The following is a 57,671-nucleotide window of genomic DNA, read 5'->3' as shown; positions in this document are numbered from 1 at the left end:
CTTTGTTTAATGCTCAATAGAAAGTGACTTATTCGCCTTTGTAAATACAACCCGCTGTGCACGTTTCTTTGATTTCTACTTTACTTAGCAGTGGTAAGCTTGGCTTAAGCTGCTGCCAAATCCATTTTGCTAACACTTCGCTAGTCGGGTTCTCTAACCCTTCAATGTCGTTTAGGTAGTAATGGTCTAAGCGATTGTAAATTGGTTTAAACGCAGCTTTGATCTCTGCAAAATCCACTACCCAACCTGTATGTGGATCAACTTCACCTTCTACATAAAGACGAACAAGGAAAGAGTGTCCGTGCAAACGACCACACTTGTGACCTTCTGGTACGTGTGGCAAATGGTGTGCTGCTTCGAACATAAACTCTTTGTATAATTCTGTTTTCATCTTGATTCTCAGGCTTTAAAAAGACAGGCAATACTAAGGAATTCGCTGCCAAGAGACAAGCGTTACCCCATACAAGCGTAGCAAAAACTTCCGCTAGTTCCCGGCCTCTTTGCTATCACTCACACCAAAGCGCCGTATTTCTGTCACGCGCCAAACATTTGATTACACAGCACTCACATCACAATTACATATCCCCAACATGTGTGGGGTCACAATCATTCATTTCGTTGTTCGCAGTGCGCATTTGTGCACATTAATATTGTGCAGTTCGTTCCAATTACACTTATAAATTTATGCGCTCAACTATCACTTTTAAGCTCTTACTGGCGTTAATTGCTGTCTTCAGCTGCGTTCTAGCTGCCTCTACGGCTTACCAATACCATCAACAAAAAACCTTAATCAATGATGTTCTTAGTGAACAACTCCATGATAAGGCTAGCAATTATTTCGACAGCCTAAATATGATGATGCTTACGGGCACCATGTCGCAAAAAGAAACCTTACGTCAAAAGGCCCTGGCCCAAGAAGGCATTGAAGCAGTTCGCGTGTTGCGAGCTGACGCTGTGACCAAACTTTACGGACCTGGGCAACAAAACCAGCAGCCTGTCGATGATATTGATCAACGAGCGTTGAATGGTGAACTGGTGATTGAACCAATCTCAGCCGATTGGGGCAAAGGGTTAGTAGTCGCGCTACCAATGAAATCGAGCGAAAATTACCGTGGCACCAACTGCGTTTCTTGCCACGTTGCACCAGCAGGAGAAGTGTTGGGCGCGATTCGCTTGGAATACAACATGAATCATGTCAATTCAATGATCAGTAAACAGGCAATGTTTGCGATGGGAATAATGGCCGTAATCGCATTTGTGGGCTTCATCATAACGATGAGTTTGATTCAAAAAATCATTGTACGACCAATTCAAAGAACGTCGAAATTCATGTCGAATGTGAGCCATAGCAAAGATCTATCTCAACGACTTATGCATCACCAACAGGATGAAGTGGGCCAACTTTCTACAGCAATCAATTCATTCATGGATACGGTCTCCGAAAGCTTAGAACGTGTGCAAGACACCTCTCACTCACTTGCCGACTCCGCGAGTAAACTAACTGCTGTCGCGCAGTCCACAGATAAAGCGGCCAATAACCAACAGCTAGAGACCAACGAAGTACAAAGTAATATCACCGATATGTTGCAGCAACAAACTGCGGTTGAGGACTCGACTAACAACGCTACTGTTTTGGTCAATCACACCGTTGATGTCGCCACTCATAGTGCAAGCCAAGCACACAACGTCAGTGAAGACATCAAACAACTAGTAAGTAACATTGATACCGTACGGGAAAAAATCAGCTCTCTAAATCAAAGAACCGAAGAAGTGTCGTCCATTCTTGTGGTTATTAAGGGTATTGCAGAACAAACCAATCTGCTCGCGTTGAATGCTGCTATCGAAGCCGCCCGTGCCGGAGAGCAAGGACGCGGTTTTGCGGTCGTCGCGGAAGAAGTGCGTAACCTGGCTTCTAGGACGGCTGAAGCCACTGGTAATATTGAACATATCATTTCTCAATTCCAGCAAGGAAGTGAAGAGTCATTAACTTCTGTTGATACCGTCTGCCAGTTTGCTCATCAACGCTCTGTCGATGTCGAGGCACTATCAGCCACAATGCATAACGTTGTTGACGAAATGCGCCAAGTGCTCAGACATGCAGAAGATATCCAAAACCAGACGCAAACCACATCTGATGTAAGTCAGCATATTCAATCTAAAATAGATGTGATCACACTGCATGCTAACGACACATCGCAATCGGCATCGCACACGCGTGATATTAGTGTTGATTTAGAGCATCTATCCGAACGTTTAGAGCAATTACTAAACCAATTCACACTTTCAGAGCACAAAAGAGTGAATAAATAGAGAGATTCTCCCCATCAAAACGAATATAAAGGTTGATGCGAGCGAATTGACAGGTAATATGTCTCGTTGAATCTGTAAAATGCTACCCAACTCAGCGCTTAGCTTGTTTTTTGAACAAAAATGTTATCAGACAAGTAGTTTAAGTAAGCGTTGAGTTGAATTTTTACCTCAATGGAGAATATTGAAAACATGACTTACGCGCCTGTATCAGACGTATTGAAAGGTCAGCTAGCAGTAGACAGCGAAGTGACTGTTCGTGGCTGGATCCGTTCACGTCGTGATTCCAAAGCTGGAATCTCTTTCCTTGCCATATATGACGGCTCTTGTTTCGACCCGATTCAGGCCGTGGTCCCAAATAATCTTAATAATTACGAAGACGAAGTATTAAAGCTAACGACTGGCTGCTCTGTTGAAGTAACTGGTAAGATTGTTGAATCTCCTGCAAAGGGTCAAGACTTCGAACTTGCTGCCACTGGCGTTAAAGTGGTTGGTTGGGTTGAAGATGCTGAAACTTACCCAATGGCAAAAACTCGTCACTCAATCGAGTACCTACGTGAAGTTGCGCATCTACGTCCGCGCACAAACGTAATCGGTGCAGTAGCACGTGTACGTAACTGCCTATCTCAAGCAATCCACCGCTTCTACCACGAGCAAGGTTACTTCTGGGTATCTGCGCCGTTGATCACGGCTTCAGATGCTGAAGGCGCTGGTGAAATGTTCCGCGTATCTACGCTAGACATGGAAAACCTTCCTCGCACTGACGCTGGTAAAGTGGACTACAACGAAGACTTCTTCGGTAAAGAGACGTTCCTAACCGTATCTGGTCAGCTAAACGCAGAAGCTTACGCTTGTGCGCTAAGCAAAGTTTACACTTTCGGCCCTACTTTCCGAGCTGAAAACTCAAACACAAGCCGCCACCTAGCAGAATTCTGGATGGTTGAGCCTGAAGTTGCGTTCGCAGAACTGGATGATGTAGCGAAACTGGCTGAAGACATGCTCAAGTACGTGTTTAAAGCGGTGCTTGCAGAGTGTCGCGATGACCTTGAGTTCTTCGCTCAACGCATCGACAAAGAAGCAATCACTCGTCTAGAGCAGTTCGTTTCTTCTGACTTCGCGCAGGTTGACTACACTGACGCAATCCAGATCCTTCTTGATTCAGGTCGTGAGTTCGAATTCCCAGTTGAATGGGGTATCGATATGTCTTCTGAGCACGAGCGTTTCCTTGCTGAAGAACACTTCAAAGCACCTGTAATCGTTAAGAACTACCCGAAAGACATCAAAGCATTCTACATGCGTGCTAACGATGACGGTAAAACAGTTGCAGCGATGGACGTTCTAGCACCGGGCATCGGCGAAATCATCGGTGGTTCTCAGCGTGAAGAGCGCCTAGACATTCTAGATGCACGTATGCGTGAAGTGGGTATCGATCCTGAACATATGAGCTGGTACCGCGACCTACGTAAATACGGTACAGTGCCACACGCAGGCTTCGGTCTAGGCTTCGAGCGCCTAGTATCTTACGTAACTGGTATGGGCAACGTTCGTGACGTGATCCCATTCCCACGTACTCCTCGCTCTGCGAACTTCTAATCACTTTTTAGTGATATCGAATTAAAAAGACCTCCCATGTGGAGGTCTTTTATTTTGTACGAATGATTTTCTAGCAACCGGTGTATGCACTCTAGTTGTTATTTTCGTCGTCATCCTCATCTGCTCGCGCTGCGTATTTTACTCCAACCACACACAAGCCAAACATCACAAATGGGATAACGGCAGCAGTGTATTCCGTCCAAACCATATGAGAAAAAGATTTCGCCAATATCAAGTGTGCAAAAACCAACAAAAATGCGCTAAAAATAGCAACACCCATCAACCTAAGTTCATGCTTTACCAACTGCTTTTTCATTACGGCTCCTAACCTAAATGGTTGTCTGCCCATGATTGAAACACAGCTTCGGTATCGTCCACTGATACAGTTTGAGCAAAAAACAGGTAAACAGTTGGCTAATGAAGTAATTCTCCGACCGTCTTCACGGCTTGTTCTAATTCATCATTTACAGGTAACGATGTATTAAGCCTCAGGTAGTTCTCATAATTTGGAGCGACAGAAAACAACTGACCAAATGCTACAGTGATGTTCGCTTCCAATAACTTCTGATAAATCGCTTTTCCGCACTTTGTTTTCGGCAGTTCTATCCAAAGAAAATAGCCGCCTTCCGGTTGCGTGTAACGAATCGATTGGGGAAAGTACTTATCAACCAGTTCAATAAACGCCAATTGCCGCTGCTCAAGATTCTTTCGCAGTTTTCTAAGATGGCTATCATAACTATCGTTTTGTAAGTAATGCGCGATACCCTGCTGGATTGGTGCACTGCCTGACAACGTCGAGATAAGTTGCAGCTTTTGAAGTTGCTCATTGAAGCGTTTGTTTACCACCCAGCCCAGCCTATAGCCAGGGCAAAGGCTTTTTGAAAATGATCCACAATGCAACACGCGTTCTTGTGTATCAAAAGCTTTAAGTGAGCTTGGCTTTTTTTCAGAAAAATAAAGCTCTGAATACACATCATCTTCGATCAAGTACACATCGTATTTATCAGCCAGTTCGACGATACGTTGCTTCTGCCCGTCACTTAATAAGGTTCCTGTTGGATTGTGAAAGTTAGTCATTAACCAACATGCGCGAACATCATTGTCGGCAAAAGTCGCTTCAATTTGATCCACTGAATGTCCAGTTAACGGATCCACCGTTATTTCTATCGCCTTTAGACCTAAACGTTCAATCGCTTGAAGTGCGCCATAAAACGTCGGTGATTCAACTACAACAGTATCTCCAGGCTGGGTCACGGCCTGAAGGCTCAAATTCAACGCTTCTAATGCGCCAGAAGTAACGACAACATCATCATGGGTAAACACCATACCTTGTTGGATGTACCGTTGAGCAATCAAACGGCGTAGAGACTCACAGCCCGGCGGCAAGTTATCCAATAACGTCTCTGCCCCCATCTTCCTGCCTGAGCTGGCTAGGTTGCGGTTTAGCGCTTCTAATGGGAACAATGCTGGGTCTGGAAACGCGGAGCCAAACTTCACCGCATTCGGTGAGGCCTGATTTTTGAGGTAGTCGTAAAGTTCATCGTTGATGCTAGAGCGATAAACGGAAGTGGCTGGAGAACTCGGTTCGAAGCGGTCCAACTCCGCAGTCACAAAGTATCCAGACTGAGGTTTCGCTGCGACCCAACCTTGTGCTTCGAGCAGCTGATAAGCTTGTAATACCGTACCTGCGCTGACAGAATGGTTTCGGCTTGTTACACGCACTGATGGCAGCTTTTCCCCTGCTCTCCATGTATTTTGCTGAATCTGCGTTTTGAACAGCTCAGCCAGTTGACGGTATCGGTTCATGTTTCCCTCATTTCACTTACAGCCGCACCATAGCATACTTCGCGCCAGCATTCTGATATGGGAGTATTCAATTTAGCAACGTAATTTATCAAGCTTATCAATAGATATTTCAGCCACGAAGTGAGAGTTTATATCCCATACTTTGACTGTTACACACATATTGCCTCACATCTTTGCAATATCTAAAAGCCAAGGTTTTACGTTGGACTGAGTTCGTTAAACTCACTTCGAGCTACGGTCTTTAAATCAGGAGGAAGCGATGAAAGTTTTTACAATGGACGATCTCTCGTATCGCGGAAAACATAAAGGTGTACATAGTTGGGACCATCCTGGCAGTACCACCCCTTATTATTGGCATCCTGATTGGCTGCATATCGCTGAAGATGCTTTGGGTGAACACAAAAAGGCTGACCTTGAAGTCCCTGATGGAGAAACAGCGACAGAAGAGCATGCAAAAGCGGCGATTCTCAAACACTTGAATGACGAGTAGTTTAGGCTCTATCACCGTTCAAGAATAGCATTAGGTAGGCGAATCCATCGTCGTATGCTTTAAACACAAATAAAGCTAAAACCTGCCAAATAGTAAATTCTCCTGAATGAGAAGTACGCATCTTCTATAGCGTTCAAAGGGCAAAATAAGTCGATTGTTATCACATTAATTTTCATTACATCTGTTACATTTAAATAGTAATGGTGATGCACACCTCAACTCATGGATTATGAGAGAAAACAATAATGGCGAAATACAACGAAGAAGATATTAAATACAAAGGTGAATCCAACGGCGTACATTCTTGGAGCTCTCCTTCCGGCCAACCTTATTACTGGCACCCAGATTGGCTACACGTTGCGGAAGATGCGACGGGTACGCATCCGAAGCAAAAACTTGAAGTTGAAAAGACAGAAGTACCAACCGAAAAGCACGCATTAAAAGCGATCTTAAAGCATATGAACGACTGGGCGACTGAAAAACTTTCTTCTAACCCTGACATCGAAACCAATGCGGTTGAGTCGGAAATCAATCTGAAGAAATAACCCCAACCGATATCCATACTTCTAACAGTAAACGCTCCACCTTTGGTGGGGCGTTTTTGTCTCAACAAATCCTCACTAGACAATTATAAACGCGTTAACGCAAAGCACTGAATTGAAACGATTGGGATGTGTGCAAAACTTCTCCAACCATGGCATAAATGCCCTTCAAACTCTGTGCCTACCAAACGTTTTCATGGCAAAAACTTTAGTTATGTTAGAATTCTGTTTCAAATCGCAACTTTTTTAGGTTTTCTTTTCAGTAACGGTTGTAACCAATATTGCTGAAAGGTATAAATGTTAGCACACCCCTTCGATTAACATGGATGAAGATTATGTTTGAAAAAGTAGTTGCCGCTCCGGCTGACCCTATTCTTGGCCTTACTGAAGAGTTTAAAAAAGATGCTCGCGCAGACAAAATTAACCTTGGCGTAGGTATTTACAAAAACGAGCAAGGCGAAACTCCCGTTCTTGCGACAGTAAAGAAAGCTGAAGCAGCACTTGTTGAAACTGAAAAAACCAAATCTTACCTAACCATCGAAGGCACAGCAGAGTACGGTATTGCAGTGCAAAAACTGCTTTTCGGCTCTGATGCAGGAATTGTAAACGAAAAACGCGCTAAAACAGCGCAAGCTCCGGGTGGTACTGGTGCACTACGTGTTGCCGGCGAGTTCATTAAACGTCAACTAGGCGATGTAAAGATCTGGATCAGCAATCCTACATGGGCGAACCACAACGGCGTATTTACTGCTGCTGGTATCGAAACGGCACAATACAGCTACTACAATGCTGAAACAAAAGACAAAGACTTCGACGCGATGCTAAATGATCTGCAATCTGCATCTGAAGGCGACATCGTGCTTCTACACGGCTGCTGTCACAACCCTACAGGGATCGATCCTACAGCTGAAGAATGGGAAACATTGGCGAAACTTGTCGCAGAGAAGAAGTTGCTTCCTCTGTTCGACTTCGCCTACCAAGGCTTTGCTAAAGGTGTGGAAGAAGATGCTGCAGGTCTTCGTACTTTTGCTAAATACAACAAAGAAATCCTAGTCGCGAGCTCTTTCTCGAAAAACTTTGGCCTATACAATGAACGCGTAGGTGCCTTCACGTTAGTAGCTGAGTCAGAAGAAGTCGCAACAACCGCTTTTTCTCAAGTTAAAGCCATTATTCGCTCTATCTACTCTAACCCACCTGCACACGGCAGCGCTGTCGTGACTCACATTCTTGGCAACGCCGAAATGCGTGCGGAATGGGAAGCTGAAGTAGCAGAAATGCGTGACCGCATTCAAGAAATGCGTGAACTATTTGTAGCGACACTAAAAGCAGAGGGTGTGGACGCAGACTTTAGTTTCATCGAACGTCAAAATGGTATGTTCTCTTTCTCTGGTCTTTCTAAAGAGCAAGTTAACCGCCTTAAAGAAGAGTTCGGTATTTACATTGTCGGTTCTGGCCGAATCAGTGTTGCTGGTATGACGAAGTCAAATATGGGCCCTCTGTGTAAAGGCATTGCAGCGGTTTTATAATCGACTGTCGCATACTTTATTAAAAGGAAAGGTCAGCATAAGCTGACCTTTTTTGTTTTAACTTAACGCCAAAAACGAACCCGTCCGATCTAGTAGACAAACTTCAAACTCAGCCCTACTTCATTGACGTAATCTGAGCTTTCACCGCTGTAATCAGTATCTCTAAACTGATAAAAAAGACCAGTGCCGATGACTTTATGCCATTGGTAGTTAAAACCGATCTTAAAATTGTTCTCATCAACGATATCACTACGGTTAAACTCCACTTCAGCTGTCGCAATAAGCTTTTCACTGAGCAAGTAATTCACCCCAACAGTTACAGCTTGAATCAATTCGCTATCGGAAGACAACGTATTATCCGTTTTGTCGTCCGTCGCTTTCGCTTTGATTGCGCCTATTCCATATATCCCGTAGATATCGAATTGCTCTGTAACTCCATAACGGTAACCACCACCAAACAAAAGGCGGTCAATGCGAAGAGTAAAATCATCCGGATGGAAAAACTGCGCTGAGTAATCAACATTAAACAACCAGTTCTCAGTAAACAAATAGTTACCACCGAGTCCAACTGTGGTCGCATTAGAGTTATCTAACCATTCTTCGTTTGTCGTTCCGGCACCAACATCCAAATGAATGTGTTCGTACCCAAATTTTTCTGCTTGGTCCATGACCGCTGCGCTTGATATCGCCGGCAAAGCAGCTAAAGAAACAAGCAATAAATTTCTCACCATTCGACTTCCTTTCATGAGAATTATCTAAACACTGTATTCCATCGCCTGAGCTACTTGGCTCAAAAAGAATAGCGTAATCTAAAGACGTGATAACGATCTGAAACAGCCAAAGAGCTAATCATTCATCACGAAGAAAACATATCGACGACGTCTTTTTCAATTGAGGTGATCATATAGTAGTAAAAATGAAGCTCCCTTATCGTGCGATATGTCAGAATCTTATGACTGAGCACGAAAATCTCGGTTCAGATAAGACTCTGTTTTAAAACTAAGTTAAGATTACTTTATTATTTGCGAACTAAAAGGCGCCTTCGATGGATGCAGAACTTCTCGAGATTTACAACTTTCTCGCCAAGTATCCCCCGTTCAATGAACTCCCTGAAGAAACACTAAACAAGGTGACAGAGAGTGTCGAAATCTCGTACTACCGAGAAGATACCCCCATCATCCATTTTGGAGACTATATCCAAGATTTATACGTGGTGCGAAGCGGTGTTGTTGAAGTTTATCGACGCAAAGGTGAGCTGTATAACCGCCTTGACGAAGGTGACCTATTTGGCCAGATGGGCATGCTCACCAATAACAAAGTCCGCTTTCCAGTAAAAGCCATTGAGGATACCCTGCTCTACTGTATTCCTGGTGACATTTTCCAAGAAATTTACGATAACTTTGATTCCTTTGCGGATTTTGTTGAAGTTGAAAATAGCGCTCGTTTACGCCAAGCCATTTCAGAAAACAAAGACGCCAATGACCTGACGACGTCGAAAGTGAAAACCTTGCTAACTGGCGATGCTCATACGATTGATCGTGGTCAGACAATCCAGCAAGCCGCGCAGCAAATGGCGAATGACAACGTATCGGCTTTACTTATCGTCGACCCAGATTTCCTTCGTGACGAAGACGATCCACAGTCCCCAGTACTTGGTATCATTACTGACCGTGACTTGTGTACCCGTGTGTTAGCTGAAGGTTTGTCCCCACAGGACGATGTGTCTAGTGTGATGACCACGGAGGTCATGTCTCTTGACCACAACGCTTACATCTATGAAGCAATGTTAACGATGCTGCGTTACAACGTACATCACCTACCAGTGGTAAAAAACCAATTACCAATCGGTATTATCGAAACTACCGACATTGTTCGTTATGAATCTCAGAATTCGTTGTTGTTGGTGAGTAGTATTTTCCAACAACAGACTATCGAAGATTTAGCCGTTGTTGCCGAAGAAGTGAAAAGCAGCTTCGTGCGTCTGGTCAATGAAGATGCCAACTCTCACATGGTGGGTAGCGCGATGTCGGTCATTGGCCGAAGCTTCAAACAACGTCTGCTAGAAATGGCAGAAGAAGAGCTTGGCCCACCGCCAATTCCTTATTGTTTCCTTGCACTTGGCTCAATGGGGCGAGATGAGCAACTGTTGGTGACTGACCAAGATAACGCCATCATTCTAGATGAGACCTATCAAGAAGAGAAACATGGTAAATACTTCGAAGCCCTAGCAAAATACGTCAGCGATGGGTTAGATGCCTGTGGCTACAAATATTGCACAGGCGATATTATGGCAACCAACCCACTATGGCGCATGACTCGTTCAGAGTGGGAAGAATGTTTTGCTGACTGGATTGATAACCCGAACCCGAAAGCACTACTCAACGCCTCTATCTTTTTCGACTTAGATGGCGTCTATGGCCGCTTAAAATGGGCAGAACAGTTAACTAGCTTTATTGTTCGTCGCGCTCGAAAGAACAACCGCTTCTTAGCGTGTTTGGCTCGTAACGCACTAAACAGAACACCACCTCTAGGCTTCTTTAAAGACTTCGTGATGGAAAAAGATGGCAGACACAACAACTCCATCAACCTCAAACGTCGCGGTACTGCTCCTCTGGTCGACTTAATTCGCGTTCACTCTCTGGCGGTTGGTTCACGTGCACAGAACTCGTTTGAGCGTCTTGACGACATTATTGATGCTGGCATTTTGCCAAAAGGTCGAGCACAAGACTTAAAAGACGCGTTAGAATTTATTTCCATGGTACGTATTCGTCACCAAGCGACGGATGTGGAACTAGGCATTGAGCCTGATAACAATATCGAACCGGAAAACCTCTCTGAGTTTGAACGTCGCAACCTAAAGGATGCATTCCAGATCCTAAGCAATGGTCAAAATTTCCTTAAGTTCCGCTACCAAGCGAACAAGAGCTTTAAGTGAGGTTTAGCATGATTAAAAAGCTCTTTCAGAAGCCAACCATTCAGTGGCCAACGAAGTTTGAACAAAAGCTGGAGATGGCGAAGGATGAGAATTTAATTGCGTTTTATAGCAACAAGCCGCCTGCTCCAGAAACACCGTTATCTGAGGTGGAGTTCGTGGCGTTAGATTTCGAAACGACGGGTTTGAATCCTGAAAAACATGACATCATTACTATTGGTTTGGTGCCGTTTAACCTGAAGCGAATTTTCCTACGTAACTCGCGTCATTGGAAGGTACGTCCACAGCGTGCACTCGATGAAGATTCAGTCATTATACACGGTATTACTCACAGCGAATTGATCGATGCACCTGACTTAGGCGATATCTTAAGCGAGCTGCTACCATGCTTAAGCGGGAAAATCATTGTTGTTCATTACCGTCGTATCGAGAGAGAGTTTCTGGATAAAGCGCTCAAAAGCCGTTTAGGGGAAGGTATTGAGTTTCCTGTTTTAGATACGCTGCACCTTGAAGAAACGATTCAACAGAAACGTTCAGGCTCTCTCTGGGAGCGTTTAAAAGGGAAAAAACCAGAATCGGTTCGGCTAGCGCAATCTCGACGCCGTTATGGGCTGCCAGACTATACGCCTCACCATGCATTAACCGATGCAATTGCTACCGCAGAGCTACTGCAAGCGCAAATCGCCCATCATTACAGTGAAGAGCAACCCATCAGTGAGTTCTGGCTGTAATATACTTCACGCTTAATAGCGTTCAAAAAAGGAGCCAGATGGCTCCTTTTTTTTGCTTAGCTTGAGACAAGATTACAGCTTAAAGCGTTGAATCTCTTGTTCAAGTTCGTGTGATAGCTCAGACAGGTGAGCAGCTTGTTCTGCTGCTTGATGAGCTTCGACTGACAACTCGTTAGACACGTCACGAATACCTTCAGTGTTACGAGTGATCTCAGTGGTTACCGATGCTTGCTCTTCTGCTGCTGAAGCAATCTGCGTTGCCATATCACTGATACGCTCAACAGCAGTGTGGATTTGCGTCAAGCTCGCTGCAGCCGCATTGGCATCATCAACACTGGTATCAGCTAGACGACGACTGTCACCCATAATACCGACCGCTTTGGCTGTTGTGCCTTGTAGCATCTCGATAGTTTCTTGAATCTCTTGCGTTGAAGCATGAGTACGTTGGCTCAATACGCGGACTTCATCTGCAACCACAGCAAAACCACGGCCTTGCTCACCTGCACGTGCCGCTTCGATCGCCGCGTTAAGTGCAAGTAGGTTCGTTTGCTCTGCAATGCCTTGAATCGTTGATAGAATCGTATTGATGCTATTTCCGTGTGCTTCTAGCTCTTGAATCACATCAGTAGCAACTTGAACTTCTTGCGCTAAGTTCTGAATAGAGCCTTGCGTTTGAGTTACTTGGCTTGAACCGTGTGAACAAGCTTGAACCGCTTCTTCTGAGTTACTTGCCGTACTATCAGCATTACCTGCAATTTCTTGTGTCGCTGCTGCCATTTCGTTCACAGCCGTCGCCACCATGTTGATTTCATCTTGCTGGTAAGAGATACGCTGACTACGCTCCTCAGCTTGCTGTGCTGTCGTGCGTGCTTGCTCTGAAAGCGCAGAAGATACGTGGCTAAGCTTAGTAACCATTGTGTGCATGTTGCCAACAAAACGGTTGAAGTTTTCCGCCAGTTTACCTACTTCATCATCACTGCGTGGTTCTAGGCGTTGCGTTAAGTCACCTTCGCCAGATGCAATTTCTTCCAGTGCATTTGATACGCGGTTCAAGTCACGGAACAAGAAACCAACTAGCCAAGAAACTGCAAGAATAACCACAATCGTGATCGCCACAGCAGTGAACAATAGATCTCGTAGCAATACCGCATGACCTGCTTCTTCTGTTGCGCGATCCATTTCAATCGCAAACATCCAATGCGTACCAGGAACTTTATTGAAGTAGTAAAGCTTCTCTTTTCCTTTGATTACCGTATCTTCGATACGACCTTCATCGGCGGCGCGCTCAATTGCCTCTTCTGAAAAATCTTTTAGAACACTGGTGATAGGCTTAAGCGTCAAGCTTTTATCTGGATGCGCTAAGAAGGTGCCTTCATTCATGTCGATTAGCATCGCATGCGCGTTTTCACCTGCATCTAAGTTAATCACATCGCTGATAAGCTGATCGATCAGTACGTCCGCACCAACAACACCAACAAACTGACCATTTTTCATTACTGGCTCAGCAATGGTCACAAGTAGTGCATTCGTGATTGCGTCTTGATATGCGGCTGTGATGATTTGCTTACCCGCGGCATCAGCATCCTTGTACCAAGGACGTGTGCGAGGGTCATAATCAGCACGGTTACGCTCCGGATGAGAGCGGTACATATCACCGTTTGGTGTACCAAGGAAGATGTCATCGAAGCCACCAGCCTTGCGAGCTTGTTGTAGGAAAGGAACAACGTCTTGCTCGGTCGAGTAGTCGTTGAACGCAGTGGCAATATCTTTACGGATATTGACCCAATCAGAAATTCCCTCTGACGCAGTAGTACTAAGACTTTGCGCACGTGAATAGACACCTGAACGAGTCTGATCAAATAATTGACCAGCCGACAACCAAGTAAGTGCTGTTGCCATCACAACAACAGCAGAAAGGCTTGCGCCTATAAGCTTTTGTTTTAATGATAATTTCATATTTATAGTTTTTTGAGTTGGGAGAACAGTTAAGGTGCATGAATATTACACACTTTTTTACGACTATTCACTAATTTTTAAAAAACAAAATAGCACATTAACTCTTTGTAAAATATGAACTTTCATGTGTCATTTTTTTGTCTCGAGCGTCATAAAAACCGCACAAAAAAAGCCAGCAAATTGCTGGCCTTTTGATTAATTGTTAGTCAAACGGTTTTATAAAATGCCGAATTACTGACGCTCAGTTCGCATACCCATCAATAAGCTCACACACATTGCAAGCAGAATGAAGGTAAATGGCAGTGCTGTAGAAATGGCACCAGCCTGAAGAGCTTGAACCGCCTCGGAGCCACCAATCCATAGCAGAGCAACCGCAATTGCACCTTCCATGAATGCCCAGAAGACACGTTGAAGTACAGGTGCATCGACTTTACCACCTGCCGTGATACTGTCGATAACAAGTGAACCAGAGTCAGAAGACGTAATGAAGAACACAAGTACCAGCACAACAGCGATGATAGAAAGCATGCTACCAAATGGAAGAACATCAAACATTTGGAACATAGCAAGTGATACGTCAGTCAAGCCATTTGTGCCCAGCTCACCTACTTTATCAACAACTTGCTCGATCGCCAGGCCACCAAATACAGACATCCAAACAACGGTAACCGCCGTTGGAACCAGCAGAACTGCTGTGATGAACTCGCGAACGGTACGGCCACGAGAAACACGCGCGATGAACATGCCTACGAATGGCGACCATGAAATCCACCAAGCCCAGTAGAACACTGTCCAGCCTTGGAACCAAGCTTCGTCCGTACGACCAAACGGGTTACTTAGTGGGATGATATTCTCTACATATGCCATAAGTGTGGTTGGAATCGAACCTAGGCTCGCCGCCCAACCGATAAGACCAACAAGGAGAAGTAGCAAGAACGCCACAACCATGTTGATGTTACTAATGACTTTAACACCACCATCGATGCCGCGTACGACTGAAACAACAGCAAGTAAAGTCACCACGGTAATAACGACGATTTGCAGACCTAGGCCTGGCTCAACACCAAATACGTGATGAATACCACTTGCTGCTTGCTGCGCACCTAGACCTAGGGATGTAGCAAGACCAAATAAAGTCGCAAGCACAGCCAGAATGTCCACAATGTGGCCAGCCCAACCCCATGCACGATCACCCAGAAGTGGGTAGAAGATCGAACGCATAGATAGCGGTAAACCTTTGTTGTAGGCAAAGAATGCTAAAGAAAGTGCTACAACACCGTAAATTGCCCATGGGTGAAGGCCCCAGTGGAACATCGTTGCACCCAGTGCCAATCTCGCGGCTTCTGGTGTATTTGCCTCAACACCAAGTGGCGTTTCATACCAACCGGTGAAGTAAGCGACAGGTTCTGCAACACTCCAGAACATTAAACCGATACCCATACCAGCTGCAAATAGCATTGCAAGCCATGACATAAACGAGTAATCGGCAACAGCGTCTTTACCACCTAGTCGGATCTTACCCATTGGTGAGACGATAAGCGCCAAACAGAAAATAACGAAAATGTTACCTGCAATAATGAACAACCAATCGAATGAACCAATAATTTTCCACTTCAGCCCATCAAGTGCCGTCTTTGCGGTATGTGCATCTAGAACTAATGCAGCGACAAGAAACAGCGCAATTAAACCTGCACTAATACCAAAAACTGGGTTATGAACATCAAAACCCCATTTTTGAACGTTGTCCTGACCTACCGTATAGTCGGTACTATCGATACTGTACTTATCTATACCCTTTGTCATCGTTCCTCTCTATTTTTGTAGTGTTTTTACGTACCAAACAAAAAAATCTTTCGAACACGATACGTTTTGCATTCCGTGAAGGCGCAAGATCCTATCATTTGACACGTTTTTGTCTATCTTTTTGCTATTAAAAAATCCAATAACTTACTTTTCACTGTGTGGTTACGGCCTTTGATAGAACAAATCACTACTACAATAGTTAGACCACAAACATTTATTGCTATAATAATTTTAGCTCTTCTTATTTTGTCGAAAAGGCGCGACAAAATGGTATTGAGGACACGGCGTAAAATTGTAGAGGTAATTTTTGATTTCCCCCCTTTAAATAAGGGCGCATTTAAGTTAGTGTCGCCTCGATAAATGTTCCCTACAGACTGGATGAATAAATTGGAAAAGTACGAAGAAGTATTGGTCTCGATTCGTCAGATCATCCGCGCTATTGATTTACATTCTAAAAAGCTGAGCAAAGAGTCTGGATTGACTGCTCCACAGTTGATTTTGATGCGCGCTATCAATGACTTAGATAACGTGACGATTAAACAGTTGTCTAGCCACACTAACATGAGCCAAGCGACCGCAACGACCATTCTAGATAGACTAGAACGAGGCCAGTTTGTTGAGCGTCAGCGCAGTGTTCAAGACAAGCGTAAAGTGCATGCTGTACTTACGAGCAAGGGCCAAGAAGCCTTAAAACAAGCACCAACGCCGCTGCAAGAGCACTTCATTAATCGATTCCAAAAATTGGAAGAATGGGAGCAATCCCTTCTACTATCTTCCGTTCAACGCATCTCGACGATGATGAATGCAGAGGACATCGATGTTGCTCCAATGCTAGAGCTTGGTAGCATTACCAAAGCCGATTAGTTTCGCTCCCACGTGCTCGCTTTTTGCGGGCACTACTCTCCTACTCAGTCAACCCAGTTTCAAACGCATATTTTGCTAACTCTGCCGTCGAATGTAAGTCCAACTTGTGCTTAATGTTATGGCGATGCGTCTCTACCGTTCGATAACTAATATTGAGTAAAGTGGCGATTTTCTTGCTGCTGTTTCCTTGAGCAACTAATTTAAGTACCGCTTCTTCCCTGCGGCTGAGAGGATTCGTTTTTTGCGTGGCAGGCACCACTTCTTGGGTAAAGAGTGTTTGTGTGACGGATTCACAGAAATACGTCGAGCCTTGGTTCACCGTTTTTATTGCTTGCACCATTTTCTCGGCCGAGATTTCCTTGAGCATATATCCTACGGCACCAGCTTGCATGACCTTCATGATGTACTCGCGATTATCGTGCATGGTCAACATAAGTATTTTGCTCTCTGGGCGAGCTTCTTTAATCACACCAGTCGCTTCAATACCGTTCATTATTGGCATGCTGATATCCATCAATATGACGTCCGGTTGCAAGTGCTTTGCGACCTCTATCGCTTCCAAACCATTACTTGCTGTACCCACCACTTCGATGTCAGGCTCTAACTCCAAACGAGCCATGAAGCCATCCAATACCACTTGATGATCATCGACAATCACTACACTAATCGGTTTATCCATAAACTATTTCATCCAAATTAAGCAGCACGGTAATCTCTGTTCCCAAGCCAAGCTCACTCATTAGCTCAAATTCACCACCGATGAACTCTACACGCTCTTGCATGTTCCTTAACCCAATCCCTTGTTGGTGCACTGCATGGTTAACCACAAATCCAAGCCCATCGTCACGTATGAGTAATTGCAGCATATTGCCCATTTTTTGCAAAGTAACCGTTACTTTTTTCGCTCGCGCATGTTTTTCAATGTTATTCAAAGACTCCTGAGCGACGCGATATAGTGTCGTTGCGACTTCCGAAGTCAGTTTATGCTGCTGAGTATCGAAATTGCTCTCGATATCAATCCCGGAATGGGAATGAAAGTCCTGTAGCAAGGTCGTCAGTGCTGCTTCTAAACCGATATCATCGAGGGCGCTTGGACGGAGCTGATGAGAAATATGCCGCACCTCATTTATCGCGGTAACGAGCGATCGTTGTGATTTATCTAAGTGGGATTTGAGTTTTTCGTCTTCCAGTCTATGACTCATTAAGTCTAAATGACATTTACTGGAGACTAACAACTGATTGATTCCATCGTGCAGTTCTCGCGCTAAATGCTTTTTCTCATCTTCTTGGAACATCACGGTTTTATGTGCCAGTTCTTTCAGGTTCTTATCAGCGAGGCGATGCTCGTGCAGATTGATCGCCAAAGTGAGAACAATGATTACAGCAACGGTCACCGCTAAGATCACGACGACTGAGAAAAATGTCGTTTCGATATTTTTGTTCACCGCCGCGCGCATATTGGCGACTTCTCGGCTTACATCCTCAATATACAGCCCAGTCCCTATCATCCATTCCCACTTATCGAGCCATGCAGCGTAACTAAGCTTAGGGACAACTTCACCCGTAGATGGCTTTTGCCACAGGTACTGATGAAATCCGCCACCTGATTGCGCTTGATACAATAAAGCTTCGATTAAGCGATCGCCATTTTCGTCTTCAAGATAGAGTAAGTTTTCCCCGACAAGCTCCGGAAGAACTGGGTGTACAAGGTTGGTACCATATTTATCATAAGCAAAAAAATAGCCGTCCGACCCATAACTCAAACGATTTAAAATCGCTTTCACACGCGTTTTGGCAACACTCTCTTCTAAAGTCGGATCGTTGTAGATGTAAGAAATGGAGTCAAAAGCGACGTCGACCGTATCTTTCAGCGCCGCTTCTTTTGATTGGATCAGGTTTTGATGAAAGATCTCTACCTCCCTTTTGCCAAGGGTCTTGGTTTGATAGATAGAGATCCAGCTGATACTCGCTGACACCAATACCACGGGTATCAGTGTCAGCAGAATTAACTTTGCTTTGAGAGGCATCCCTTCCCTCCATGAAACGCTGCCTTTACAGCTTACTATCTTAGCAGTACAAACGAATCGATTGTGTCTGCATAGACATAATTAACAGCTTAACAACTTGTCTCAAAAGGTAAAAACTCTCAGTTCACAAAATCTCTTTATTATCGAGTGATTAACTCATACCGTAAAAACCTGGGAAAAACAGCAAAGACGCCAACACAACAATCTGAATCGCGATGAATGGCATCACACCTTTGTAGATATCTCGCGTAGTAACCCCTGCTGGAGCGACACCTTTTAGATAGAACAAACTAAAGCCAAATGGCGGTGTGAGGAACGACGTCTGTAAGTTCATCGCAATAAGAATCGCAAACCACGTCATATTAATGCCCATCAATTCAGCGACTGGCGCAATAATTGGCACGATGATAAAACAGATTTCAACGAAGTCGATAAAGAAACCTAAAATCAGAATCACCACCATGGTAATAATAAGGAATCCCCACTTTTCACCCGGCAGTTCTAACATCCACTCTTCAACTAAATAATCACCACCAGTGTAGGTAAATGCCATTGAAAAGGCGGTCGCACCAAGTAAGATCGCAAAGACCATTGCGGTTACTTTAACTGTCTCTTTTGATGCATCATAAATCATCGACCAACTAAACTGTTTATACAATAGTGATAAAATTATCGCACCTGTACCGCCCAGTGCCGCTGACTCTGTTGGTGTTGCAATCCCTGCAAAGATGGAGCCCAATACCACGATGATCAATGCTAAAGGTGGCAATACAGCTTTCAGTGCGGTGAGCACTTCTTGTTTACGACTGATCGACTCATCGCGCTCTATCGCCTGTGCGGCTTGAGGGTTCAACTTCGCGTAGATGAGAATATAGATCACATAGGCGCCAACAAGTGTAATACCGGGCCAGATCGCAGCTTGAAATAGGTCCCCTACCGGTACGCCAAGTACATCACCCAACAAGATCAACACGATAGAAGGTGGGATAATTTGGCCCAACGTGCCAGACGCACAAATAGTCCCACACGCTAAACCTTTGTCGTAATTGTACTTGAGCATCACAGGAAGAGATATTAAGCCCATCGCAACAACTGATGCGCCTACCACACCCGTTGAAGCCGCAAGCAATGCGCCAACTAACACGGTAGAAATAGCGATACCACCGCGAACGCCACCGAACAAACGCCCCATTGATTCTAGTAGCTGTTCAGCAAGCTTCGTTTTCTGTAGCACTAGCCCCATAAAAACGAACAGCGGTACGGCCATTAGCACCGTATTTTCCATAATGGACTGAATTCGATATGGCATAAAAGCAAACATCTCGATGCCTTCAGCCCAAACACCAAAAATCAGCGCGATACCACCAAAAGTAAAGGCAACGGGAAATCCCAATAGAAGCGCAAAGAGCGCAACAAAAAACATCACTATACCGATCATAATGACTTCCTTTTACGACTTACCGTTATTACCGGCATAGATGAGATGAGGGTTGACAATTTTGTTGATTGAATGAAGTAACAATCCAATACCACTCACCGCCATAAAGAAAAATGACAGCGGAATCATCGCTTTGATAATCCAACGATATGGTAAGCCACCTGGGTCACCAGACGTCTCGCCTAACGCGTAACTTTCCTTAGCGAAATCAACACCAAACCAAGCTACCAGTAGGCAAAAAGGGAATAAGAAAAATAGTGTGCCTATGATGTCGATGATGGATTGTGCTTTGTAAGATAAGCGTTCATAAAAAATGTCGACGCGAACATGGCCACCGGACTTAATTGCGTAAGGCACACCAAGCAAGAACACGGCAGAGAATAGATGCCATTCCATTTCTTGGAATGCGATAGACACATCATTAAACACGTAACGCATGACAACGTCGTACACAACGTTTGCTAACAACAAAATAAACAGGATGCTGGATAACCATCCGAGGAAATCGCTAAAGCGGTTAAATAATCGCTCAATATAAATAAGACTTCTCATTCCGAACTCCGTGGAACGTTTAGATGCGCTCCGCTATGGTGCGGAGCATTCATTATGAAGTTTTCTTGGGCTTCGATAGCTGGCTAAACCTCTCGGCATCGCCTGCTTCATAACGTTATTGTTGAGCTTGACTGTTTAAGTACGCTCGGTGCGAAATATCTGACCATGGTCGAACTTGATTCATATAGTTCGCTTGCGACTCTTGAATCTCTTTCGCCAAAGCATCTTTTTCTGCATGTTCTTTCAACAAACGATCGTTTGCTTCTCGCAACGCAGCTACTACTTCAGGTGGGAAATCTTTTACTTCAACATTTGGGTATTCAGACTTAATAGATGCCCAGTTTTTGCCACTTTCGTGTTTCGATTGCGTGTACATATCGTAAGCGGCCGTTTTCATGGCTACTTGCAAAATCGCTTTTAGGTCATCAGGTAGACGATTCCAGGTACGCTTGTTAACGAGGAACTGAAGCTCAGTCGCTGGCTCATGCCAACCTGTGTAGTAGTAAGGCGCGATTTTGTGGAAGCCCATACGTAGATCCAGCGATGGACCAACCCATTCCAAGGCATCAATTGTGCGACGCTCTAGAGAAGTATATAGCTCACCAGGGGCGATATTCGTTGGCTTGGCACCTAACTCAGCCAAAATCTCACCAGCAAACCCTGGGATACGCATTTTCAAACCCTGTAAGTCCTCGACGGACTTGATCTCTTTTTGGAACCACCCGCCCATCTGAGTATCGGTATTACCGCCAGGGAAAGACATCAAGTTATGTGGAGAGTACACTTTTTCCATCAGCTCCATACCACCGCCGTAGTAAAACCATGCATACTGCTCAGTTGGCAACATACCGAAGGGCATAGAAGTGAAGTAAAGTGTGTTTGGAACCTTACCCTTCCAGTAATAAGACGCTGAGTGACCCATGTCATACTGACCCGACTTAACCATATCAAACACCCCAAAAGGCGCTTTATGCTTGTTTGCGGAATCAATGCGGATTTGCAAACGTCCGTTGGACATCTCTTCCGCCATTTTGGCCATGTTTTTTGTGGTATCACCAAAAATTGGGAAATTAGGCCCCCAAGTTTCAGCAAGCTTTAAACGATAGACTTTTTCAGCAGCGTTTACAGAAGTCGCTGCGAGTGCCATCGCGGCAGCGACAGCGGTTGTTTTGAGCACTCGTTTTAAAGATTTTTGGATTAGACTCATCGTTCACGTCCTTTATCACCAAGGTTATTGTTGTCATCCATTTCATTAGGATTGGCTGTATTCGGTATAAAAGATGTAACAATGTTGTCTAATGCGAAATGGGCATGAACACGGAAGCGAGTAATTCATCAATAAGGCATTAGCCTAAGGTATTACGTACAAGTACGTAGGACAACCGTCATGACAAAAGACTGTTAATAGCAAAATCAATAAATTATATTTTTATCTATGAATAAAAATAAAAGACAATACGTACGTATTTTTCTGCCAAAAAATTTACATAGTATTTAAGAAAATGTGACAAACCACTTATTGGCAGTGTTAAAGTCAGTACTTAATGCATTATTTCCAATACCAAGATAAAAAAATACCTCGGCATCGGCCGAGGTATTCAATCTAGAACGGTAGCGGTAATTAAACTGCTTTGTAGATAACTTTGTTACCTGCTAACTGCTCTTTTTGAACTAGGTTTTCTTCAAGAAGCTTCTTTAGTGCGCCAGTAGCCCATGATGCCGCTTTAGTATCTTCTTGACCTGCAGCTAGACCGATGCCTTTAGGGTTAATACCTTCAGCATTCGCCATAACGATGTCTAATACTTGTTGTTGCTTAGGAGTAAGGGCAACATCAACTGTTTTCACTGCAGCTACTTTTTTATCAGCTACTACTTTCTCCGCAACAGCTTTTTCAGCAACAGAAGGTGCTACTGCTTTTTCCGCAACAGGCTTCACTGCTTTAGGTGCTGCAGCTAAGTTTGCTACTGTCGCTTTAATGCGTTTTTGCAGTTTCATCTGCACTTTACGCTTATGAGCAAGTCTCATTGAATATTTCTCCAGTTCACTGCATCTCAGCAGGGATGAAAATTTGAAGCGCGTTTTATACCAAAATTCACAAGCAATTTGTAGGTTTTAGCGGCGAAACGCGATGAAAAATGCGCTCAAAGCATAGAACGTCTACTATTTAATCAGATATTTTATGAACGGATTTATTGAATACTGGGTATAAAAACAGAGGTTTGTTTTATTTTAAATGCAAATCAATGCACATAAAGCTACCCACTTATTTTTGGACAAGTATTCGATGAGGTTATAAGCATGGAAACGCTGCACCTAACAAATTCACATTTCAAACCCGACTCCCCTATCAACAGAATACTTTTGTTGCTTGTTGCACTCATCACTTTGTTTTTGGTTGCCATTTCTCCGGGATGGAAGCAAGCCATGTTGTCGGTCATTTTGATGTCTGCAATCGTTGGTTTCGCCATCTTGATGATTAAGAAAAGCCAAGTCACTTTTACGCTGACAGCTTCTCACTTTCAGCAACACCTTTTTAAAGGAGGTTGGGTCGTCCGATGGCGAAATATTGAGTCAATCGGTATTTGTAGCTACCAACAGGAAGGGTGGCACCAACCGCTACCTTGGATCGGTATTCGTCTAAAACACTACTCGCCCTACTTAAATTCAATCTGCCCTCGTATAGCGACAGAAATTCTCCTCAGCCAGCGAGCACTGCTTTACTTAGGCGCGAAACAAAATCAGTGTGAAGATAAGTTTGAGGATATAGTGCTTGACCCTAAACCGTATATAAACAGAGATGGGATTGAGTACAAAGGTTTGTTAGCGATGCTCGCCAACCGGATGAAGTATCAGAGAGGCTTTTATGGCTACGATCTATTTATATCAGCAAGTGATCTAGATCGTGAGGCTGAGGATTTTGTGGGACTGACTCGGCGATACTTAGCTGCCGCCGAGCCAGAATAATGCTTAGTACACGCACTTTTAGTAAAGCGGCATCTCGTCAGCAACGAACGGGTTAGTTTTACGCTCATGACCGAAAGTCGATTGAGGGCCGTGACCAGGGACAAACGTGACATCATTGCCTAAAGGCCACAATTTCTCTTTGATAGAACTAATCAACGTATTGAAATCACCTTGTGGGAAGTCAGTTCGACCAATGCTACCGTTAAACAAAACGTCACCCACAAACGCTAAACGCGCTTCTTCACTGTAAAGCACAACGTGACCAGGTGTATGACCAGGTGTGTGGAATACGTTCAGCACTTGATTACCAAAAGTGACAGTGTCACCTTCATTTAGCCATTGGTGCGGTTCAAACGCTTCTGTCAGCGGGAAACCAAACATTTGGCTCTGACCTTCCAAACCTTGCAACCAGAAGTTATCTGCCTTGTGAGGACCAACAATCTCTGTACCGCCAAGCAGTGCAGACAGCGGTTCCGTGCCACCTACGTGGTCCAAGTGACCGTGTGTTAGCACTAGGTTTACCACGTCAACACCCAGCTCTTTGATAAGCATAGCGAGCTGCTTTTCATCGCCGCCTGGGTCAACCACAATACCTTTCATGGTTTCGTCACACCAGACAATAGAACAGTTTTGAGAGAAAGATGTTACTGGAACAACTTGGTATTTCAGAGCCATAGATAACCTATACCGAATAAATTTGCATGAAAACTGCCGCAACTATGACACTAAGGCCTAGCGACTTCAAGCTTTGAACTGTGGGTAATCGACGACGTTCTGAGACTAGAAACCTTGTCTCAACTAGCACTACCAGGAACGAACAGCTCCCGTATCGATATGAACAAAGTTACTACCTGGATAATAACCCACGCCACCGGCTTTTAGGCTTAATGCAGCATCACGAACCGTTGAAAGCTTCACGCCGTCTAAACGAAAATCAATGGCCTTTCCTTCCATGTGCATGCTCTTTTTCGCTACACGAGAAGACCCGTTGCGCAGCGAGGCGTTAGTGGCAGGAGAACGGTAACCTGAAATGACGATCACCTCTGCTTCTGTACCAATTAACTTTTGAATTTGGCTTATTTGATCGAACAAGCGTCGATCCATCGGATGAACCTCATTCCGTCGATGGTCTCGACAAAACTCATTCAGCCTTTGAAGTTCATCATTAATGTATCGTTTTCCATCGAAATAGCATGTTTCGAGGATCTCTCCAGTATTAAGATTGTTCATCGCCAGCGCACGTGGCTCGTCAGGGAGTGAAGCCCAAGAAAATGATGGCAGGGCAGACGCCAACACCACACCACCAGCGGTCATTTTAAGGAAATCTCGGCGGGAAAAGTTACGACTTACCATTTCAAAATACAGTGCTCAACAACTAGACAAGTCGTGGACATTAACCAAACACATTTGTCACGTCAAATGCATAAAACGCTCCATCTTGATTTTCAGATGCAGTAATTATTGCTTAATTATTGAACGAAAAGAGAATTCTTCGTTTTGTAAATTTTCCTTAAAAATTTCAACTGCGGTGATCGTACTTATAGATATCATCACGGTAGTAAAGCGTTCCCTCTTCCAACCATGCTGTTTGATAAATGATGTGTACTTGAATGCGCTCTCCCAAAGGAACTGACGTGTTAGACCGACGAGAACTTTCTCGCTTTTTCGCTAAACGTTCTTCCAACCCCTGAGTTTTGAACAGAAGTTCTGCTAACCGGTCTGCATGTTCTACACGAACACATCCTGAGCTGAATGCGCGTCTGTCCTGTTCAAACAAGTTCTTACTTGGCGTGTCATGCAAATAAATAGCTTGTGGGTTAGGCATATTGAACTTGTACAATCCCAGTGCATTTTGTAAGCCTGACGCCTGTCGCATACGATAAGGAAATGTTCTCGGATTCACCGTTGCCCAATTGATGGTTGTAGGGTCAATAATTTCGTTCGAAGTCCAAGACCGAATGATTTGAATGTTATGGTTAATCAAATACATCGGATTACGTTTTACTTTAGGAATAATGTCTTTAACCATGATAGTCCAAGGCACGTTCCAAGTTGGGTTGAGAATAACTGAATCCAGTGCTACCGACATGATGGGCGTTTTTCTTGATGCTCTCCCTACCACAACTTTAGACTCAAACAAGGGTTGACCGTCATGCCAATACGTGACTTCGTATCCAGGCACGTTAACAAAGACAACATTATCCCTTTCTTTCGACCAAATTCTTGAACGCTCAGAATTCAACGCCAACAGATGCAATCGCTCTTGAGGAGAAAAGTTGATCCATCGAATGGTATTCGGGCCGATAACGCCATCTTCTTTCAAACCATGAATACGCTGGAACTCTTTTATCGCAAGCTCTAATTGTTCGTCATATTCTTCAGTGACTAAATCCAAGTAAGAAACATCTACGCCTACGATCTCCATTCGCTCAATCAATAGGGGTCTGTTTTCTAATATATCGCCAACACGTGCTAGCCCAGTTTGTTGATAGGCAGGATATTGGTACTGAGAATGTTCCGATAGCGAAGAATAGGCGGAGTAGAAAGCATCATCTGTTTGTAATGGAGACCGGAGACTTGCCAAAAACTGACCAAGTTTGCCAACCGTAATCTCATTACTCAAAATCGATAAAGTATCGATGCTAGGAGCGGGTAACGTAACATGGGCTTTGTCTGTAAATAGCCAATTAATCCCTTCTTCGGGGAGTTGCTCAAGATAACTAAGGTACATCAAGAGTGAGTCTGTCATCACTAAATCGAAGTCGAGATTATCTCCCTGCCACCTTACTTGGTTTATCCGGTGAAGTTGATTTTCGAATTCGTCGGTGACATCCGCAAGAGCAACCAGGTTTACTTGAAAAAGAAACTGCTCAATATCACTTTCATTTTCCCAGTTCAAACGGTAATTGGTGCTTTGATACAGTTGATCAATCACCTCTGGATAATGGATCATTTTTTCTACAGACAGCTTTTGTACCGCTCCCTCTTGCTCGACTTGCGCTGAAGCTTCGAGAGAAACGACGGTGGAAAAGCTGCAAAACGGCACCAGAAGTGCCGTCATGATTAAAACCCTAGCAAACACTGAAATGATCCTTGCGCTACTTGCCATAATAAAAAGTATGGCAAATATCTCACAGCTTGCAGGTTTAAAATTAAGAATCTGATGCCGAAAACGACAACAAAACCCTCTATAAGTAATTACTCAATGATCTTTCTAGATAATTCTCGACCAATGGTTGTCCCATTGTACTCCGCTTGCGAAGGTACTTTTTGACGCTTCGGGCTTTTGCTCTACCACTTTTCCCGCACCAGAGCTGACTCGGAACTCATCGCCATAGACCACAACACCAGAAGCGTCTGGTAACGCACTTAGCTCTACCAATTTGCCAGTAGATTTAGACCATATACCATAACAACTGCCCGGAGGCGAAGTGGCTAAGATCCATTCATCGGTTGCTGCAATACTCGCAACGTAATGATTGAAACGCGCCCACTCTTCAGGCTCAGCTTGAAGATCTTGCATTTCACCACCACGCGTGTGCATGGCGATCAAGGCTGGATACTCGTCCGGCTCACCACGATATTGCTGACCACAAAGCACGGTTTCCGCACCATCATGGGCTAAGTGGCGAATACTCAACTTATGATCCGGTAAAGACACTTGATCCAATAGCTCCCCTTCCTGTGAAAGGTAACTCAGGCTAGGTCTCATGCTATCAAGATTGAGAGGTTCACGACCGTTGGTGTGTACGCCACCGACGCCAATCGCTAATGCGCCATCAGGCATCATGATCACTTCATGAGGACCAAGACCAAAACCCGTTAACTCATCGATCTTTTGATATTGCTTCTGCACATCATAAACACCAATGATCCCACGGCTTGTCCCCCTCTCCCCTTCTGTGGCAAATAGCAATGTGCCGTCATGGGAGTAAACACCATGTCCGTAAAAATGACGATTTGGCGTTGCTAGTTGCAGTTTGATCATCTGCTCTGAGCGATAATCAAACACCATGAAGAAAGTACCAGGTCGACGACCAAAAACTACGGCGTGGCCTTGTTGGTTGGTTGCTACACCGTGACCACGCTCAGGAATCGGCAATGAAGATAGCGGCATACCATGCTCATCCGCCACCACCGCTGCGAATTTATCTCGACCAATGATAGAACAGCCGATCAACGCAGGTTCACGTGAGCTTGTTGAAGCACAACCAAATGGCATCATAGGTATAGCCGCCCCGAATAGAGCGGCTTTCAGCAAGGTTCGGCGGGTTTGATCAGTCACCATCGGTTGCATTAAATCCTATAACTACGCCAAGCTCGATCGCCACTTCTTCGTGAATCAGGTACTTCAATTGCTCTAGCTTATTGTATTGAGAGAGCACCATGCGATAGCCTTCTTTTGTTTGTAGTGCAGCAAACAAGCTCTTATCTTCTGGCCAAGTTTCTAACGCCATTTCAAACTGATGAACGACACGGTCTGCGAGATCTGCATGGCCTTGCTCTCTAAGTAGCGCATCTAAACCATTCCCGTTAGCAAAGTACAACGCTTCCATCCCTTGAAGGTTGGCTTTTAAGTTTGAAAGCGAGGTCTCGGAACGCCACGATTCTGAGAAATACGGGCGAGGCTTACCAATCTTCGCTAGCGGTCGGCTCAACTTCTTCATGCTGTATTCAAGCTGATTCGAGAGCAGTGAAATGTACTCAGATTCCCATTCCGTCATCTCTAGCGATTTCCAAGGGTTCTCTGCCCAAGAATCCGCGATGATCTGCGCTTTGTCATCAAGGTTTTCAGCAATCGAAACGCCTGTCGCACAAGTATTGCCGTTGCTAGATAAGGTCGACGCTTTATCGTAAAGCAGCCATTCCAGAGCCCCTAAACCTTGCACGGTGACACTTTGGGTGGAAATATCTTCTGCACTCCAAGCTTGGTCAGATTTCGTCAATACAGACATTTTACGACCAGTAGTGTTCTTTTTATCTGGCCAAAACTGAACATTCCAGCTTTGCTCCAGCGCCGTAGCAGGGCCACGTTCTTGACCTTGTAATGCCATCCACGCAAGCATCGTTTGATGCCATTGCTGTTTTACTTGTGCATCATCTTTCGACTCTGATGCGCAGTAATCCGCGAAGCGCTGTTCAAGTTCTGTGGTTTGCGCTAAAAACGTCTGAGCTGATTGAAACTCGACCTCGTACACGCTTTGAGAAATATGACTTGTACTCTCAGGCTTGGCAGAGCTCGAACCGATGGTCGATTGGCAACCAACCAAACTTAACGTTGCGGCAATCGCACTCACTAATAGTGTTTTTTTCATGGTTGCTTCCTTATAGAGAATTCAGAAACGCAATCAATGCGTCACGTTCTTTTTTGTTCAGTGCTAAGACGTTTTGTTTCGCAGTTTCAGCTTCGCCGCCGTGCCACAACACCGCTTCCATCAGGTTACGAGCGCGGCCATCATGTAGAAAGTAAGTGTGTCCGTTTACTTCTTCGGTATAACCAATGCCCCATAGCGGTGCTGTTCGCCACTCGCGGCCGTTTGCTAGGTATTCCGGACGGTTATCGGCTAAGCCTTCACCCATGTCATGCAAAAGCATGTCGGTGTATGGGTGGATAAGCTGCTCAGAAAGCGCTGGTAACTCTGGTCGTTTCGCCGTTTTAACACTGGTCTTGTGGCAGCTTTCACAGCCAGACGCAGCAAAGATTTGCTGACCAAGTTTCACGTTAGGGTCATTGACATTACGGCGAATAGGTACAGCTAAGTGCTGGCTGTAAAACTCTACGAAGTCGAGAATATTTTCACTCACTTCTGGTTTGCCGCCATTTGGCATGTCGTCACAAATGCTTTGTTTCGAGGTACAGTTTTCATTTGGGAATAAATGGCTCGTAAGACCCACATCACCATTGAATGCTGCTGCATTTTGCTGCATTAACGTTGGTTGTCCGGCTTTCCAGCCAAAACGACCAATCGAGAAGTCGTCCTTCTCAATATCCCACACCTTATTGACTTTGCCTGAGATACCGTCTTTGTCGGCATCTTGTTCATCAGCCCAAGCAAGTAGCGTTTCGTCGGGAATACTCTCTAACAAACCAAGGCCGATCATTGGCGGTGCCACGCGTGCTGAGAACTCGGTATCTGGGTGCATATCGCCGTAACCCAGCTCGGTAATGTTCAAATGAGGTTTTCTTAGTGTCACCGTCGTACCGTCTTTAAATCTAACTGGCACATCGGTGTAAGTGATTTCGATTTTGCCTTCTGGCGTTTGATCTTGCAGGGCGAAGTCTTGAAGTTGGCCACCATAAGTTGGCTCAGGTATACCGCCATCTTTGATGTAGGCTTTCTTTTGTTCTGGCGTCATCGCAGGAATGCTCAAGCGCACTAACATAGACACGGCATGTAAATCATCTTTCTCTGGCGGATGACCCCGGCCATCTTTGATGTGGCAGTTCTGACAACCATTGGTATTAAAAAGCGGGCCTAGGCCATCACGAGCGTCCGTTGATGCTGGCGCTTGTACCCAAGGGTTGCGAAAAAAGCTGTTACCCACACTAAAATCGAGGCGTTTGCTCATCGGCAGGTTGGCAGCAGGAAGAGAATAGGCATTCGCGCCGTCTTTTTTAACACTGGTTTTGCCACCAGACTTAACATCATAAGCCATGGCAGAAGAAGAAAGGATCGCGGCTAGCGCAGAAATTAGGTATGGCTTCATATCATTGCTCTACATAGACAACAAGGGTGATAACAACGAGCTCAAACGTCAAAAGGGCTCACAAAGAGCCCTTATTTATTATGGTTTTCTTATTAAAACTCGTGGTCAGCAGTATCAGGGCTTAGGCTGTCGATGCCGACAATGCTTGCCGCGCGCTCAATCGCACCGGTTTGTGCTACCAACGACATGATGGTGTCGTTTACTAGCGCGTTGCCTTGTGCGTTACCCGCTGCAATAAGTTGGTCAAAGTGCTGGTTGTTCTTCTCTGCAGAAGTCACTAGCTCACCAACTTGGCTACGTGTTGTATCAAACTGCTTTTGAATTTCGGTCGCTGCTTTCTTGTCTTTTTGAGCAACAAGGTCAGCGATACTTGGACCAGATAGCTCTTTGCCGTTTACACCTTTGTATGTACCTGTGTAAACGTTGTAGATGCCTTGCTCATTGTAGTAGTGAGAGTTGTGCGTGTTGTCTGAGAAACAATCGTGCTCGTCTTCAGTTGAGTTTGCTTCTAGTGCCACCTTCATGCGCTCACCCGCTAGCTCACCTAGAGAAAGAGAACCCATGCCGAATAGCATCTTACGAAGACCATTGTCAGCAGATTCGTTTAGTAGCTCTTCACGGTAGTTACCTTTCACTTCAGCAGACCACTGCTTTTCCATCCACTCAAGGTCTTGAACCAGTAGATCAGCGGCTGCTTTTAGGTACTCTCCACGACGATCACAATGGCCATTCGTACACTCAGAACCCACAACGAAATCAGTGTAAGCGCGTTGACCTGCACCCGCGTTAGTACCGTTTAGGTCTTGACCCCAAAGCAAGAATTCAATCGCGTGGTAACCTGATGCAACGTTTGCCTCAGAACCGCCTACTTCGTTTAGATCCGCTAGCAATTCTGGAGTGATTTTTGAAACGTCCAGTTTAGAAGCACCGATCTGTAGGCTAGTGTTCGCGATGATGTTGGCAGCAGCGCCCTCGTTACCCAATTCGTATTGGTAGTCCGCTGCTACGTAGTCGATCAGACCTTCATCAAGTGGCCACGCGTTTAACTGACCTTCCCAATCGTCAACAATCGCGTTACCAAAACGGAAAACTTCAGACTGTTGGTAAGGCACGCGAGAATCTAGCCAAGCTTGTTTTACTTCTTCAAGCTTTTTCGCTGATGGTGATTTTAGGAATTCGTCGATTTTTACGTCAAGCGCTTTCGCTGTTGTTACTGAATCAGCAAACACAGCATGGGCAACGTCCGCGTAATGTTCGACTACTTGTTGTTTAGTTACTGTGGCAGCAACGGTAGAACCACTGGCAATGAGGAGTGATGCAGCAATAGATTGGACTAAAACTTTTTTTGCATTCATCTGAAGCATCCTTGTTGAGCTTTTCAATTATCGTATTGGTAGTGCTAATTATTCTTATTTGCACTTTAGTCTCGAGATAATACAAATTTACAATTTATTTGCAACTCCAGATACAAAAAAACCTCATAAAAATGAGGTTTTTCACAGGCTTTATTGTCAGTTTTATCTTTAGGATTAAACCTTTAGGTCATGTTTTCCGTGAGAGACTTTTGCCTTCAGATAATTTTCGTTGCCATCTTTGATATGTGCAGAGGTATTGACAACCTCGCCAATTTCAATTCCGTACTCAGATAACTCACGGATTTTCTTAGGGTTGTTCGTCACGAGGCGGATCTTATTCACGCCTAAAGCTTCTAGCATTTGTGCTGCTTCTGTGAAATCACGCAGGTCATCATCAAAGCCCAAATGGTTGTTAGCTTCGTACGTGTTCATGCCCTGGCTTTGTAAGCGATATGCATCGATCTTATTGTACAAGCCAATACCACGACCTTCCTGACGGAGATACAAGATGATACCACCGGACTCGCCCATGCGATTGATCGTCTCTTCTAGTTGCTCACCACAGTCACAGCGTGAAGAGTGGAACACATCGCCTGTCAAACACTCAGAGTGCATACGAACTAAAGGCATGTCCTGAGTTTGGTCCGCTTGTTTAAAGATAATAGCAACATGCTCTTTGTCTGTCTTCAGACCATGGAAAGACAGAATTTCGGCATCAATGTTACTTTTTGCCCCGACTTTAAAATCTACTCTGGCACGTACTTCCGCCATATCTATACTCACTCGATTTATTGCTTGATGCGCTTGATGCGTTTTCGTTATTGCATTCATGGGATTTACTCGTTGCTCTTCAACTATGGGGACTGATACCGCATTTTGCAATATAGAGATCACAATTGAGGGCAGTTATCCACTCAAGACAGCAAAAGAGAAACACTCTCCAACTGAACAATTGTTATATTATAACAATTTAAAAAAACTACAATAAAAAACCCCAGACAAATTTTGTCTGGGGTTTCAAGAAGGTCGTTTGGTCTATCTTTTAATGGGTCTGACTGCGCTTCCAAACGGCGAGTTCAATCCAAACTGCTTCGAGTTCTTGGATTTCCTCGTCGGTCAACACGGCGAGCGTTGAAGTAACTTGAGGCAGGTTCGGTGATTGCAATGCACGAATCTGCGAATAGAAGTCTTTTTTAAGTTGTAATATAACTGAATCCACTGCGTGCACCTATTTCGTTCTTTTATTACTTATCCAGCTCAAAATTTTTATTTTCTTTATACTGGAAACTTCATAAATTCGGAAAAATGATAACATTCTGCTTGTTAAGTGCACAATTTATTTTTAATAGTGGAATAACGGTCACATTAATTACGCTTCACCATTCGGATCGAATATAAGACAAAAAAGATCAAAAATAGCACAGGAAAGATCCACAACAGCGCCGTGGAATAATTTAATGGTGGTTGGTACAGAACAATATTCCCATAACGAGCAACTAGATAGTCCTTTATTTCTTGATCTGAGCTGCCTTCATTGGCCATCGTATACACTTTCAACCTCAGGTCTTTAGCCGCTTGTGCATTAGACTCGACAAGGTTTTGGTTTTGACACTGCGGGCAGCGTAATGCCTTGGCTAACGAGGTTGCACGCTGTTGCACTTCAACGGAATGAAATTCAAACAGATCAACATTCTGTTCTATATCCGCACTTCTCGTGAAAGGAGAAAATATTATAAATAGGATGAAAGTGAGGAGAAGATTATTAAATCGAAACATTCAAGTATCCTGAAAATATATCGTTCCATTTATCTGCCGTTAGCTCTCCACGATATTTGATCAATATACGACCATTTGGATCAATCAAGTAAGTTTCCGGCGTTCCGATAACACCTAGCTCCACAGCGAGCTTTCCATTAGGGTCACTAATTACTTCAATATATGGATTTCGTTTAGAGCTCAAATATTCACGAGCGGCTTGTTTTTGATCTCTATAATTCAGCCCAATAATAGGCACACCGAGTTCTGCTAACTGCAATAATTCTTCATGCTCTCGTTTGCATACTCCGCACCAAGATGCCCAAACATTCAATAATTTATATCCGTCGCTTTTGAACAACTGCTCAGAAACCATGTCATCAGAGATCAGAGAAGTAGAGCGAAAATTAGGTGCATCTAAATTTCGTTGTGGGGACAATTCAACATGTGGTCGCTCAGACAAAGCCACCGCAGTTACTACAGCAAACACGGCAACAGCCACAAACAGACCTGCGAGTTTAAGCGTATTTCTCGATCGCATTGATAGCCTCTCTCCTTTTCTTTAGGCCGGTTAATAGCGCACCAAACACAGCTAGTAGCCCGCCAGACCATATCCACCAAATACCTGCGCGGTACTGAACTTTAATCGCATAAGCATGAGTATCGACTTTGTCACCCAATGTCACGTAATAATCGCCATGCCATAGTGAACGAATCGCAGGCTCGGTCATATTCATCACTCGCACAGGGTAATGACGCTTTTGCGGGTTGAAATTGAGCATGCGGCCATCTTCCAAGTGCAAGGTGATCTGTCCTTGTTCCGCGGTGTAGTTTGGCCCCACCAGCCATTCGATACCATGATAATCGATAGTGATCCCCGCCCTTTGTTGAGAACTGCCGGGTTCGACACGTAAATTGTGTTCATATGAGTAGTGACTGTTGAATACAGCTCCACTCACCGCCAGCGCAAAACCGATATGTGCCATCACGATTGGCATGAGTTTGCGCTTATTGGAACAACGAAACAGCATAACGAGATGCGCCACAATCACCCAAGTAGCCAATATTATGGTTAGCAATACTTCGAAATGCAGTACGTTCACTGAGAACATAAACCCGCTCCCAGAGACTATAGATAACGCAATACTAATCGCGATATCAGTGCTTCCACTCGGAACTGCGCCTTTTGTCCATTTCAGCACTGGCATGAATGCTAAGGCAATCAGAGCCAGTATGCTTAATGGAAAGGTCAGACTATTAAAGTAAGGTGCGCCAACCGAAATGTTCCCTAAGCCGAGCAGTTGATAAACCATCGGATAAAAAGTGCCAAGAAAAACGATGGCAGTCGCAATAACCAGCAGCCCTTTGGCGATATAAGCAGTGTAAGCTTGGCTCGCTAGAGATTGAAGTTTGAAACGAGGGAGTTGTTCTCCTCGCAAAATCAGTACGCCAAAAGTGATAATGACAAGCAAGCTCAATACACCAATCAGCACCAAACCTTTAGTTGGGTCCACCGCAAAAGCGTGCACTGAAGTCAGCACGCCAGAGCGCACCACGAATGTCCCTAAAGTGCTTAGGCTGAACGTAGCAAACGCCAGTGCATAGGTGCTCCAAATTGCGCCTCTGTTACGTGTTGCGACAACACCGCTGTGCAACAAAGCAGTACCAGTAAGCCAAGGGAGTAGAGAAGCGTTCTCCACAGGGTCCCAAAACCACCAGCCGCCCCACCCTAGCTCATTGTACGCCCACCATGATCCCACCAAGATACCCAACGTGAGCGTTCCCCATGCAAAAAACGCTGCGCTTCGAGCAACCACATACCAATCGCTCATCGGTTGTTTACCCAATAGCGCTGCTAATGCAAAAGCTAATATTGCTGCGTAACCGACATAACCGAGATAAAGCAATGGTGGATGAATGATAAGCCCAACATCTTGCAACATTGGGTTTAGATCTCGTCCTTCCGACGCCAATACTTGGGCATACTCGAACGGGTTAGAGGTCATTAACGTGAACCAAGCAAATGTCGCAATAAGAAGGTTCATGATTCCTAAACAGTCACAAGTATATTGGGCGTTGAGCGGTGACTTAAATGCAATTAACGACGCCCATAAACTCAAGGTGACGACCCAAAACAACATGGAGCCTTGGTGCCCGCCCCAAGCGGCAGCAATCTTGAATGCTACGGGAAGTTGACTGTTGGAATGCGTAACAACATATTCCAACGCGAAGTTGTCTTGCACGAAGCAGACGATCAGAAGTGCTAAACAAATGAAGGAAGCTAAGCTAATGATGTGGGACATCGCGACTTGATGCGGCAATGTCGCCTTCTTACTCATAGCACGACGTAGCCAATGCAGCAACGATGCACAAGTCGATGTTACAGCCACCAATATCAGTAAGAAGAACCCTAGCTCAGCTTCCATTTATCCCCCTTACACTATGGTCATTTGACCGGCATATAGAATGAAAGTACGCAGCATAAGTACGCCAACCAAGCTCAACGTCGTGACCACAAAAACGTAACTGCCTCTGTGGCGCACTTCTGAAGGCGTTAACCAATTGAGAGTCAAAGGCGTTATCATGCCGATGAACACTACGCCAACCCAGAACCATTGAGCCCAGAATCCACTCGAAATAGCATTCCAAGCCGCGACTTCGTTCTGACCACCGCTGAAGATCAGTCCGGTAAAGAAGGTCACTAAGACAAACAGCTCAAACAATACTACTGGGCGTTCAAATCCGTGTACCCAAGACACACTTGGGCTGCTGGTCGACTCTTTAAATACCAAGATACCGAACATCAAGCATGCTGCTGCACCCGAGGACAAACTAGAGAACAGGAACAAGATTGGCAGTACTGGATTGTTTAGCATTGGGTAAGTCTTCAACGCAGACAATAGAAAGCCAGTGTACGCTGCAAGTACGATGGCTAAGAAGCCCAAGAATAATTCAATTGCGTTGTTGGCTTTCCCCGCCTTAATCAAAATGCCATCGGCAAAATCCAGCAGTTTGCTTGGTAACTTCCCTTCACAGAAGCTGATGATTTGATGGCGGAAGATAACGCCAATCCAAACAAACAGCACTAGCATGTACACTTGGAACAAGATCACGCCCATCGACATCACAGACGTTGGGTTGTAGTAGATCATGATCTTCCAAAACTCTAAAGGCTTGGTTAAATGGAAAATCAAAATTACCAACCCAGCAATGATGCCAAATGGTGCGAGCCAAGCCATCGCTTTCATGATGCCGTTGTTTGCGGGATCACCTTCAATCACTTTGCGTTTTAAATAGATAGAAATAATCACCGCACCCGCTGACATCCCAGCAAAGAATAAGTAAATCGCGATGATCCAATCCCAGACTAACGAGTCAAAGTGGAATGCACTTTCGAAGCCGTTCATGATGACACCTCCCCTTTGCTATGCGGAATTTTGTACAGTTTAGGTTGCGTACCTAAATGCGATTTATCGCGATAGACAACATGGCTTTCGATAGCTTTGCTCACCTCGCTAGTTGGGTCATTTAAATCACCAAAGATGAGTGCTTTTGTTGGGCAAGATTCCACGCAAGCTGGCTGCTTACCTTGCGCTAGGTTGGTATCACGGCAGAAGTTACATTTATCCGCAGAGTGATCGACTGGATTAAAGAAGCGCACTTGGTAAGGGCAAGCAGCAAGGCAATAACCACATCCGACACATTTCTCTTTGTGTACATCCACGATGCCGGTCGCCTCATCTTTGTATGCAGCGCCTGTTGGACAAACGTATACACATGGTGGGTTATCACAGTGCTGACAGGATTCGCGAGTAAACTGGTATTTCACATCTGGGAACTCGCCAATCGGTTCACTGCGATGAATTTTAAGTCGCGTTACGCCTTCAGGGACTTTATTTACTTCGCGACAAGCATCGGTACAAGCGGTACAGCCAATGCAGGCATTTTCATCATGAACCATACCCATGCGTTTCGCTTGTTCACGGTTGCTGGTATAAAGAGAGGAGCTAACAACGGAAGTGCCTGCAACGCCTGTAGTTAAAATCAACGCGCCGCTGCCGGCTAAAAAGTTTCTTCTCGAACATTTCATGCTATCTCTCCTCTTCTTTGGCAAGTTCAGGTTCGACGGCAAATTCAGAGTGACAATCCACACACTGCTTGATCAGTTGTTTTCTGTCGTACGACAACGCTTTGGTTTTCGCTGTGTGTACATCGTGGCAATTTGAACAAGTGAGGTTTTTGGCGTGCACATCGTGCGTCCAGTGGCTTTCTCTCAGTTGTGTCGGTGCATGGCAATCCACACATCGGCTGTTGGCTTTAAGAATCATGCTTGGATCAAGGAACACTTTGTCGTGTACCTCTTTCGATTGCGCGGCAGAAAACTTAATCACATCAGGCGCGCCTTCACGGTGATCAGGGCCGATGTTGCTATGGCAGTTAGTGCAATTGAGCTGCTTACCTTGACTCAATAACGCTTGCGAATCATGCGATAGATTCAGAGTCTCTTTGGCGTCCTTATGACATTGAAGACACTTGTAGTCTCGGTCACGGATCAACTCGACTTGATGACGCTCAGCTTGAGCACCTTCAATCGGCTCTGAAGAAGTCGCATGGGCGGCGATGGAGAAACCATAGATGGCAAAGACGAAGAGAAGTTTCAGCATTGTCTCTATGGTCAATTTTATATTGCCCATATTGTTCTTTCCTTAGCTCGACAATAATTGATAACTATTCTCAATTATTTATTTGAGCGACAATTAATTTCCTCTGAAGATATTTTTTAGATCTTCAAATGACATCAATTCTTATTTCGGAAAGCCACAACGCTAAACCTATATTTATAATACCTCTATTATTCATAAGGGGTAGAAACACCTGCTCAAAAAGCGAACTAAATCACCCTATTTTTAAAAAGGTTAAAACCCCAAAGCATTGTAGAACAATGACTTAACAACTACCACTTTAGAGGTATATAAATTCAAACATGACTGAGATCACTGGTGTAAATTGATCTAAAACAAGACAAGATTCACTCACTATTTCATCTATCCAATTAAGCAATATTATTAATCGTAGATCTCCAGTTCTTATTTGGAATAGCTCCTCACAACGCTGCTAATAAAAACGAATATGGAGATAACACTGTGAGCATAAAACACTGGATGAGCGCACCTATTGCGGTTGCGACCTTATTCGCCAGCCAATTATTTTTGGTTGGCGCTCCGTTAGCGGCAGAAGAGAAGGATTTTATCGATCCTCGAAATGACGCCTTTGAACAGAACCATCCCGACCAATACCACTCTTGGAAAGCAACATCCGAAAGTGAGCACATAGAAGATGCTCTAAGTGAAGACCCAAACATGGTTATCCTGTGGGCAGGTTATGGCTTCGCGAAAGACTACAACAAAGCGCGCGGTCACTTTTACGCACTTGATGATGTTCGCCAAACCTTACGTACCGGCGCACCAACCGACGAGAAGTCCGGGCCTATGCCGATGGCGTGCTGGAGCTGTAAAAGCCCAGACGTTGCTCGCGTGATTGATGAACGTGGTGAAGACGGTTATTTCGAAGGTAAATGGGCACGCTTAGGCTCAGAAATCGTCAACCCTATCGGTTGTTCCGATTGCCACAACACAGGCTCTGAAGCCTTCAAGAAAGGCGAACCTGCGCTAGCACTGACTCGCCCATACGTCGAGCGTGCTTTTGATACTATTGGTAAAAACTTTGATGAACAGTCTCGCCTAGATAAGCAAGCATCGGTCTGCGCTCAATGTCACGTTGAATACTACTTCACCGGCCCAACTAACGCGGTTAAATTCCCATGGGATATGGGCACCACCGTTAATGACATGGAGAAATACTACGACGCGTTGAATTTCAAAGATTGGACGCATGCCGTATCTAAAGCGCCGATGCTAAAAGCGCAACATCCAGGTTTCGAAACTTGGAGAGCGGGTATTCATGGTAAAAACAAAGTGGTGTGTGTGGACTGCCACATGCCTAAAGTGACCAAAGAAGACGGTACGGTGTACACAGACCACAAAGTGGGTAACCCATTTGATCGTTTTGAAGACACCTGTGCGCAATGCCATACCCAAACTAAAGAGCAGCTACAAGGCATCGTCTCGACTCGCAAAGCGCAAGTACTGAACATGAAGCTAACCGCCGAGAAGCAAATCGTAGCGGCACACTTTGAAGCAGGCGCAGCGTGGAAAGCAGGTGCAACAGAAGCAGAGATGGAACCTATCCTACAAGATATTCGCCATGCACAATGGCGTTGGGACTACGCGATTGCTTCTCACGGTGTTCACATGCATGCTCCTGAGGTAGCACTTGAAGTACTAGGTACTGCAGTTGACCGCGCTGCTGACGCCCGTACCAAATTGGTTCGTTTACTGGCAACCAAAGGCATTACTGACCCTGTTCAAATTCCAGATATCTCGACCAAAGCGAAAGCGCAACAAGCACTAGGCATGGATATGGATAAGATGAACGCAGACAAGAAACACTTCCTAGAAACAGTAGCGCCAGAGTGGGATAAAGCAGCAGCTGAACGCGAAGCCACGTATTAGTCTAACTGGCAACGGTTAACTTATAGATACAACAAGGGGCGTACTGAACGCCCCTTTTCTTTCTTTATTATCTTTATCTCTTCATCCTGATTCTATCGAGAGACAAAAATCGAATGTACTAGCGACGAGGAAGCCTAGGTCTAGGTTGAATATTTGGACGTGCTTTAGGTATCTGCACATTTGGACGAGCAACTGGACGCTGGATCTTCGTTTCCGGTAATGCTTTTCTTTGTTGAACCTTTTCTTTCACCGCCTTGCCTTGTAAAGTCGCTGGTTCAATATGCTCCGGACGATTCTCCCATTGGGTTCGAATCTCTTGCTTTTGCTCGTCAGGCAATGATTGCCAATGATCATCAAGCTGGCGTTTCATGTTATCGATATTGGCGGACATATCGTCGTCTTTCCAATCTTCGACTTTGTCTTTGATGGATTGCTGTTGGTCTTCATCTAAACCATTCCACCACTCTTCCAGTTTCTCTTTGTATTCATCGTCGTTATCGCAACAGCCCGGATAGTAATAAATCCAGTAGTCGTCATGATCGTACCACCACGGGTCGTAGTAACCCGATGAATAATAAACCGTAGAGGAAGAGCCAGAATGATCGGAAGAGCTACAACCCGCCAGCACAGAGCCGCACAGCAAAACCAATATGCTTAGTGCTTTATTTTTCATTCGTTGCCCACCTTTCCCTCTATTGCTTGTTAAATTGTACGCTTACAACAGCTCTTTTGCTTTGTTAATAGAGTTAATGATTTGCACCCTATCTAAATTTGGATCATTAGAATCTAATAATAGTATCCAGGCATCAATCGCTTCCTGAAAGCGGAATGACAGAAAATGATCATTTGCGATCAAAGACAAAGCGGCTTCATTGTGCGGCTCTATCTGCAAAGCTTGCTCCAAAAGCAAGCTAACTTCTTGCGTCATTGATTGCTGGTGAATGTAGTACAAGGTCGTCGCTTTTGCGGCAAGTTGCGTGGCACTGACTGGCTCAGTCAGCTGGATCGCGTAATCAAAACAAATCAGCGCGCCATCAAATTCCCTCTCTAGCAGGTAGCCCTGCCCGAGTTGGAACCACAATTCAGCGTTGTTCGGATCTTCACGCAACTGGTCTTGAATCTCTTTCATGATGTCACGAGCAGTCATCATTCGTGACATTTCCGCTTGTATTGGTTTAGGCGGTGTTTGATGCAGCAATAAGAAACTGGCACTCGTCACGACAAGTACTAACAGGCAAAAACCAAACCATTGAGCAGGTTTAACTTTTGATGCACTCAGTGATAAGAGTACGATAAACAACCCCATTAGAGTGATGGCAGCGAAAAACCAAACAGACATAACACGTCCCATAAACAAAGATAACGTCAGTGTACGCATTTCTTACTTTAAATGCGTTGATACAGATACAAAAAAGCCGAGCAACTAAGGCTCGGCTTTTCATATCAGGATAACGATGTAAGATTACTCTTCGTTACCTTCCTCTGCATCATCAGCAGCTGGAGCTTCTGATGCGTCTTGCTGCGTATTTTCGCCTGTTGACTCTAACGCTTCTGCATCTTCATCAGCAGGCAGCTCTTCATCATCAACTTCTTCAATACGTTGCAAACCAACAACTGATTCATCTTCCGCAGTACGGATAAGCGTTACACCTTGTGTGTTACGACCAACCTGGCTAACTTCACCCACACGAGTACGTACTAACGTGCCAGCGTCGGTGATCATCATCATTTCATCACCTTCAACAACCTGGATAGCACCAACTACCGGGCCATTTCGCTCAGAAACTTTGATAGAAACTACACCTTGAGTGCCACGACCTTTTGTCGGGTACTCGCTAAGTGCTGTACGTTTACCATAACCGTTTTCTGTAACCGTTAGGATGTCGCCTTCGTGCGAAGGAACAATAAGTGATACAACTTGGTCATTTTCAGCCAGTTTCATACCACGAACACCAGAGGCGGTACGACCCATAGGACGAACACCTTTAAACTTGATCTCTGGCTGACCATTCTCATCAAGAACTGGTTTACCATTTTCATCAAGTACTGGAATCTCTTCTGCTTCTTTAAAGCGAACCACTTTACCCGCTTTAGAGAACAGCATGATTTCGTTTTCGCCGTTAGTGATATCCACACCGATTAACGAATCGTCTTCACGTAGGTTCACAGCGATTAGGCCGTTTGAACGTACGTTTGCAAACTGGTTCAACGGCGTTTTCTTAACCGTACCGTCACCTGTTGCCATGAAGATGAATTTGTCTTCAGAGAATTCATCAACACGCAGAATTGCGGTAATGCGCTCACCTTCTTCGAGTGGAAGGATGTTCACAATTGGCTTACCACGCGCAGTACGGCTCGCTAGAGGCAATTGGTAAACTTTCAGGCGGTATGTCTTACCACGAGTAGAGAAACACAAGATGTTATCGTGGGTATTCGCCACTAGAAGACGCTCGATATGGTCTTCATCTTTCATCTTAGTCGCACTCTTACCTTTACCACCACGGCGCTGTGACTCGTAGTCGCTCAGTACTTGGTACTTAACGTAACCACCGTGAGATAGAGTAACTACAACGTCTTCACGTGCGATCAGCTCTTCCATGTCAATATCATGGCTCGCAGCTGTGATTTCTGTACGACGAGCGTCACCAAAGCCGTCACGAACCGCTTCAAGTTCTTCACGGATCACTTCCATCAAACGCTCAGTGCTCGCAAGGATATGCATGAGTTCAGCGATTTCTTCTAGAAGTGTTTTGTATTCGCCAAGAATCTTCTCGTGTTCTAGACCTGTTAGTTTATGTAAACGTAGATCTAGGATAGCTTGTGCTTGTTGCTCAGTCAGGAAGTACTGACCATCACGAATACCGTATTCAGGCTCTAGCCATTCAGGGCGCGCAGCATCTGTACCAGCACGCTCTAGCATTGCTGAAACGTTGCCTAAATCCCAACCACGAGCGATAAGACCCGCTTTTGCTTCAGCCGGTGTAGGTGCCTTACGGATAAGCTCAATGATTTCATCAATGTTAGCAAGCGCTAGAGCTAAACCTTCAAGGATATGAGCACGTTCACGCGCTTTACGCAGTTCGAAAATAGTACGGCGTGTCACAACTTCACGACGGTGATCAACAAAGCACTTCAACATATCTTTTAGGTTGAATAGCTGTGGCTGGCCATTGTTTAGGGCCACCATGTTGATACCGAAAGTGGTTTGCAGCTGAGTCTGAGCGTAAAGGTTGTTTAGAACTACTTCGCCCACAGCATCGCGCTTACACTCAATAACAATGCGCATACCGTCTTTATCTGACTCGTCGCGCAGCGCACTGATACCTTCTACTTTCTTATCTTTAACTAGCTCAGCGATCTTTTCGATCAAGCGAGCTTTGTTCACCTGGTAAGGAATTTCAGTGACGATAATGGTCTCTTTACCATTCTTCTCCACTTCGATGTCCGCTTTCGAACGCATGTAGATTTTGCCACGACCTGTTTTGTACGCGTCTACAATGCCTTTACGACCGCTGATAAGCGCCGCCGTTGGGAAATCAGGACCAGGAATGTAATCCATTAGTTCATCAATAGTGATTTCTTCATTCTTGATGTATGCAAGACAGCCATCAATCACTTCGCCAAGGTTATGAGGCGGGATGTTGGTTGCCATACCTACTGCGATACCAGAAGCACCGTTAACCAATAGGTTTGGAATTTTAGTTGGAAGAACCGCTGGGATCTGCTCAGTACCGTCGTAGTTTGGTACGTAGTCTACGGTTTCTTTGTCTAGGTCAGCCAATAGTTCATGGGCAATTTTTGCCATTCGAACTTCGGTGTAACGCATTGCCGCAGCAGAGTCGCCATCGATCGAGCCAAAGTTACCTTGACCATCGACCAGCATGTAACGAAGCGAGAACGGCTGAGCCATACGTACGATTGTGTCGTACACAGCACTATCACCGTGTGGGTGATATTTACCGATTACGTCGCCGACAACACGGGCTGATTTTTTATATGGTTTGTTCCAATCGTTGCCTAGTACGTTCATCGCGAATAAAACGCGGCGGTGTACTGGTTTTAGGCCATCACGCACATCTGGAAGAGCACGACCCACGATGACTGACATCGCATAGTCTAGGTATGAACCTCTAAGCTCATCTTCAATGTTTACGGGCGTGATCTCTTTAGCTAAATCGCTCATAGAGCCATTATCCCTCTATTATCTGATCGTAATTACGATACGTGTAAGGTGCAAAAATATAACACATAATTCATCACTTCGGCATCACTTTCCCTCTCCTTTTATCAGGTTGTGAGCTTGGTTATGAATCAAATGTCGAGAATTTGCACACTCATCCCATATCTTTCTGATTAGTGGTTATATTTCGGTCAATATTGCGCAAAATCGGACCCTTTACGCGGAAAAGCGAGGTAAATTCCTTTAACCACACAACGCGAAAATGCAGGTTTTAGAGTTATTGTCACTGGCACCAGTTCAAGGATGAAGCAAAAACAATAGTTAGCGCTTTACAAATTACAGGCACCTGTCTCGATTGCCGCGCCAGTGAACTCTGTCATTGTCCCTTAACTAAGCACATCGAGGTTGTTTGGGTGTAAAACGTTGGAGTATACTGGCGCCCTCTAAAGGACTCAGATTGAATGCAATAAAACCAATTATGACTAAAGCACAAAACGTCGATCCAAGTGAAATTAAGAAATTCGAGGACATGGCTTCTCGATGGTGGGATTTAGAAGGCGAGTTTAAGCCGCTTCATCAAATTAACCCACTTCGTTTGAACTATGTACTTGAAAAAGCAAATGGCTTGTTTGGCAAGCGAACACTTGATGTCGGCTGTGGTGGTGGCATTCTTGCTGAAAGCATGGCAAAAGAAGGCGCTATTGTGACGGGGCTTGATATGGGTAAAGAACCATTAGAAGTCGCGCGACTACATGCATTAGAAACAGGCACTCAACTGACCTACATTCAGAGCACAATAGAAGACCACGCTATAGAAAACGCAGGAACTTACGATGTCGTGACTTGTATGGAGATGCTTGAACACGTTCCAGATCCTCTCTCCGTTATCCGCTCTTGTGCTGCGCTAGTCAAACCCGGTGGTCACGTGTTTTTCTCAACTTTGAACCGAAACATTAAGTCGTACTTATTTGCTATTGTCGGTGCTGAGAAGCTTCTTAAGATTGTTCCTGAAGGCACTCATGAGCACGATAAGTTTATCAAGCCAGCCGAAATGATGAAGATGATAGACCAAACTGACCTGACGGAAATGGGCATTACTGGGCTTCATTACAACCCTCTAAATGACAGCTACAAACTCGGTCGTAATGTAGATGTAAACTACATCGTTCATACTAAAAAATACTGAACGCTATTAAGTTAAAAAATGAGTTTTGTGATTGACATTTTTTAAAGAAAATGAATCGGAAGCGGTAGCACAAAGTTGCCGCTTTTTTTGTCTTTTTATGGCTAAAATTCGTGCTCCAGATTCCATTTTGACCAAGCCATTTTTCGTAGATAAAAACGGCCAAAGATCAAGGAAAATATTTTTGCATGCGGTTATTTCTAAACCGATCTCGAAACCGTACTTTTAACCATTCAAGTCTGCCCTTTTCTCATCGGTTAGTGTTCACTTACTGATTTTTTTCATTTTGTCAGTTATCCACAAGTCATCCCCGATCTGTACCTTGATAAATCAGTGTAATAGCACTATCTTGTAACCCGCAAACAAATGAACCCCTATATGTTGTGTTTAAGCGACAATATATAGATAGACTTTGATCACAAAGCCGCCGCAAGCTTTACTCATATTGCACATAAACAAACAAAAATACGGCTTTTATCAGTTTTCTTAGGGAAATAAAGCAGAATGAACCAACAACTTACCGTCACCAAGCGTGATGGCCGTAAAGAAAGTATCGATCTGGATAAAATCCACCGCGTTATCACTTGGGCTGCAGAAGGTCTAGATAATGTTTCGGTTTCTCAAGTAGAACTTCGCGCTCACATCCAGTTTTACGACGGCATCACAACGACAGATATTCACGAGACAATCATCAAGTCTGCGGCAGACCTGATCTCTGAAGAGACTCCGGATTACCAATACCTAGCTGCTCGCCTAGCGGTATTCCATCTGCGTAAAAAAGCGTATGGCCAATACGAGCCACCAACGCTTTATGATCACGTGTCTCGCCTCGTCGATATGGGTAAGTACGATCAACATATTCTAGAAGACTACACAAAAGCAGAACTCGACGAACTTGATGCGTACCTCGACCATAAACGCGACCTAAATTTCTCATACGCGGCAGTTAAGCAGCTAGAGGGTAAGTACTTCGTACAGAACCGTGTTACGGGCCAAATTTACGAAAGTGCTCAGTTCTTATACATCCTTGTAGCAGCGTGCTTATTTGCGAAATATCCAAAAGCGACACGTCTTGATTACATCAAACGTTTCTACGATGCGACATCGACATTTAAGATTTCTCTACCTACGCCAATTATGTCTGGCGTGCGTACCCCTACTCGCCAGTTCAGCTCATGTGTTCTGATCGAGTGTGGAGACAGTCTTGATTCTATTAACGCAACAGCAAGCTCAATTGTTCGTTATGTATCTCAGCGAGCTGGTATTGGTATCAACGCAGGTCGTATCCGTGCATTAGGCTCAGAGATTCGCGGTGGTGAAGCATTCCACACTGGTTGTATTCCGTTCTACAAGTACTTCCAAACCGCAGTAAAATGTTGTTCACAAGGTGGTGTACGTGGTGGCGCAGCTACTGTGTTCTACCCAATGTGGCACGGTGAAGCACGCTCACTAATGGTACTTAAGAACAACCGTGGTGTTGAAGAAAACCGTGTTCGTCACATGGACTACGGTGTTCAGTTAAACAAACTGATGTACCAACGTTTAGTTGAAGGCGGCAATATTACGCTATTCTCACCATCTGATGTACCTGGTCTGTACGACGCATTCTTCGAAAACCAAGAAGAGTTTGAGCGTCTATACGTGAAGTACGAGAACGATCCTTCAATCAAGAAAGAAACGGTTAAAGCGATTGAAATGTTCACTCTGCTAATGCAAGAGCGTGCATCAACGGGTCGTATCTACATCCAGAACGTGGACCACTGTAATACTCACAGCCCATTTGATTCTGAAGTCGCTCCAGTTCGTCAGTCGAACCTATGTTTAGAAATCGCACTGCCAACGAAACCATTAACTAACGTTGAAGATGACTCAGGCGAGATCGCACTGTGTACGCTTTCTGCATTCAACTTAGGTGCTATCAAGTCTCTAGATGATTTCGAAGAGCTATCCGATCTTGTTGTTCGTGCGTTAGATGCACTGCTTGATTACCAAGATTACCCTCTACCAGCGGCATACAAATCGACTATGAACCGTCGTACGCTAGGTGTTGGTGTGATTAACTTTGCTTACTACTTAGCGAAGAATGGCGTGAAATACTCTGACGGTAGCGCGAACGGCCTAACTCACCGTACGTTCGAAGCAATGCAGTACTACCTATTGAAAGCATCTGTAGCACTGGCGAAAGAACAAGGTAAGTGTCCTTCATTCGACGAGACGAACTACGCGAAAGGCTTACTGCCGATTGATACGTATAAGAAAGATATCGACCTAATTTGTGACGAAGCGCTGCACTACGACTGGGACAGCCTACGTAAAGAAATTATGGAGCACGGCCTACGTAACTCAACACTGACTGCGCTAATGCCTTCTGAGACTTCTTCTCAGATTTCAAACGCAACTAACGGTATTGAGCCACCACGTGGTTACGTTTCAGTAAAAGCTTCGAAAGACGGTATCCTGAAGCAAGTTGTACCAGAGTTCACAGAACTTAAAGACAGCTATGAACTGCTTTGGAATATCGGTTCGAACGACGGTTATCTACACCTTGTGGGTATTATGCAGAAGTTTGTTGACCAAGCTATCTCTGCTAATACTAACTACGACCCGTCACGTTACGAGACTGGCAAGGTTCCAATGAAGAAACTGCTTCAAGACCTGCTAACAGCGTATAAGTTTGGTGTGAAAACGCTTTACTACCACAACACTCGTGATGGCGCGAAAGATGAACAGAAAGACGCTGTTCAACCACAAGATGACGATTGTGCTGGCGGCGGTTGTAAGATTTAATCTTCCCGTACCTAGCGAACCCGTAAAGACAGACTATCGATAACCTCCCCCTTACGGGGAGGTTTAAAAGGAATTGAGGCATTATGGCTTACAGTACTTTTAACCAAAAAAAGAATGACCAATTGAAGGAACCAATGTTCCTAGGTCAATCAGTAAACGTTGCACGTTACGACCAACAAAAGTTTGAGATTTTCGAAAAACTTATCGAGAAACAACTTTCTTTCTTCTGGCGTCCAGAAGAAGTAGACGTATCTAGCGACCGTATCGATTACAACAAACTGCCAGATCACGAGAAGCACATCTTCATCTCTAACTTGAAGTACCAAACGCTTCTTGACTCTATCCAAGGCCGCAGCCCTAACGTGGCACTGCTGCCGCTTGTGTCTCTGCCAGAACTAGAGACTTGGATTGAGACTTGGTCTTTCTCTGAAACGATTCACTCTCGTTCTTACACACACATTATTCGTAACATCGTGAACGACCCTGCGGTGGTGTTTGATGATATCGTTGAGAACGAGCACATTCTGAAGCGTGCAAAAGACATCGCGCACTACTACGACGATTTGATTCAAGCGACGAATGATTACCATCGCTACGGTGAAGGTGAGCATGTCCTTAACGGTGAAACGGTTAAGGTTAGTCTGTACGATCTTAAGAAGAAGCTGTACATCTGTCTGATGTCTGTTAACGCATTAGAAGCTATTCGTTTTTACGTAAGTTTCGCATGCTCTTTCGCTTTCGCAGAACGCGAACTAATGGAAGGTAACGCGAAAATCATCAAGCTGATCGCTCGTGACGAAGCACTTCACTTAAACGGCACGCAGCACATGATCAACCTGCTACGTAACGGTCAAGATGACTTCACTTTCATGCAAATCGCAGAAGAGGCAAAACAGGACTGTTTTGACCTATTCAAAGAAGCGGCTGAGCAAGAAAAAGAGTGGGCAGAGTATCTATTCAAAGATGGCTCTATGATCGGTCTAAACAAAGACATCCTAAGCCAATACGTTGAATACATCACAAATATTCGTATGCAAGCGGTAGGTCTACCAGCAGCGTATCCAGAAGCAACAACTAACCCAATTCCATGGATTAACGCTTGGTTGTCTTCAGATAACGTTCAAGTTGCGCCTCAAGAAGCAGAAATCTCTTCTTACCTTGTGGGTCAAATTGACAATGAAGTTCGCGCAGATGACTTCGAAGGATTCGAGCTGTAATGGCAACACTCAAAATCAACAAACTGATCAGCATTGAATCCAACCCTTCCAATACGATTTTGGAAACAATGGAGCAAGCTGGCCTATTACCAGAATACAACTGCCGTGATGGGCACTGCGGCGCCTGTCGCTGCAAATTGGAGTCTGGTGAAGTGGAGTATGTTGGTTTTGCCATGGCTTACACACAAAGTGATGAAATATTACCTTGTATCTGTAAAGCAAAATCAGATTTGTCACTTAGCGGCGTTAACTACGCGATGAAAGAAAAGCAGCGCGCATAACGTTGACTCGACGGTATAAAATGCAAAAGCCAAGGTAATCACCTTGGCTTTTTTGTCTCTGTGTTTTGTCTCTCAGACTACTGTAGAGAGCTTTGGTTATAAAGCACTGCTCGGGAGGTGCATCTCTTTAACTTTCTCTAAAAATGCATAATGCGCAAACATCGGTTTACGTTCTAGGTAGCGACGCAACAAGTCTAGTGCTGCCGTGCTGATCACTTTAACTTGATCACTGCGCTGATACTTTTTCGAGAGTTTATATAACGCTCCCCACTCGCCTGACGGTGTCGATAAAGCGACGGAAAAAACACCCTCTTCAATATGGCCAGTAACGAGTGATAAATCCGTCCCACACTTCTCTCGCGTAGCACCAGCCAGAGCAAACGTTTCTGCTAATGGATCTCCGCTGTTGGCCATCGCTTGAGTCAGGCTCGGTAGTATCCAACCATGCCCTAGTTGCTTTTCAGCGTTTTCATCACCGTTTAGCCAGTACGTTAAGTATCCTCCGCTACTTTTTTCGGAGGTCGACACTGTTAGTCCTTTATCGACCAACAACTGGCCGACATTTTCAACCATAGGTAAGTCAATACTAACGGTATTACTCTCAAGGTGTTTATTAATTATCTGTACGAGTTTCAAACGCTGTTCAAGCTGATCTGAAGGACCAAAAAGTTTCACTTCAATAAAAGGCAAGTAAGAGCGATACCCTAGCTCATAGCCTTGAGGAAGTTTTAGCTGATCTAGCTTATCTGAAATACCGGATTCAGACAGACCAAACGTGTAGATTCGGCTACAACATGAACCTTGCACATCGGGAAACACTCTTCTCAGATCGGGAAGAATTTGCGTCTCTGCCATGAGCTTAAATTCACTTGGTACACCCGGTGTGAAATAAAAAATGGCATCATTAATCAGCATTTTGAAACCGCAAGCAGTGCCTATCGGGTTGTCCAATATCTCTGCCGTTTCTGGCAGCATTGCTTGCTTTAAATTACTGTCCGGCATAGGGATGCCACGTCGAGCATACAAACTTTCTAGATGCTGCAACCACTCTTTGAATAGCACCAGTTTACAATCGGCGGCTCTCGCGGCGGCGGCGGCACTCATGTCATCCGTTGTAGGGCCTAAACCACCATTAACAATAACCACATCGTTGTTAAAGCTGAGCATTAAAAACTCTTCAACCAAACTCGATAGGCTATCGCCAACCGTTGAGCGCTTTGTTAAGCCAAATCCATGTTGATAAAACAGGCTAGACAACCATGCCGCATTAGTATCAACAATATCACCGTGGAGGACTTCCTCACCAGTACTAAGCATTGCTATTTTCACAACTGACTCCTGAACGTAAGCACAATCCTATTTTCGTTATAGCGCTTATTTTTCTTTTTATTTGGACAAATCTCGCCGAGGTTTGTTGGGACTAAATAAGGGTCAAGTGTTTAAATGATTGATGTTTTGAGGGATAATTACGAGCCCGAACATACACCATTAACTCGGAGACCTTTGTGTCAAAATCATCCATGTTCAAGACGACTCTAACAGGCCTTTGCTTGGCTTCGTCAGCGCTTGCGCACGCAAGTCACTATGACCTAAGCCGTCATACAGAGTTTTCTTACACACCTGATTGCTTGTCAGGTTACTGCGAAACGACGACTCTGTACACCTTCGAGGCTCAAAATCGCGGTGTTATGTATGAACAGAATAATGATGATTCGCTAAACCTTGACGCAGGGCTTCAGCCTAAACATCTCATCATCCCTCAAGATAAAGACTGGGATTACCTGATGGGTCAAACCTACACCATTCTAGGTCTCAGTATCGCGACCGTAGGCATGATGACTTTTCTTCCAGAAAGTATCACCAAATGGGACGAAGAAGACCGAGACATGAGTAAGTTGGGGCAAAAGTGGAAAGATAATGTCTCTGACGGCCCCGTTTGGGATCGCGATGAACATGTCCTCAACTACATCATGCACCCATATTTTGGCGGCGTTTACTACACGGCAGCACGTCACGCTGGCTATAATGAATTTCAGTCGTTTTTGTACTCCGCAACTATGTCGACGTTCTTTTGGGAGTATGGCGTGGAGGCGTTCGCAGAAGTACCATCTTGGCAGGATATTTTTATCACACCGTTCTTTGGTGCTGTTGTTGGTGAAATGATGTTAACGGCTGAGCAAGACATTATTGCAAACGGCGGCGAAGTTATGGGCTCTGAAACCGCAGGTGATGTTTCGCTCTTCTTCTTAAACCCTGTTGGACATATTCATTATTGGGTAACTGATGCATGGGGCGGTAGTGCAGAACTACAATTCAATTCATCACCTTGGTTTGGAAACCAAGATGTTGCAAAATTCGCCATGGACGCAGGCGCAAACTATGACAGTCAATTTTATGGTGTCGAGTTAAAAGTAACGTTCTAATCCTAAGTTGATACTCGGTAAAAAGCAGCCTTACGATGGCTGCTTTTTTGTGCTCTGAACATTATTTTAATTATTTCCATCACGAATTAGTGTTAAAAATTGACTTTCATCAAACATTACCTGCCCTTAGCACCTACACTAAATAAAAGGATTTATTCCAATAACTTAAGTAGCACGTTTATTCGTACTGCGTCCAAACCTTGATTCCAGGAGGGGACATTATGAACACCGTATTTATTGTTAATTTTGTCGGACAAGCGTCACCCGCCACGATTAAAGAGCTCGCTGCAATCACACACGAAAACGGCGGGAAATGGCTGATCAGCAAAGTAAACTTTATCGAAGACCAAGTTGCAGGTGTCATCAAAGTAGAGCTTCCAAGAGATAATGCCGACATCGTTAAACAGGCGTTCTCTTCTTGTCAGACTCTTGTTGTTAGGTTCGTCGACTCTGAACCTCATTCATATCGTGAAGACACTATCTTCCAACTTCGTTTAGATGCCAACGATAGAGCGGGTATTGTGAATGAAATTACTCACGTTCTCGATAATCAAGGTATCTCAATTTTAGATATGGATTGTCAGCGTGTATTCATTGCTGGAGGCGGAGGGGTAAGCTCTAGCTTATTCAGCGCTAAAATGGCGATAAAACTACCTAGCGAGCTAGAAATTGAAGACATAGCCAATGAGTTAGAATCTCTGAGTGAAGACACTCGTGTAATTGTAGAAAGCTAACTGCATACCTTTAACGCTTCCCCAATAAAAAGAGCAGCAATTCAGCTGCTCTTTGTCGTTCTAATACTCAATACGTTTTATTTCACTGACCACTGAGACAGTGAACGTTTGAAATCAGAGTAGTCAAATTCATTCAGTTTTTGAATGTCACCATTCGAGCGTTCACAGTAGACCGACGGCATACGTAGACCGTTAAACCAGTTTAGTTTCACCATGGTGTAACCGGCACTATCTAGAATATGCAGACGCTGTCCTATCTCTAGAGGCTGTTCGAAGTTCGCCACGCAGAACTGGTCACCAGCCAAACAAGAGCACGAGCCGATCACATACTCATGTTCACCATTTTCAGATGCTTCAAGGATTGACGCTGGCTCATTGTAGATCAACGTATCTAAGCGGTGAGCTTCTGTGGCCGAATCGACAATCGCCGTCTTCTTTACGTTCTCTACAATATCAACCACTGTTACAACGAGATCAGTGGTCTTAGTAATTATCGCTTCACCCGGCTCTAAATACATTTGTACGCCGTGTTTCTCTGAGAACGCTTTAAGTGCTAACCCCAACTTCTCGATATCGTACCCCGGCCATGTGAAGAACACGCCGCCACCCATGCTTACCCAGTCCAGCTTATCTAGGTACTCGCCAAACTGAGCTGAAATAGCATCGAGTAAGCCGATAAACGCATCCACGTCTTTGTTCTCACAGTTCATGTGGAACATTACGCCATCAATACCATCAAAAATTTCCGGTTTGATGTGATCAGCCTGAACCCCAAGACGAGAGAATTGACGCGCTGGGTTTGCTAAGTCTTGCCCTGCATAGCTCACACCTGGGTTTAGGCGCAAGCCAATCGATGCTTTACCTTCGACAATATGACGATAAGCCGCTAGCTGTGACTGAGAGTTAAAGATCATCTTGTCACAGATGTCCGCCACATCGCGAACGTCATCTTCGCTGTAACCCACACTGTATGCGTGTGTCTCACCACCGAACGTTTCGTAGCCAAGCTTCACTTCAAACGGGCCAGAACTTGTTGTTCCGTCTAGGTAAGGCTTGATGATGTCGAATACACCCCATGTTGAGAAGCACTTCAGTGCTAATACAAGCTTCACACCAGAGATGTCTTTTAGCTGTTTTGCTTTCTCTAGATTCTCAATCAGCTTGTCTTCATTGATCATGAAGTATGGCGTTTTTAGTTCGTTTTGTTGCATTTTGATACCTTACGTCCCTTCGCCTTAGCAAAGACACTATAAAATCGAACAAAGCCGACGCAGTGCATCGGCTTAAACGTACAAATAAGAGTCGCTAAATTCTTACTTCAATTTATGGATAACAGGTTGTCCTGGCTCCAGTTCTTGAACATGCCAATCTAGACCAATAGATGGCATGGTTTCTAGGAATGGGTCAGGATCTAGCTGCTCCATGTTGAACACGCCTTTGTCTGCCCATTTGCCACGGAAGAACTGCAAAGCAGCAGTGATCGCAGGTACGCCAGTGGTGTATGAGATAGCTTGGTGTTCAACATCTTCGTATGCGACTTCGTGATCAGCGTTGTTGTAAATAAATACACTGCGCTCTTTACCATCTTTCTTACCTTGAACCCAAGTACCGATACACGTTAGGCCAGTGTAGCCTGGCGCGAGTGATGTTGGATCTGGTAGTAGTGCTTTTAGCACGTGCAAAGGTTGAACAACCGTACCGTCGTGAAGCGTTAGTGGATCTGGGCTGAGTAGACCGATGTCGCGCATCACATTGAAGTAGTTTAGGTAACGGTCACCAAAGCCCATCCAGAATTCGATGCGTTTCGCCGGGATGAACTCTTGCATAGATCGAACTTCGTCGTGCGCCATTGAGTACACTTTGTGTGAACCACAATTCGGGAATTCAAACTCAAGCATACGTGAGTGACAAGGTACTTGTTTCCACTCGCCGTTTTCCCAGTAGAACGAATCGCCTTGAATCTCAAGCATGTTCGTTTCTGGATCAAAGTTAGTTGCGAACTTCTTACCGTGGTCGCCTGCGTTTACATCCATTACGTCGATAGTATCGATTTCATCGAACAGATGCTTCACTGCGTATGCGGCAAACACCGATACTACGCCCGGATCGAAACCAGCACCAAGAATACCTGTAATGCCCGCTTCTTCAAACTTCTCACGGTAACCCCACTGCCAATCGTAAGCTTGAGGTACTTGTTGGCCTTCAGAGCACAAATCAACCGCAACAGATGTATCAAGGTATGACACTTTAGCTTGGTAACATGCTTCCATAATAGACATGTTCACCCAAGGAGGACCTGCGTTGATCACTAAGTCAGGTTGTACTTCTTTAATTAAAGCAACTAAAGAATCTACGTCGTCCGCGTTTACCGCTCGCGCTTCTAATTTCTTAGTTGAATCTTTCAGATTGTTTTTCTTCTGAATCGATTCGATGATTTTCTCACACTTACCTACGGTACGTGATGCGATTGTGATATCACCCAGAACGTCGTTGTTTTGTGCTGCTTTATGTGCAACTACCCAGCCAACGCCGCCTGCACCAATCTGTAGAATTGCCATAGTTTTCCGTTACCTTTGTTAAACTAGCTCTGCCGCTAGCGTATTGATTTTTGAGAGCAAAGATTCAAAGTCCGCCGTCGTCAGACACGGGTTCAAAATCGTAAATTTCAATGCAGTTTTATCGTCGACAATGGTTTCACCCAATACCGCGATACCGCGTGTTAACGCTTCTAAGCGCAACGTTTTGTTCAGTTCATCAAGATCCGCTGATTCATGTGTCGCGCGGAACAGAACCGTAGATAGTGATGGTTCAGCCAACAACTCAAAGTGTTTGTTATCTCGAATCATGTCCGCCACTTCAAGCGTCTGTTCAAGCAAATGATCATACATATCGCCTAGGGCTTTTGGCCCTACGCTTTGCATCGTCATAAACACTTTGAGCGCATCAAAACGCTTAGTTGTCGCAATAGACTTATCCACCAAGTTCGGTAGTTCGTCGTGTTCGCGGTTCAAATAGTCTGCATGGTGAAGCAGGAATTTAAAGTTAGACTTGTCATTTACCAATAGCGCACCACAACTGATGGTTTGGTAAAACAGCTTATGGAAGTCTACGCTGATGGAATGTGCACGCTCACAACCTTTCAGACGCGCTTTTTGGCTACTTAGAATCAGAGCTCCACCGTATGCACCGTCGACGTGCATCCACATGTCATGTTTCGCTGCGATATCGGCGATAAAGTCTAAGTCATCAATAGCACCGTGGTCCGTTGTACCCGCTGTACCAACAATGGCAAATGGGATCAAACCTTCTGCTTTGGCCTGATTGAGAACTTCGTCTAATTTAGTGACATCCATCGTTCCATCGGCATTAGCATCGACGGTCATGACCGCTTTTTCACCCAATCCCATCCAAGACGCTGATTTTTGAACCGTGAAGTGGGATTTTTTCGAACATACAATACGTAGCTTGTCTGCGTATTCAGGAAGGCCAAGCTTTTGAATTGAGTGTGCACTGAGTTTGTCAACAATCCAATCTCGCGCAAGCATCAAACCCATTTGGTTACTTTGCGTGCCGCCGCTCGTGAAGATACCGTCCGCTTTTTCACCTAACTCATATTTATCGCATAGCCAGTTCACAACTTTCTGTTCAACATAAGTCGCTGATGAAGCTTGATCCCATGAGTCCATCGACTGGTTCAAAGCCGCAATCATTGCCTCTGCCGCAATCGCTGGCATCAACGGTGGAGTATGTAGGTGAGCAATACAATCTGGATGTTGAGTAAAAATTGCGTTTTTCGCGACCAGCTCAGCAGCATCGTCGATAACGGTTTTAAGAGGCGCATTTCCATTATCAAGATCAACGTCGTGAATCGCTGCTTCCAATGCTTTTGGATCCATACCTGAATACGGTGCAGTCACTTGTTCAAACACTGACTTCATTGCCGTAGTAGTGTGATTCATCACCGAAGCAAATTCATTGCTGCCCATCTCTCCAGTGTGGATGAAATGCTTCTTCCATTCATCTTGTGGCTGAGTTTCGATGTGACTACCGCCAGCGGCTAAAATCGCGTCTTCAAATACACGTAAAGCAAAGTCGATTTGCTCAAACGAGATGATAAGAGGAGGAAGGAAACGAATTACTGCGCCTTCGCGTCCACCTTTTTCAACGATCAAGCCACGCTCGAGTGCTGCGCGTTGAATAGAAAGTGTGAGTTCACTATCCGCTTGAGGTTCACCAAATTTATTGAGCTCACCGTCTGGATTTTTAATCTCCACGCCTAGCATCAAACCTTTGCCACGAACCTCTGCGATACAGTTTACACGCTTTTGAATACTCTCAAGGCCGTAACGCAGGTACTGACCCGCAATATTGGCATGCTCAACAAGATTATCACGTTGGATAATTTCTAATGCTTTCGCACCAGAGACCATAGCTAGCTGGTTACCACGAAATGTACCTGTGTGCTCGCCCGGCTTCCATGTATCATGTTGCTTGTTGATAACCAATAGCGACATTGGTAAGCCACCACCAATTGCTTTTGATAAACACAGAATATCTGGAACAATGCCCGACTCTTCGAACGCGAAATTGTAGCCAGTTTTACCAACACCACACTGGATCTCATCGAAGATCAGTAAGATACCGTGTTCATCACAAATACGACGTAACTCTCGTAGCCAGAATGCTGGCGCAGGAACAACACCACCCTCACCTTGCACTGGCTCCACGATAATCGCGGCAGGCTTCATAATGCCTGACTCATCATCGTTTAAAAGACGATCGATATAGCGAATGCTTGCTTTCGCACCTTCATCACCGCCAAGCCCAAAAGGACAACGCAGGTTGTATGGGAAAGGCATAAAGTGCACATCCGACATCAAACCAGTTCGACGAGCTTTCGTACCTAAGTTACCCATCATCCCCATCGTACCATTAGTCATACCA

50 protein-coding genes (1 of these 50 cut by a window edge) are annotated in these 57,671 nt (G+C 44.7%); 16 read left to right on the top strand and 34 right to left on the bottom strand.

Translation table 11 applies throughout. The features are described from left to right. Positions 1–28: 28 nt before the first annotated feature. On the bottom strand, positions 29–391 hold the full coding sequence (gene queD / locus R7E47_RS08260) for a 6-carboxytetrahydropterin synthase QueD (protein WP_005376896.1): 363 nt from the start codon (positions 389–391) through the stop codon (positions 29–31). A gap of 293 nt (positions 392–684) precedes the next feature. On the opposite strand from queD, the gene R7E47_RS08255 reads away from it, so the two are divergent. Together R7E47_RS08255 and asnS are read left to right on the top strand one after the other, a co-directional pair. Continuing rightward, on the top strand, positions 685–2,310 hold the full coding sequence (locus R7E47_RS08255) for a methyl-accepting chemotaxis protein (RefSeq protein WP_054729078.1): 1,626 nt from the start codon (positions 685–687) through the stop codon (positions 2,308–2,310). Positions 2,311–2,499: 189 nt separating this feature from the next. Further along, positions 2,500–3,900 (top strand): asparagine--tRNA ligase, encoded by a 1,401-nt coding sequence (gene asnS / locus R7E47_RS08250; protein WP_047103214.1) that lies wholly within the window; start codon positions 2,500–2,502, stop codon positions 3,898–3,900. Positions 3,901–3,991: 91 nt separating this feature from the next. Here the strand turns inward: asnS and R7E47_RS08245 are convergent, their stop codons facing one another. Continuing rightward, positions 3,992–4,216, bottom strand: coding sequence for a hypothetical protein (locus R7E47_RS08245; protein ID WP_017636102.1), 225 nt, complete (start codon positions 4,214–4,216; stop codon positions 3,992–3,994). Between the two features lie 98 nt (positions 4,217–4,314). Next, positions 4,315–5,706, bottom strand: a complete 1,392-nt coding sequence (locus R7E47_RS08240) for a PLP-dependent aminotransferase family protein (protein WP_005376887.1) — start codon at positions 5,704–5,706, stop codon at positions 4,315–4,317. Between the two features lie 259 nt (positions 5,707–5,965). Here R7E47_RS08240 and R7E47_RS08235 point away from each other — a divergent pair, with 259 nt between their 5' ends. The 3 genes from R7E47_RS08235 to R7E47_RS08225 all read left to right on the top strand — a co-directional run bounded on the left by R7E47_RS08235 (position 5,966) and on the right by R7E47_RS08225 (position 8,264). Then, positions 5,966–6,196 (top strand): hypothetical protein, encoded by a 231-nt coding sequence (locus R7E47_RS08235; protein ID WP_017636104.1) that lies wholly within the window; start codon positions 5,966–5,968, stop codon positions 6,194–6,196. A 245-nt stretch (positions 6,197–6,441) separates the two neighbouring features. After that, entirely contained in the window at positions 6,442–6,741 is a 300-nt protein-coding gene (locus R7E47_RS08230; protein WP_005376885.1) for a hypothetical protein, read from the top strand. A gap of 332 nt (positions 6,742–7,073) precedes the next feature. Then, entirely contained in the window at positions 7,074–8,264 is a 1,191-nt protein-coding gene (locus R7E47_RS08225; RefSeq protein ID WP_318084053.1) for an amino acid aminotransferase, read from the top strand. An 89-nt stretch (positions 8,265–8,353) separates the two neighbouring features. Here the strand turns inward: R7E47_RS08225 and R7E47_RS08220 are convergent, their stop codons facing one another. Beyond that, positions 8,354–8,995, bottom strand: coding sequence for an outer membrane beta-barrel protein (locus R7E47_RS08220; protein ID WP_054574733.1), 642 nt, complete (start codon positions 8,993–8,995; stop codon positions 8,354–8,356). A gap of 314 nt (positions 8,996–9,309) precedes the next feature. Between R7E47_RS08220 and R7E47_RS08215 the strand changes: the two genes are divergently transcribed. Continuing rightward, positions 9,310–11,199: a DUF294 nucleotidyltransferase-like domain-containing protein gene (locus R7E47_RS08215; protein ID WP_053306567.1), complete on the top strand. Its 1,890-nt coding sequence runs from the start codon at positions 9,310–9,312 to the stop codon at positions 11,197–11,199. An 8-nt stretch (positions 11,200–11,207) separates the two neighbouring features. Further along, positions 11,208–11,927, top strand: coding sequence for a 3'-5' exonuclease (locus R7E47_RS08210; protein WP_005376881.1), 720 nt, complete (start codon positions 11,208–11,210; stop codon positions 11,925–11,927). Positions 11,928–11,999: 72 nt separating this feature from the next. On the opposite strand, the gene R7E47_RS08205 is transcribed toward R7E47_RS08210, so the two are convergent. Both R7E47_RS08205 and R7E47_RS08200 read right to left on the bottom strand, forming a co-directional pair. After that, a complete protein-coding gene (locus R7E47_RS08205; RefSeq protein ID WP_005376880.1) occupies positions 12,000–13,883 on the bottom strand; it encodes a methyl-accepting chemotaxis protein in 1,884 nt (627 codons plus the stop codon). A 231-nt stretch (positions 13,884–14,114) separates the two neighbouring features. After that, positions 14,115–15,686: a BCCT family transporter gene (locus R7E47_RS08200; protein ID WP_005376879.1), complete on the bottom strand. Its 1,572-nt coding sequence runs from the start codon at positions 15,684–15,686 to the stop codon at positions 14,115–14,117. Between the two features lie 387 nt (positions 15,687–16,073). Here R7E47_RS08200 and R7E47_RS08195 point away from each other — a divergent pair, with 387 nt between their 5' ends. Further along, entirely contained in the window at positions 16,074–16,550 is a 477-nt protein-coding gene (locus R7E47_RS08195; RefSeq protein ID WP_005376877.1) for a MarR family winged helix-turn-helix transcriptional regulator, read from the top strand. A 40-nt stretch (positions 16,551–16,590) separates the two neighbouring features. Here the strand turns inward: R7E47_RS08195 and R7E47_RS08190 are convergent, their stop codons facing one another. The 6 genes from R7E47_RS08190 to R7E47_RS08165 form a co-directional block, all read right to left on the bottom strand. Next, positions 16,591–17,229 carry a response regulator gene (locus R7E47_RS08190; protein WP_005376875.1) on the bottom strand — a complete coding sequence of 213 codons (639 nt, stop codon included), beginning with the start codon at positions 17,227–17,229 and terminating at the stop codon, positions 16,591–16,593. Further along, positions 17,222–18,577 (bottom strand): cache domain-containing protein, encoded by a 1,356-nt coding sequence (locus R7E47_RS08185; protein ID WP_053306569.1) that lies wholly within the window; start codon positions 18,575–18,577, stop codon positions 17,222–17,224. The genes R7E47_RS08190 and R7E47_RS08185 overlap by 8 nt, the downstream gene beginning before the upstream one ends. Before the next feature lie 151 nt (positions 18,578–18,728). Then, a complete protein-coding gene (locus tag R7E47_RS08180) occupies positions 18,729–20,015 on the bottom strand; it encodes a TRAP transporter large permease subunit (protein ID WP_318084051.1) in 1,287 nt (428 codons plus the stop codon). Between the two features lie 12 nt (positions 20,016–20,027). After that, the gene (locus R7E47_RS08175) at positions 20,028–20,567 is read right to left on the bottom strand and encodes a TRAP transporter small permease subunit (RefSeq protein ID WP_053306570.1); all 540 of its coding nucleotides are present in this window, start codon (positions 20,565–20,567) and stop codon (positions 20,028–20,030) included. A 115-nt stretch (positions 20,568–20,682) separates the two neighbouring features. Then, on the bottom strand, positions 20,683–21,774 hold the full coding sequence (locus R7E47_RS08170) for a TRAP transporter substrate-binding protein (protein ID WP_017636112.1): 1,092 nt from the start codon (positions 21,772–21,774) through the stop codon (positions 20,683–20,685). Between the two features lie 414 nt (positions 21,775–22,188). After that, positions 22,189–22,593 carry a hypothetical protein gene (locus tag R7E47_RS08165; protein WP_005376863.1) on the bottom strand — a complete coding sequence of 135 codons (405 nt, stop codon included), beginning with the start codon at positions 22,591–22,593 and terminating at the stop codon, positions 22,189–22,191. Positions 22,594–22,866: 273 nt separating this feature from the next. On the opposite strand from R7E47_RS08165, the gene R7E47_RS08160 reads away from it, so the two are divergent. Continuing rightward, positions 22,867–23,532 (top strand): DUF2982 domain-containing protein, encoded by a 666-nt coding sequence (locus R7E47_RS08160; protein WP_005386825.1) that lies wholly within the window; start codon positions 22,867–22,869, stop codon positions 23,530–23,532. Positions 23,533–23,550: 18 nt separating this feature from the next. On the opposite strand, the gene R7E47_RS08155 is transcribed toward R7E47_RS08160, so the two are convergent. The 15 genes from R7E47_RS08155 to nrfB all read right to left on the bottom strand — a co-directional run bounded on the left by R7E47_RS08155 (position 23,551) and on the right by nrfB (position 38,044). Then, positions 23,551–24,207 carry an MBL fold metallo-hydrolase gene (locus R7E47_RS08155; protein ID WP_005376855.1) on the bottom strand — a complete coding sequence of 219 codons (657 nt, stop codon included), beginning with the start codon at positions 24,205–24,207 and terminating at the stop codon, positions 23,551–23,553. Positions 24,208–24,336: 129 nt separating this feature from the next. Then, on the bottom strand, positions 24,337–24,885 hold the full coding sequence (locus R7E47_RS08150; RefSeq protein WP_031778936.1) for a DUF882 domain-containing protein: 549 nt from the start codon (positions 24,883–24,885) through the stop codon (positions 24,337–24,339). A gap of 166 nt (positions 24,886–25,051) precedes the next feature. Continuing rightward, on the bottom strand, positions 25,052–26,593 hold the full coding sequence (locus R7E47_RS08145; RefSeq protein WP_213908176.1) for a murein L,D-transpeptidase: 1,542 nt from the start codon (positions 26,591–26,593) through the stop codon (positions 25,052–25,054). A 153-nt stretch (positions 26,594–26,746) separates the two neighbouring features. After that, the gene (locus R7E47_RS08140; RefSeq protein WP_158156647.1) at positions 26,747–27,829 is read right to left on the bottom strand and encodes a DUF1513 domain-containing protein; all 1,083 of its coding nucleotides are present in this window, start codon (positions 27,827–27,829) and stop codon (positions 26,747–26,749) included. Beyond that, entirely contained in the window at positions 27,810–28,847 is a 1,038-nt protein-coding gene (locus R7E47_RS08135) for an imelysin family protein (protein ID WP_213911110.1), read from the bottom strand. The genes R7E47_RS08140 and R7E47_RS08135 overlap by 20 nt, the downstream gene beginning before the upstream one ends. Before the next feature lie 10 nt (positions 28,848–28,857). After that, positions 28,858–30,240: a di-heme oxidoredictase family protein gene (locus R7E47_RS08130; protein ID WP_318084048.1), complete on the bottom strand. Its 1,383-nt coding sequence runs from the start codon at positions 30,238–30,240 to the stop codon at positions 28,858–28,860. A gap of 92 nt (positions 30,241–30,332) precedes the next feature. After that, the gene (locus R7E47_RS08125; RefSeq protein ID WP_042522786.1) at positions 30,333–31,595 is read right to left on the bottom strand and encodes an imelysin family protein; all 1,263 of its coding nucleotides are present in this window, start codon (positions 31,593–31,595) and stop codon (positions 30,333–30,335) included. Between the two features lie 174 nt (positions 31,596–31,769). Continuing rightward, complete coding sequence (locus R7E47_RS08120; protein ID WP_025767283.1) at positions 31,770–32,366, bottom strand: GTP cyclohydrolase II; 597 nt, start codon at positions 32,364–32,366, stop codon at positions 31,770–31,772. A gap of 271 nt (positions 32,367–32,637) precedes the next feature. Continuing rightward, positions 32,638–32,814, bottom strand: a complete 177-nt coding sequence (locus tag R7E47_RS08115; protein WP_020480909.1) for a hypothetical protein — start codon at positions 32,812–32,814, stop codon at positions 32,638–32,640. Positions 32,815–32,960: 146 nt separating this feature from the next. After that, positions 32,961–33,371 (bottom strand): heme lyase NrfEFG subunit NrfF, encoded by a 411-nt coding sequence (gene nrfF / locus R7E47_RS08110; RefSeq protein WP_258473879.1) that lies wholly within the window; start codon positions 33,369–33,371, stop codon positions 32,961–32,963. Continuing rightward, positions 33,358–33,891, bottom strand: coding sequence for a DsbE family thiol:disulfide interchange protein (locus R7E47_RS08105; protein WP_005376839.1), 534 nt, complete (start codon positions 33,889–33,891; stop codon positions 33,358–33,360). The genes nrfF and R7E47_RS08105 overlap by 14 nt, the downstream gene beginning before the upstream one ends. Then, positions 33,869–35,776, bottom strand: coding sequence for a heme lyase NrfEFG subunit NrfE (locus tag R7E47_RS08100; RefSeq protein ID WP_318084045.1), 1,908 nt, complete (start codon positions 35,774–35,776; stop codon positions 33,869–33,871). The genes R7E47_RS08105 and R7E47_RS08100 overlap by 23 nt, the downstream gene beginning before the upstream one ends. 9 nt (positions 35,777–35,785) lie before the next feature. Further along, positions 35,786–36,757, bottom strand: a complete 972-nt coding sequence (gene nrfD / locus R7E47_RS08095) for a cytochrome c nitrite reductase subunit NrfD (RefSeq protein ID WP_005376835.1) — start codon at positions 36,755–36,757, stop codon at positions 35,786–35,788. Further along, positions 36,754–37,440: a cytochrome c nitrite reductase Fe-S protein gene (nrfC, locus tag R7E47_RS08090; protein ID WP_005376833.1), complete on the bottom strand. Its 687-nt coding sequence runs from the start codon at positions 37,438–37,440 to the stop codon at positions 36,754–36,756. Before nrfC ends, nrfD begins: the two co-directional genes overlap by 4 nt. Position 37,441: 1 nt before the next feature. Further along, the gene (nrfB, locus tag R7E47_RS08085) at positions 37,442–38,044 is read right to left on the bottom strand and encodes a cytochrome c nitrite reductase pentaheme subunit (RefSeq protein WP_005376830.1); all 603 of its coding nucleotides are present in this window, start codon (positions 38,042–38,044) and stop codon (positions 37,442–37,444) included. Between the two features lie 450 nt (positions 38,045–38,494). Here nrfB and nrfA point away from each other — a divergent pair, with 450 nt between their 5' ends. Continuing rightward, the gene (nrfA, locus tag R7E47_RS08080; protein WP_318084041.1) at positions 38,495–39,922 is read left to right on the top strand and encodes an ammonia-forming nitrite reductase cytochrome c552 subunit; all 1,428 of its coding nucleotides are present in this window, start codon (positions 38,495–38,497) and stop codon (positions 39,920–39,922) included. A gap of 118 nt (positions 39,923–40,040) precedes the next feature. Here the strand turns inward: nrfA and R7E47_RS08075 are convergent, their stop codons facing one another. The 3 genes from R7E47_RS08075 to gyrA all read right to left on the bottom strand — a co-directional run bounded on the left by R7E47_RS08075 (position 40,041) and on the right by gyrA (position 44,105). Further along, positions 40,041–40,595, bottom strand: a complete 555-nt coding sequence (locus R7E47_RS08075; RefSeq protein ID WP_005376825.1) for a hypothetical protein — start codon at positions 40,593–40,595, stop codon at positions 40,041–40,043. 42 nt (positions 40,596–40,637) lie between these two features. Then, positions 40,638–41,261: a hypothetical protein gene (locus R7E47_RS08070; RefSeq protein ID WP_176311069.1), complete on the bottom strand. Its 624-nt coding sequence runs from the start codon at positions 41,259–41,261 to the stop codon at positions 40,638–40,640. A gap of 123 nt (positions 41,262–41,384) precedes the next feature. After that, the gene (gene gyrA / locus R7E47_RS08065; RefSeq protein ID WP_318084039.1) at positions 41,385–44,105 is read right to left on the bottom strand and encodes a DNA topoisomerase (ATP-hydrolyzing) subunit A; all 2,721 of its coding nucleotides are present in this window, start codon (positions 44,103–44,105) and stop codon (positions 41,385–41,387) included. A 475-nt stretch (positions 44,106–44,580) separates the two neighbouring features. Here gyrA and ubiG point away from each other — a divergent pair, with 475 nt between their 5' ends. The 4 genes from ubiG to yfaE all read left to right on the top strand — a co-directional run bounded on the left by ubiG (position 44,581) and on the right by yfaE (position 49,570). Beyond that, positions 44,581–45,288, top strand: coding sequence for a bifunctional 2-polyprenyl-6-hydroxyphenol methylase/3-demethylubiquinol 3-O-methyltransferase UbiG (gene ubiG, locus R7E47_RS08060; protein WP_017636129.1), 708 nt, complete (start codon positions 44,581–44,583; stop codon positions 45,286–45,288). Between the two features lie 501 nt (positions 45,289–45,789). Then, positions 45,790–48,072 carry a class 1a ribonucleoside-diphosphate reductase subunit alpha gene (nrdA, locus tag R7E47_RS08055; protein ID WP_005376819.1) on the top strand — a complete coding sequence of 761 codons (2,283 nt, stop codon included), beginning with the start codon at positions 45,790–45,792 and terminating at the stop codon, positions 48,070–48,072. An 83-nt stretch (positions 48,073–48,155) separates the two neighbouring features. Next, positions 48,156–49,289: a class Ia ribonucleoside-diphosphate reductase subunit beta gene (gene nrdB, locus R7E47_RS08050; RefSeq protein ID WP_005376818.1), complete on the top strand. Its 1,134-nt coding sequence runs from the start codon at positions 48,156–48,158 to the stop codon at positions 49,287–49,289. Then, entirely contained in the window at positions 49,289–49,570 is a 282-nt protein-coding gene (gene yfaE, locus R7E47_RS08045) for a class I ribonucleotide reductase maintenance protein YfaE (protein ID WP_005376817.1), read from the top strand. The genes nrdB and yfaE overlap by 1 nt, the downstream gene beginning before the upstream one ends. Positions 49,571–49,666: 96 nt before the next feature. Here yfaE and R7E47_RS08040 read toward each other — a convergent pair whose 3' ends face one another. Beyond that, positions 49,667–50,899: a CinA family nicotinamide mononucleotide deamidase-related protein gene (locus R7E47_RS08040; protein ID WP_005376816.1), complete on the bottom strand. Its 1,233-nt coding sequence runs from the start codon at positions 50,897–50,899 to the stop codon at positions 49,667–49,669. Between the two features lie 191 nt (positions 50,900–51,090). Between R7E47_RS08040 and R7E47_RS08035 the strand changes: the two genes are divergently transcribed. Together R7E47_RS08035 and R7E47_RS08030 are read left to right on the top strand one after the other, a co-directional pair. Then, positions 51,091–51,993, top strand: coding sequence for a DUF3943 domain-containing protein (locus tag R7E47_RS08035; protein ID WP_005376815.1), 903 nt, complete (start codon positions 51,091–51,093; stop codon positions 51,991–51,993). Between the two features lie 221 nt (positions 51,994–52,214). Further along, positions 52,215–52,727, top strand: a complete 513-nt coding sequence (locus tag R7E47_RS08030; RefSeq protein ID WP_047103274.1) for a glycine cleavage system protein R — start codon at positions 52,215–52,217, stop codon at positions 52,725–52,727. 77 nt (positions 52,728–52,804) lie between these two features. On the opposite strand, the gene nspC is transcribed toward R7E47_RS08030, so the two are convergent. From nspC to R7E47_RS08015, 3 genes are all read right to left on the bottom strand, one after another. Then, positions 52,805–53,938 (bottom strand): carboxynorspermidine decarboxylase, encoded by a 1,134-nt coding sequence (gene nspC / locus R7E47_RS08025; RefSeq protein ID WP_005386789.1) that lies wholly within the window; start codon positions 53,936–53,938, stop codon positions 52,805–52,807. Between the two features lie 102 nt (positions 53,939–54,040). Continuing rightward, entirely contained in the window at positions 54,041–55,285 is a 1,245-nt protein-coding gene (locus R7E47_RS08020; protein ID WP_012841628.1) for a carboxynorspermidine synthase, read from the bottom strand. A gap of 18 nt (positions 55,286–55,303) precedes the next feature. Beyond that, positions 55,304–57,671, bottom strand: partial view of a pyridoxal phosphate-dependent class III aminotransferase gene (locus R7E47_RS08015; RefSeq protein WP_318084037.1) — the 3' portion only. 509 nt of this gene lie beyond the right edge of the window; only the last 2,368 of its 2,877 coding nucleotides appear in the window; its start codon lies beyond the right edge, outside the window — the gene reads right to left on this strand; its stop codon occupies positions 55,304–55,306.

The sequence above is a fragment of the Vibrio sp. Vb1026 genome, assembly GCF_033338745.1.
Classification (GTDB): Bacteria; Pseudomonadota; Gammaproteobacteria; order Enterobacterales; family Vibrionaceae; genus Vibrio; species Vibrio alginolyticus.
This window is presented reverse-complemented; position numbering and strand designations above follow the sequence as displayed.

Bases quoted from the DNA above. Each gene is read 5' to 3' on its own strand.
- queD (WP_005376896.1), bottom strand. From the start codon at position 391: ATGAAAACAGAATTATACAAAGAGTTTATGTTCGAAGCAGCACACCAT.
- R7E47_RS08255 (WP_054729078.1), top strand. From the start codon at position 685: ATGCGCTCAACTATCACTTTTAAGCTCTTACTGGCGTTAATTGCTGTC.
- asnS (WP_047103214.1), top strand. From the start codon at position 2,500: ATGACTTACGCGCCTGTATCAGACGTATTGAAAGGTCAGCTAGCAGTA.
- R7E47_RS08245 (WP_017636102.1), bottom strand. From the start codon at position 4,216: ATGAAAAAGCAGTTGGTAAAGCATGAACTTAGGTTGATGGGTGTTGCT.
- R7E47_RS08240 (WP_005376887.1), bottom strand. From the start codon at position 5,706: ATGAACCGATACCGTCAACTGGCTGAGCTGTTCAAAACGCAGATTCAG.
- R7E47_RS08235 (WP_017636104.1), top strand. From the start codon at position 5,966: ATGAAAGTTTTTACAATGGACGATCTCTCGTATCGCGGAAAACATAAA.
- R7E47_RS08230 (WP_005376885.1), top strand. From the start codon at position 6,442: ATGGCGAAATACAACGAAGAAGATATTAAATACAAAGGTGAATCCAAC.
- R7E47_RS08225 (WP_318084053.1), top strand. From the start codon at position 7,074: ATGTTTGAAAAAGTAGTTGCCGCTCCGGCTGACCCTATTCTTGGCCTT.
- R7E47_RS08220 (WP_054574733.1), bottom strand. From the start codon at position 8,995: ATGGTGAGAAATTTATTGCTTGTTTCTTTAGCTGCTTTGCCGGCGATA.
- R7E47_RS08215 (WP_053306567.1), top strand. From the start codon at position 9,310: ATGGATGCAGAACTTCTCGAGATTTACAACTTTCTCGCCAAGTATCCC.
- R7E47_RS08210 (WP_005376881.1), top strand. From the start codon at position 11,208: ATGATTAAAAAGCTCTTTCAGAAGCCAACCATTCAGTGGCCAACGAAG.
- R7E47_RS08205 (WP_005376880.1), bottom strand. From the start codon at position 13,883: ATGAAATTATCATTAAAACAAAAGCTTATAGGCGCAAGCCTTTCTGCT.
- R7E47_RS08200 (WP_005376879.1), bottom strand. From the start codon at position 15,686: ATGACAAAGGGTATAGATAAGTACAGTATCGATAGTACCGACTATACG.
- R7E47_RS08190 (WP_005376875.1), bottom strand. From the start codon at position 17,229: ATGGATAAACCGATTAGTGTAGTGATTGTCGATGATCATCAAGTGGTA.
- R7E47_RS08185 (WP_053306569.1), bottom strand. From the start codon at position 18,577: ATGCCTCTCAAAGCAAAGTTAATTCTGCTGACACTGATACCCGTGGTA.
- R7E47_RS08180 (WP_318084051.1), bottom strand. From the start codon at position 20,015: ATGATCGGTATAGTGATGTTTTTTGTTGCGCTCTTTGCGCTTCTATTG.
- R7E47_RS08175 (WP_053306570.1), bottom strand. From the start codon at position 20,567: ATGAGAAGTCTTATTTATATTGAGCGATTATTTAACCGCTTTAGCGAT.
- R7E47_RS08170 (WP_017636112.1), bottom strand. From the start codon at position 21,774: ATGAGTCTAATCCAAAAATCTTTAAAACGAGTGCTCAAAACAACCGCT.
- R7E47_RS08165 (WP_005376863.1), bottom strand. From the start codon at position 22,593: ATGAGACTTGCTCATAAGCGTAAAGTGCAGATGAAACTGCAAAAACGC.
- R7E47_RS08160 (WP_005386825.1), top strand. From the start codon at position 22,867: ATGGAAACGCTGCACCTAACAAATTCACATTTCAAACCCGACTCCCCT.
- R7E47_RS08155 (WP_005376855.1), bottom strand. From the start codon at position 24,207: ATGGCTCTGAAATACCAAGTTGTTCCAGTAACATCTTTCTCTCAAAAC.
- R7E47_RS08150 (WP_031778936.1), bottom strand. From the start codon at position 24,885: ATGGTAAGTCGTAACTTTTCCCGCCGAGATTTCCTTAAAATGACCGCT.
- R7E47_RS08145 (WP_213908176.1), bottom strand. From the start codon at position 26,593: ATGACGGCACTTCTGGTGCCGTTTTGCAGCTTTTCCACCGTCGTTTCT.
- R7E47_RS08140 (WP_158156647.1), bottom strand. From the start codon at position 27,829: ATGCAACCGATGGTGACTGATCAAACCCGCCGAACCTTGCTGAAAGCC.
- R7E47_RS08135 (WP_213911110.1), bottom strand. From the start codon at position 28,847: ATGAAAAAAACACTATTAGTGAGTGCGATTGCCGCAACGTTAAGTTTG.
- R7E47_RS08130 (WP_318084048.1), bottom strand. From the start codon at position 30,240: ATGAAGCCATACCTAATTTCTGCGCTAGCCGCGATCCTTTCTTCTTCT.
- R7E47_RS08125 (WP_042522786.1), bottom strand. From the start codon at position 31,595: ATGAATGCAAAAAAAGTTTTAGTCCAATCTATTGCTGCATCACTCCTC.
- R7E47_RS08120 (WP_025767283.1), bottom strand. From the start codon at position 32,366: ATGGCGGAAGTACGTGCCAGAGTAGATTTTAAAGTCGGGGCAAAAAGT.
- nrfF (WP_258473879.1), bottom strand. From the start codon at position 33,371: ATGTTTCGATTTAATAATCTTCTCCTCACTTTCATCCTATTTATAATA.
- R7E47_RS08105 (WP_005376839.1), bottom strand. From the start codon at position 33,891: ATGCGATCGAGAAATACGCTTAAACTCGCAGGTCTGTTTGTGGCTGTT.
- R7E47_RS08100 (WP_318084045.1), bottom strand. From the start codon at position 35,776: ATGGAAGCTGAGCTAGGGTTCTTCTTACTGATATTGGTGGCTGTAACA.
- nrfD (WP_005376835.1), bottom strand. From the start codon at position 36,757: ATGAACGGCTTCGAAAGTGCATTCCACTTTGACTCGTTAGTCTGGGAT.
- nrfC (WP_005376833.1), bottom strand. From the start codon at position 37,440: ATGAAATGTTCGAGAAGAAACTTTTTAGCCGGCAGCGGCGCGTTGATT.
- nrfB (WP_005376830.1), bottom strand. From the start codon at position 38,044: ATGGGCAATATAAAATTGACCATAGAGACAATGCTGAAACTTCTCTTC.
- R7E47_RS08075 (WP_005376825.1), bottom strand. From the start codon at position 40,595: ATGAAAAATAAAGCACTAAGCATATTGGTTTTGCTGTGCGGCTCTGTG.
- R7E47_RS08070 (WP_176311069.1), bottom strand. From the start codon at position 41,261: ATGTCTGTTTGGTTTTTCGCTGCCATCACTCTAATGGGGTTGTTTATC.
- gyrA (WP_318084039.1), bottom strand. From the start codon at position 44,105: ATGAGCGATTTAGCTAAAGAGATCACGCCCGTAAACATTGAAGATGAG.
- ubiG (WP_017636129.1), top strand. From the start codon at position 44,581: ATGACTAAAGCACAAAACGTCGATCCAAGTGAAATTAAGAAATTCGAG.
- nrdA (WP_005376819.1), top strand. From the start codon at position 45,790: ATGAACCAACAACTTACCGTCACCAAGCGTGATGGCCGTAAAGAAAGT.
- nrdB (WP_005376818.1), top strand. From the start codon at position 48,156: ATGGCTTACAGTACTTTTAACCAAAAAAAGAATGACCAATTGAAGGAA.
- yfaE (WP_005376817.1), top strand. From the start codon at position 49,289: ATGGCAACACTCAAAATCAACAAACTGATCAGCATTGAATCCAACCCT.
- R7E47_RS08035 (WP_005376815.1), top strand. From the start codon at position 51,091: ATGTTCAAGACGACTCTAACAGGCCTTTGCTTGGCTTCGTCAGCGCTT.
- R7E47_RS08030 (WP_047103274.1), top strand. From the start codon at position 52,215: ATGAACACCGTATTTATTGTTAATTTTGTCGGACAAGCGTCACCCGCC.
- nspC (WP_005386789.1), bottom strand. From the start codon at position 53,938: ATGCAACAAAACGAACTAAAAACGCCATACTTCATGATCAATGAAGAC.
- R7E47_RS08020 (WP_012841628.1), bottom strand. From the start codon at position 55,285: ATGGCAATTCTACAGATTGGTGCAGGCGGCGTTGGCTGGGTAGTTGCA.